Source organism: Methanogenium marinum (assembly GCF_028912405.1).
Taxonomy (GTDB): Archaea; Halobacteriota; Methanomicrobia; order Methanomicrobiales; family Methanomicrobiaceae; genus Methanogenium; species Methanogenium marinum.
The window spans coordinates 1,383,128-1,440,798 of record NZ_JAKELO010000002.1 but is presented as its reverse complement, the minus strand read 5'-3'; the positions used below and the strand labels follow the sequence as shown (position 1 = coordinate 1,440,798).

At 48.6% G+C, this 57,671-nt stretch carries 50 protein-coding genes (1 of these 50 cut by a window edge); 26 read left to right on the top strand and 24 right to left on the bottom strand.

Annotated features, from left to right (window positions below; genetic code table 11):
• Together L0665_RS07310 and L0665_RS07305 are read right to left on the bottom strand one after the other, a co-directional pair.
• Positions 1-361, bottom strand: partial view of a hypothetical protein gene (locus L0665_RS07310; RefSeq protein WP_274925040.1) — the 5' portion only. It extends 425 nt beyond the left edge of the window; 361 of the gene's 786 nt are visible here — the first part of the coding sequence; it begins with the start codon at positions 359-361; its stop codon lies off the left edge, out of view.
• A 291-nt stretch (positions 362-652) separates the two neighbouring features.
• On the bottom strand, positions 653-1,912 hold the full coding sequence (locus tag L0665_RS07305) for a hypothetical protein (RefSeq protein WP_274925039.1): 1,260 nt from the start codon (positions 1,910-1,912) through the stop codon (positions 653-655).
• 168 nt (positions 1,913-2,080) lie between these two features.
• On the opposite strand from L0665_RS07305, the gene L0665_RS07300 reads away from it, so the two are divergent.
• Together L0665_RS07300 and L0665_RS07295 are read left to right on the top strand one after the other, a co-directional pair.
• Positions 2,081-3,028: a tyrosine--tRNA ligase gene (locus L0665_RS07300; protein ID WP_274925038.1), complete on the top strand. Its 948-nt coding sequence runs from the start codon at positions 2,081-2,083 to the stop codon at positions 3,026-3,028.
• A gap of 38 nt (positions 3,029-3,066) precedes the next feature.
• Positions 3,067-3,849, top strand: coding sequence for a serine protein kinase RIO (locus tag L0665_RS07295; RefSeq protein WP_274925037.1), 783 nt, complete (start codon positions 3,067-3,069; stop codon positions 3,847-3,849).
• Between the two features lie 707 nt (positions 3,850-4,556).
• On the opposite strand, the gene L0665_RS07290 is transcribed toward L0665_RS07295, so the two are convergent.
• The 4 genes from L0665_RS07290 to L0665_RS07275 all read right to left on the bottom strand — a co-directional run bounded on the left by L0665_RS07290 (position 4,557) and on the right by L0665_RS07275 (position 8,653).
• Positions 4,557-5,378: a glycine betaine ABC transporter substrate-binding protein gene (locus tag L0665_RS07290; RefSeq protein ID WP_274925036.1), complete on the bottom strand. Its 822-nt coding sequence runs from the start codon at positions 5,376-5,378 to the stop codon at positions 4,557-4,559.
• A gap of 226 nt (positions 5,379-5,604) precedes the next feature.
• Entirely contained in the window at positions 5,605-6,453 is an 849-nt protein-coding gene (locus L0665_RS07285) for a glycine betaine ABC transporter substrate-binding protein (protein ID WP_274925035.1), read from the bottom strand.
• 134 nt (positions 6,454-6,587) lie between these two features.
• Positions 6,588-7,433 carry an ABC transporter permease gene (locus L0665_RS07280; protein ID WP_274925034.1) on the bottom strand — a complete coding sequence of 282 codons (846 nt, stop codon included), beginning with the start codon at positions 7,431-7,433 and terminating at the stop codon, positions 6,588-6,590.
• Positions 7,433-8,653: a quaternary amine ABC transporter ATP-binding protein gene (locus tag L0665_RS07275; RefSeq protein WP_274925033.1), complete on the bottom strand. Its 1,221-nt coding sequence runs from the start codon at positions 8,651-8,653 to the stop codon at positions 7,433-7,435. Before L0665_RS07275 ends, L0665_RS07280 begins: the two co-directional genes overlap by 1 nt.
• Before the next feature lie 266 nt (positions 8,654-8,919).
• Here L0665_RS07275 and L0665_RS07270 point away from each other — a divergent pair, with 266 nt between their 5' ends.
• The 9 genes from L0665_RS07270 to gpmA all read left to right on the top strand — a co-directional run bounded on the left by L0665_RS07270 (position 8,920) and on the right by gpmA (position 18,244).
• Positions 8,920-9,462: a KH domain-containing protein gene (locus L0665_RS07270; RefSeq protein WP_274925032.1), complete on the top strand. Its 543-nt coding sequence runs from the start codon at positions 8,920-8,922 to the stop codon at positions 9,460-9,462.
• Positions 9,463-9,637: 175 nt separating this feature from the next.
• Positions 9,638-11,917, top strand: a complete 2,280-nt coding sequence (locus tag L0665_RS07265; RefSeq protein WP_274925031.1) for an ATP-dependent DNA helicase — start codon at positions 9,638-9,640, stop codon at positions 11,915-11,917.
• The gene (cgi121, locus tag L0665_RS07260; protein ID WP_274925030.1) at positions 11,910-12,461 is read left to right on the top strand and encodes a KEOPS complex subunit Cgi121; all 552 of its coding nucleotides are present in this window, start codon (positions 11,910-11,912) and stop codon (positions 12,459-12,461) included. Before L0665_RS07265 ends, cgi121 begins: the two co-directional genes overlap by 8 nt.
• A 50-nt stretch (positions 12,462-12,511) precedes the next feature.
• Entirely contained in the window at positions 12,512-12,916 is a 405-nt protein-coding gene (locus L0665_RS07255; RefSeq protein WP_274925029.1) for a hypothetical protein, read from the top strand.
• 581 nt (positions 12,917-13,497) lie between these two features.
• Positions 13,498-14,376, top strand: a complete 879-nt coding sequence (locus tag L0665_RS07250; RefSeq protein WP_274925028.1) for a hypothetical protein — start codon at positions 13,498-13,500, stop codon at positions 14,374-14,376.
• A 570-nt stretch (positions 14,377-14,946) separates the two neighbouring features.
• Positions 14,947-15,240: a hypothetical protein gene (locus tag L0665_RS07245; protein ID WP_274925027.1), complete on the top strand. Its 294-nt coding sequence runs from the start codon at positions 14,947-14,949 to the stop codon at positions 15,238-15,240.
• A gap of 260 nt (positions 15,241-15,500) precedes the next feature.
• Positions 15,501-16,385 (top strand): hypothetical protein, encoded by an 885-nt coding sequence (locus tag L0665_RS07240; protein WP_274925026.1) that lies wholly within the window; start codon positions 15,501-15,503, stop codon positions 16,383-16,385.
• Positions 16,386-16,454: 69 nt separating this feature from the next.
• Positions 16,455-17,372, top strand: a complete 918-nt coding sequence (locus L0665_RS07235; protein ID WP_274925025.1) for an AEC family transporter — start codon at positions 16,455-16,457, stop codon at positions 17,370-17,372.
• A 122-nt stretch (positions 17,373-17,494) separates the two neighbouring features.
• Complete coding sequence (gene gpmA / locus L0665_RS07230; RefSeq protein ID WP_274925024.1) at positions 17,495-18,244, top strand: 2,3-diphosphoglycerate-dependent phosphoglycerate mutase; 750 nt, start codon at positions 17,495-17,497, stop codon at positions 18,242-18,244.
• A gap of 166 nt (positions 18,245-18,410) precedes the next feature.
• Here the strand turns inward: gpmA and L0665_RS07225 are convergent, their stop codons facing one another.
• From L0665_RS07225 to L0665_RS07215, 3 genes are all read right to left on the bottom strand, one after another.
• A complete protein-coding gene (locus L0665_RS07225; protein WP_274925023.1) occupies positions 18,411-18,644 on the bottom strand; it encodes a hypothetical protein in 234 nt (77 codons plus the stop codon).
• Between the two features lie 872 nt (positions 18,645-19,516).
• Positions 19,517-21,385, bottom strand: a complete 1,869-nt coding sequence (locus L0665_RS07220; protein ID WP_274925022.1) for a PKD domain-containing protein — start codon at positions 21,383-21,385, stop codon at positions 19,517-19,519.
• The gene (locus L0665_RS07215) at positions 21,385-23,187 is read right to left on the bottom strand and encodes a YIP1 family protein (RefSeq protein WP_274925021.1); all 1,803 of its coding nucleotides are present in this window, start codon (positions 23,185-23,187) and stop codon (positions 21,385-21,387) included. The genes L0665_RS07220 and L0665_RS07215 overlap by 1 nt, the downstream gene beginning before the upstream one ends.
• Before the next feature lie 168 nt (positions 23,188-23,355).
• Between L0665_RS07215 and L0665_RS07210 the strand changes: the two genes are divergently transcribed.
• The gene (locus L0665_RS07210; RefSeq protein WP_274925020.1) at positions 23,356-24,687 is read left to right on the top strand and encodes a PEGA domain-containing protein; all 1,332 of its coding nucleotides are present in this window, start codon (positions 23,356-23,358) and stop codon (positions 24,685-24,687) included.
• Positions 24,688-25,428: 741 nt separating this feature from the next.
• Here the strand turns inward: L0665_RS07210 and L0665_RS07205 are convergent.
• The gene (locus tag L0665_RS07205; RefSeq protein ID WP_274925019.1) at positions 25,429-25,875 is read right to left on the bottom strand and encodes a ribonuclease III domain-containing protein; all 447 of its coding nucleotides are present in this window, start codon (positions 25,873-25,875) and stop codon (positions 25,429-25,431) included.
• A 167-nt stretch (positions 25,876-26,042) separates the two neighbouring features.
• On the opposite strand from L0665_RS07205, the gene cbiM reads away from it, so the two are divergent.
• From cbiM to L0665_RS07175, 6 genes are all read left to right on the top strand, one after another.
• Entirely contained in the window at positions 26,043-26,687 is a 645-nt protein-coding gene (gene cbiM / locus L0665_RS07200; RefSeq protein WP_274925018.1) for a cobalt transporter CbiM, read from the top strand.
• Positions 26,684-27,025 (top strand): PDGLE domain-containing protein, encoded by a 342-nt coding sequence (locus L0665_RS07195; RefSeq protein WP_274925017.1) that lies wholly within the window; start codon positions 26,684-26,686, stop codon positions 27,023-27,025. The genes cbiM and L0665_RS07195 overlap by 4 nt, the downstream gene beginning before the upstream one ends.
• A 190-nt stretch (positions 27,026-27,215) precedes the next feature.
• On the top strand, positions 27,216-28,049 hold the full coding sequence (locus L0665_RS07190; RefSeq protein ID WP_274925735.1) for an ATP-binding cassette domain-containing protein: 834 nt from the start codon (positions 27,216-27,218) through the stop codon (positions 28,047-28,049).
• Positions 28,046-28,864 carry a cobalt ECF transporter T component CbiQ gene (gene cbiQ / locus L0665_RS07185; RefSeq protein WP_274925016.1) on the top strand — a complete coding sequence of 273 codons (819 nt, stop codon included), beginning with the start codon at positions 28,046-28,048 and terminating at the stop codon, positions 28,862-28,864. The genes L0665_RS07190 and cbiQ overlap by 4 nt, the downstream gene beginning before the upstream one ends.
• Positions 28,865-28,932: 68 nt before the next feature.
• Positions 28,933-29,733, top strand: coding sequence for a hypothetical protein (locus tag L0665_RS07180; protein ID WP_274925015.1), 801 nt, complete (start codon positions 28,933-28,935; stop codon positions 29,731-29,733).
• Positions 29,730-30,290 carry a hypothetical protein gene (locus L0665_RS07175; RefSeq protein ID WP_274925014.1) on the top strand — a complete coding sequence of 187 codons (561 nt, stop codon included), beginning with the start codon at positions 29,730-29,732 and terminating at the stop codon, positions 30,288-30,290. Before L0665_RS07180 ends, L0665_RS07175 begins: the two co-directional genes overlap by 4 nt.
• A gap of 11 nt (positions 30,291-30,301) precedes the next feature.
• Here the strand turns inward: L0665_RS07175 and L0665_RS07170 are convergent, their stop codons facing one another.
• Complete coding sequence (locus tag L0665_RS07170) at positions 30,302-30,781, bottom strand: peptidylprolyl isomerase (protein WP_274925013.1); 480 nt, start codon at positions 30,779-30,781, stop codon at positions 30,302-30,304.
• Between the two features lie 145 nt (positions 30,782-30,926).
• On the opposite strand from L0665_RS07170, the gene L0665_RS07165 reads away from it, so the two are divergent.
• Positions 30,927-31,334 carry a hypothetical protein gene (locus L0665_RS07165; protein ID WP_274925012.1) on the top strand — a complete coding sequence of 136 codons (408 nt, stop codon included), beginning with the start codon at positions 30,927-30,929 and terminating at the stop codon, positions 31,332-31,334.
• 98 nt (positions 31,335-31,432) lie between these two features.
• Here the strand turns inward: L0665_RS07165 and L0665_RS07160 are convergent, their stop codons facing one another.
• Positions 31,433-33,520, bottom strand: a complete 2,088-nt coding sequence (locus tag L0665_RS07160) for a PAS domain-containing protein (RefSeq protein ID WP_274925011.1) — start codon at positions 33,518-33,520, stop codon at positions 31,433-31,435.
• A 363-nt stretch (positions 33,521-33,883) separates the two neighbouring features.
• Between L0665_RS07160 and L0665_RS07155 the strand changes: the two genes are divergently transcribed.
• The 3 genes from L0665_RS07155 (at position 33,884) to L0665_RS07145 (ending at position 37,549) form a co-directional block, all read left to right on the top strand.
• A complete protein-coding gene (locus tag L0665_RS07155; RefSeq protein WP_274925010.1) occupies positions 33,884-34,798 on the top strand; it encodes a HisA/HisF-related TIM barrel protein in 915 nt (304 codons plus the stop codon).
• Positions 34,799-34,924: 126 nt separating this feature from the next.
• Complete coding sequence (locus tag L0665_RS07150; protein WP_274925009.1) at positions 34,925-36,853, top strand: sensor histidine kinase; 1,929 nt, start codon at positions 34,925-34,927, stop codon at positions 36,851-36,853.
• A gap of 45 nt (positions 36,854-36,898) precedes the next feature.
• Positions 36,899-37,549 carry a histidine kinase dimerization/phosphoacceptor domain -containing protein gene (locus L0665_RS07145; RefSeq protein WP_274925008.1) on the top strand — a complete coding sequence of 217 codons (651 nt, stop codon included), beginning with the start codon at positions 36,899-36,901 and terminating at the stop codon, positions 37,547-37,549.
• Between the two features lie 195 nt (positions 37,550-37,744).
• Here the strand turns inward: L0665_RS07145 and L0665_RS07140 are convergent, their stop codons facing one another.
• Entirely contained in the window at positions 37,745-40,399 is a 2,655-nt protein-coding gene (locus L0665_RS07140) for a hybrid sensor histidine kinase/response regulator (RefSeq protein WP_274925007.1), read from the bottom strand.
• A 244-nt stretch (positions 40,400-40,643) separates the two neighbouring features.
• Between L0665_RS07140 and L0665_RS07135 the strand changes: the two genes are divergently transcribed.
• On the top strand, positions 40,644-41,729 hold the full coding sequence (locus L0665_RS07135) for a DMT family transporter (protein WP_274925006.1): 1,086 nt from the start codon (positions 40,644-40,646) through the stop codon (positions 41,727-41,729).
• 277 nt (positions 41,730-42,006) lie between these two features.
• Here L0665_RS07135 and L0665_RS07130 read toward each other — a convergent pair whose 3' ends face one another.
• Both L0665_RS07130 and L0665_RS07125 read right to left on the bottom strand, forming a co-directional pair.
• Complete coding sequence (locus L0665_RS07130; RefSeq protein WP_274925005.1) at positions 42,007-42,390, bottom strand: response regulator; 384 nt, start codon at positions 42,388-42,390, stop codon at positions 42,007-42,009.
• A gap of 1 nt (position 42,391) precedes the next feature.
• Positions 42,392-43,621: a sensor histidine kinase gene (locus L0665_RS07125; RefSeq protein WP_274925004.1), complete on the bottom strand. Its 1,230-nt coding sequence runs from the start codon at positions 43,619-43,621 to the stop codon at positions 42,392-42,394.
• Between the two features lie 194 nt (positions 43,622-43,815).
• Between L0665_RS07125 and L0665_RS07120 the strand changes: the two genes are divergently transcribed.
• A complete protein-coding gene (locus L0665_RS07120) occupies positions 43,816-45,942 on the top strand; it encodes a sensor histidine kinase (protein WP_274925003.1) in 2,127 nt (708 codons plus the stop codon).
• A 65-nt stretch (positions 45,943-46,007) separates the two neighbouring features.
• Here L0665_RS07120 and pdxT read toward each other — a convergent pair whose 3' ends face one another.
• The 9 genes from pdxT to L0665_RS07075 all read right to left on the bottom strand — a co-directional run bounded on the left by pdxT (position 46,008) and on the right by L0665_RS07075 (position 53,570).
• Positions 46,008-46,601: a pyridoxal 5'-phosphate synthase glutaminase subunit PdxT gene (gene pdxT, locus L0665_RS07115; RefSeq protein ID WP_274925002.1), complete on the bottom strand. Its 594-nt coding sequence runs from the start codon at positions 46,599-46,601 to the stop codon at positions 46,008-46,010.
• On the bottom strand, positions 46,591-47,487 hold the full coding sequence (pdxS, locus tag L0665_RS07110) for a pyridoxal 5'-phosphate synthase lyase subunit PdxS (protein ID WP_274925734.1): 897 nt from the start codon (positions 47,485-47,487) through the stop codon (positions 46,591-46,593). Before pdxS ends, pdxT begins: the two co-directional genes overlap by 11 nt.
• A 75-nt stretch (positions 47,488-47,562) precedes the next feature.
• Positions 47,563-48,480: an adenosylcobinamide-phosphate synthase CbiB gene (gene cbiB / locus L0665_RS07105; RefSeq protein ID WP_274925001.1), complete on the bottom strand. Its 918-nt coding sequence runs from the start codon at positions 48,478-48,480 to the stop codon at positions 47,563-47,565.
• Complete coding sequence (locus L0665_RS07100) at positions 48,462-49,004, bottom strand: DUF7524 family protein (RefSeq protein ID WP_274925000.1); 543 nt, start codon at positions 49,002-49,004, stop codon at positions 48,462-48,464. Before L0665_RS07100 ends, cbiB begins: the two co-directional genes overlap by 19 nt.
• A gap of 28 nt (positions 49,005-49,032) precedes the next feature.
• Entirely contained in the window at positions 49,033-49,236 is a 204-nt protein-coding gene (locus L0665_RS07095; protein ID WP_274924999.1) for a methytransferase partner Trm112, read from the bottom strand.
• A gap of 7 nt (positions 49,237-49,243) precedes the next feature.
• A complete protein-coding gene (locus L0665_RS07090; protein ID WP_274924998.1) occupies positions 49,244-50,245 on the bottom strand; it encodes an adenylosuccinate synthetase in 1,002 nt (333 codons plus the stop codon).
• A 398-nt stretch (positions 50,246-50,643) separates the two neighbouring features.
• Positions 50,644-51,801, bottom strand: coding sequence for an aminotransferase class I/II-fold pyridoxal phosphate-dependent enzyme (locus L0665_RS07085; protein ID WP_274924997.1), 1,158 nt, complete (start codon positions 51,799-51,801; stop codon positions 50,644-50,646).
• 9 nt (positions 51,802-51,810) lie between these two features.
• The gene (locus L0665_RS07080) at positions 51,811-52,302 is read right to left on the bottom strand and encodes an Lrp/AsnC family transcriptional regulator (protein WP_274924996.1); all 492 of its coding nucleotides are present in this window, start codon (positions 52,300-52,302) and stop codon (positions 51,811-51,813) included.
• A gap of 8 nt (positions 52,303-52,310) precedes the next feature.
• Complete coding sequence (locus L0665_RS07075) at positions 52,311-53,570, bottom strand: ORC1-type DNA replication protein (RefSeq protein ID WP_274925733.1); 1,260 nt, start codon at positions 53,568-53,570, stop codon at positions 52,311-52,313.
• A gap of 2,539 nt (positions 53,571-56,109) precedes the next feature.
• Between L0665_RS07075 and L0665_RS07070 the strand changes: the two genes are divergently transcribed.
• Both L0665_RS07070 and L0665_RS10860 read left to right on the top strand, forming a co-directional pair.
• Positions 56,110-56,598 (top strand): MogA/MoaB family molybdenum cofactor biosynthesis protein, encoded by a 489-nt coding sequence (locus tag L0665_RS07070; RefSeq protein ID WP_274924995.1) that lies wholly within the window; start codon positions 56,110-56,112, stop codon positions 56,596-56,598.
• 344 nt (positions 56,599-56,942) lie between these two features.
• The gene (locus L0665_RS10860) at positions 56,943-57,644 is read left to right on the top strand and encodes a metal-dependent hydrolase (RefSeq protein WP_420847028.1); all 702 of its coding nucleotides are present in this window, start codon (positions 56,943-56,945) and stop codon (positions 57,642-57,644) included.
• The last annotated feature ends 27 nt before the right edge of the window (positions 57,645-57,671 follow it).

Genomic DNA, 57,671 nt, shown 5'->3' with positions numbered 1-57,671 from the left:
GCACCCTGCCATATACGGTCACATTAATTCCGCCTGAAAAATCGTCATCCACGGCAAACTCAATAATGTGGTCATTTAATGCCTCGTCCCCCCCGGGTACCGTAAAGCCGTCCAATTCCGGATTCCAGAGATTGGTGCCCGGTACGGGCATGAGATCCGTATTTAGTTCAATACTCCGTGCCTGCTTTGGGATGCCGCTCATAACTATTGTATATTGTATTAATTCCCCCTCATTCTGGGATTCCAAAAGATTTCCATCCGTCAATTCTGCAACAATGGCAGCAGACGGAACACAGATCACCAAAAATGAAATAATCAGTGCCAGTGATATGCATATCGATGCCCAATTCCTTACACCCATGTCGACAAAGTTTATTTCAAAACATTTAAATATATCCCCTGAGGGTTCCGGGAATTTGTGTTGCCTGCAAAGGGACTGTTCTTTTGTGCATCAAAGCGGGTAGTCGTGCGGTCAGCTCAATCTATTTTTCAGATGATTGGTGGTTTTCACGGTCTAATGTAGTGCAATTAATGTAGTGCAATTTTCATCATGGTTCATGAACCAGAGGACTCACACACACACACAGAGATCAGGCACCAGAAAGAAATGGTGATCTTAAGGAAACTCGGATGACACCGTCACAAATACAGTCTACTCTTTCGTATATGGTTCAAGCAGCGTCAGGGCATTTGTTCCCATAAGACAATACCCCCGCTCTTCGAGAGATTCACACGCCAATGTAAAGTCAATTGAGGCAAGAGAAGCGGTTTTGACAGCATCCCTGAATGGAATAGGATAATCTGCGCCATAGACGTCGTAGAGCCGATAATACAGCGTCCTTGCATCCCCTGTCAGGGTGAAGGCGTCCCGTACCTTCAGAGATGATGACTGAATCTTCTCTGTCTTATGCGACATGGACGACCACAAATCCATGACATATTTGATATCCTCTTTTCTAATGGCAGTATTGGACTGCAGCCGGGCATACGAGGACGCGAGTTTAGGAATGGCACCGGAGATATTCTGCCGGAAGGGCCGCTGTCCGGATGTCAGATACTCCTCACGCAGTTCATATACCGCCTCTGTCATCGCTTTTTCAATGGAATCGGTTGATTGTGGCGTAATAAAGAGGCCATCTAACAGTTGTCCGGTAATAATTCCCGACTCCTCTTTGAGAATTTCACGATATTCGGGTTGTATTTTTTTCCGGGATTCATTGTCTATTGCAACCGGAATATCAGCGACTAATTTCTGCGGCCGGAGAATTGCCTGATTAATCTCCCCAACTGATTTCCGGACACGAACGTCAGTATTCGAGAAATGATAGTAGTAATAAGAATTGACTTTTTTGAATTCCTTCGGGATGATATTAAACGGGCGTTTGAACAGATCCCATTGGTGTTTCTTTCCAAATACTGCTGAATGTATCCCGCCCGGCTCATCATGAACCGGAGGTGCGGAAAATGCAAATAATGCTGAACAACCGGCAATCTCTTCGATACTATCCGCCTCACCATCGTATGGAGATGTGAAATATTCAATTATTTCACGGACATCCATAATCTTACGCTGCCGTGCAAGAGAAGCGACATCGAACTCCTCCCACCCTCCGATATCACGAATTGTCAGCCACTCATTTCCTCTGTCATCCAGAGGATGTTTCCCTTCGTCAATAACCCTGACTTCAATAAACCGGTGTTCAGGCGGTGGCCCCCGGGAAACCACAGAAGGGTCAGCAACGTACAATATCGAGTGATCTGTCTTCAGAAACGGAGAAGGATGAAGATAGAAATAGCGGGGGTCATTCCGATAATATTCAACAAACCCAACGTATTCATATTTTTTATTGCAGGCAAGCTCCCTCTCAACACCTGATAATTCCGCACCTATCCAACGGTCATTGAGAGACATACTTCATCGTTATCTCATATTTCCTGATAAACATTCGGTATGGACATCTTTAGAGGTTCACCAAACCCTGTCCATCCCCTATGTATCACGGGAATAACACATCCCCCCTACTGATTCATACGTACCCCCGAAGCAACCATTAATGCGCTGCACACCACAGTACTGACAATGGACTCATACGCGCTTGCAACGCGAAATACTGTTGAAGTTGTCACAGATGAAGAACTCCGCTCTGTCCTTTCACAGGACAAAAAGCGGGTGTACGCCGGATATGAACCATCCGGTGAGATTCATCTCGGTCACCTCGTCACCATCAATAAACTCATAGACCTCCAGAATGCAGGGTTCGAGGTCGTTGTCCTCCTAGCAGACCTCCATGCATATCTGAACCGCAAGGGCACCATGGAAGAAGTCAGGGAACTGGCAGAATATAACCGCCGCTGTTTTGAGGCAGTCGGCCTCAAAGATGCCGAATTTGTCATGGGCAGTGACTTTCAGCTTTCCCCGGAATATCAGCTCGATGTCCTGATGCTCTCCCAGCGTATCACTCTCAACCGGGCCACCCGCTCCATGAACGAGGTCGGACGCCAGATGGAGAACCCAACCGTCTCCCAGATGGTATATCCTATCATGCAAATGGTCGACATCGCCCGCCTCAATGTGGACGCAGCAGTCGGTGGCATTGACCAGCGTAAGATTCACATGCTGGCACGTGAACATCTCCCGTCCATCGGGGTAAAAGCGCCGCTCTGCATCCACACCCCCATCTTAAATGGTCTTGATGGGAAGAAGATGGCCTCATCATCCGGGAACTATATCTCGGTTGCAGACTCAGAGGAGATTATCATAAAGAAGATGAAAAAGGCCTTCTGCCCACCAGAGATTGAGGAAAACCCGGTTCTTCAGACCCTGAAGTACCATATCTTCCCTCGCCTCGGGACGGTTACCATCCATCGGCCGGAGAAGTTCGGTGGCGATGCTGCCTACTCTTCCTATGAAGAGATGGAAGCCGCATATGGGGCAGGAAACATCCACCCGGCAGACCTGAAGGCCACTGTTTCCAATGGACTCATCGAAGTGCTGGCAGACGCCCGTGCATTCATGAACGACGAGTAAGCGAATTCATACTAAAAATATTGGAGAATACATACACCATGGGAAAGAGAGACGATCTCATCGAACGCTTTGACCGCGAAACCGAACGGATGGGAGTCCGAATACGGGATGCCGACCAGTTTAAGGTCTCCGAAAACGTCTTTGATGACATTACCCTCCTCTCCCTCTACCGCTTGGTGCACAAGAAGAAGATTAAGGAGATAGGGGGCTCCATCTCAACCGGAAAGGAGGCAAACGTCTTCTATGGCGAAGGTGAGGAGATGCCCATTGCCATCAAAATATATCGTATCCAGTCGGCCAATTTCCGGTCAATGAGCGAGTATATTATCGGTGACCCCCGCTTCTCCTCAGTGAAAAAGTCCAAAAAGGATCTGATCTTTGCGTGGACAAAGAAGGAGTACTCCAACCTGGCCCGTGCCCTCGATGCAGGTCTCCGGGTGCCCATCCCGATTCACTTTGACCGCAACATCCTCATTATGGAGTTCATGGGCGAAGATGAGATCGCCTATCCCCAGCTGCGGCTTGCCCGGCCGGACGACTATCAGGCTGTCTATGACGAGATCACTGCCGCAATGAAAACCCTCTTTAATGAGGCAGAACTCGTCCACGCCGACCTTTCAGAGTTCAATATTCTCTGGGATGGGGAGCACCCAATCATTATCGATATCGGGCAGGCAGTGACTCCCAACCACCCGAAGGCCATCAAATTCCTCGTACGGGATATCAAAAACATCAACCGCTACTTCGACAAACGGTGCACGATCAGGGATGAGGAAGAACTCTTCCGTGATATCGTTGGGGAACACCGGATGCAGATCTAAATATCCAATTCTCCGAATATTCTGTTTTTATCTCAGGGATGTGTCCACCCCCATTCGGGCACTGTTGCCAGTGCCGGTGATTTCCACTATTCCGGGCAATGGTATGACATCGGTAGCCCGATAATGTATAAATACCCCATCCTGCGGCCCTTTGTCCAGGAAAATAGAATTCACACAGCAGCCTGGAACAGGTAGATCTCAGTTAAAACAGCCCATACATCCTCTTAAAATATCCGTCACCGGCGACCCCTTAATAGTCCACAATTATCCCTCTTTTTGGCACATAACAGGCATTATGACTGCTTTTTTTCAGCAGAAACAAGGACCAGAAAATAAGACAATTTTATCCCTCAATCACCTAACGCCGGGAATAATATAGTGAGATCAGAAGAGAAAAACCGGAAAAAAACGCATCAACACAGCAGCCTGGAGTGGGCAGAACACAATTAAGACAGTCCATACATCCTCTCAAAATATCCATCAACGGCGACCCCTCAATAGTCCACGATCATCCGTTTATTAAGCAAATAACGATTATTACAGCCGTATTTTTCCATCAGCAAAAAATATCAGAAAATATGCCCATTTTATCCTCAGATTCCCCTAAAAATGAACTCAAAAAGGGTGGGTATACAGTTACAAAAAACAGGGAGGCAAGGCAGCAGCTCCTATGTCAAACACTACAAAAAAAGAAAAAACAGGGGAAATTAACCGTTGATCCAGTAATTAACGGTGTCCGGGTTCGCATCTATCCATGCCTGTGCGGCATCCTCTGCGGTTGCGCCATCCTCAACTGCAAATATTACAGATTCCATATCATCAATAGTCCAGTGGAAACGCTCAAGAATGGCATATGCCTCAGGATCTTCTTCCTTAAAGCCTGTGCGGGAAAGAGTTTCGAGATGCTCCTCAGCACCGTAGATACCCTTGGGGTCTTCAAGGTACTTCAGGTCAAAGCGGACAAACATCCAGTGGGGTGTCCAGCCGGTGATAACAATCCAGTCGCCATCTGCGTATTCACCGGTGAGCTGACCTGCCATGGCAGAGCACGATGATGTGAGAAGTGTGTAGTCGAGACCATACTCCTCAATTGCCTTCTCGGTCAGTCCCATGATGCCTGCACCCGGTTCGATGCCGGTGATCTTGCCATCAAACTTGTCTGCGACACTGTTCATCTCGTCTATTGAATCGATGGTTACATACGACGGGACCACAAGACCAATCTTTGCTCCCTCAAGGTTCGTACCTATCACATCAATTGAGTCACCGTAGGTATCCCAATAGGCTGCATGCGAGGTGGGCATCCATGACGAGACAGTCACATCAACCTTACCATCAGCGAGCCCCTGGTACAGAGGACCAACAGCAACGACCTTGAGCTCAACATCGTAACCTTCCTGTTCAAGCACTTTCTTTACTACATTGGCACTTGCAATCTCTGTATCCCAGAGCATATAGCCGATGGAGATCTCTTTTGTGGGTTCAGTTGTCGAAGAATCAGCTGCATCATTTGTACAACCAGCAACCAAAATTGCACTGAGTAAAACTAACAAAACAAGTAAAATTTCTTTTGATTTAAAATTTAGCAAATATACACATCCATTAAGTCAGAAAATCGTTGGATATAACAATTCAAAATTGACTTGTAAAAAAATATGACTGAAGTCCATATATGCATATAGTTCACTGCAATTTCAGATGGATATGGATAACGAGAGATGAATAAGCGATTAACAAAAAAAAAAGTTAGGGTAATTACCCGTTGATCCAAGACAGAACAGTGTCCTGGTTTGCATCTACCCATGCTTGTGCGGCATCCTCTGCGGTTGCGCCGCCTTCGACTACAAGCATGACAGATTCCATATCAGAGGCCTTCCATGAGAAGCGCTTAAGGATGGCATATGCATCGGGATTGTCTTCTTTAAAGCCCATACGGGCAAGACTTGCGATGTACTCCTCGCCGCCGTACACTCCCTGAGGGTCCTCGAGATACTTCAGGTCGAAGCGGACAAACATCCAGTGCGGAGTCCAGCCGGTGACGACAATCCAGTTACCATCTGCATATGCACCACTGAGCTCAGCGGCCATGGCAGCGCTCGATGACGCGAGAAGTGTGTAATCAAGACTGTAGTTCTCGATTACAGTTTCGGTCATTCCCATGATGCCTGCACCTGGCTCGATGCCAGTGATGGTTCCATCGAACTTATCTGCGACACTGTTCATCTCGTCTATCGAGTCGATGGTCACATATGTCGGAACAACAAGCCCGACCTTTGCTCCCTGGAGATTCTGACCCACCATGTCAATGGAGTCCCCATAGGTATCCCAGTAGTTTGCATGCGTAGCTGGCATCCATGAAGAGATGCTCATATCGACCTTACCATCGGCCAGTCCCTGATACAGGGGACCTGCGTCAACGGCCTTGAGCTCAACATCGTAGCCCGCCTGTTCATATACAGTCTTTAATACATTGGTACTTGCGATCTCTGAATCCCAGAGAACATAGCCGATGGAGACCTCTTTTGCGGCTTCGGCTCCGGGTTCGGTTGTTTGAGAACCGGCTTCATCCGTGCAGCCGGCAACAAAAATTACACTGAATAACACTAACAAAATAAGTAAAAGTCCTTTCAAATTCGAATTTACCAAATAAACACATCCATTATGTCAGAACAAAACCGTTGGGAACCGGTTAAGAACTGACTTACGATAAAACATGATCCATGACCATATAAATATGGTCATATTTCTTTTTGCTGACCTGAGCTGATCACATTCTGCGTGATCCGGTCGAGGATGATGGCAATGATAACGATACACAGGCCCGCTTCGAACCCGCCACCGATATCGACCCGCTGGATACCAATCAGGACATTGAGCCCGAGACCCGCGGCTCCGATCATTGCTGCAATGACAGTCATTGAAAGAGCAAGCATGATGCATTGGTTAACACCTGCCATAATCGTAGGCAATGCAACCGGAAGCTGGACTTTCATGAGTTTCTGCCACTCAGTTGCTCCAAACGCCTCACTCACCTCAATAAGCTCGACCGGAACCTGCCGAATACCAAGGTTGGTCAGACGAATGGCAGGCGGCATCGCAAAGATGATGGTTGCAATCATCCCCGGCACATTCCCAAGACCAAAGAAGATGACCGCAGGAATCAGGTATACAAATGATGGCATTGTCTGCATCAGATCGAGGGCGGGTCGAAGCGCCGCATTGACCAATGTATACCGTGAGGCAAGAATCCCCAGGGGGATGGCTATCGCAAGCGTCACAAATGTGGAGGTGAGAACAAGGGCAAGAGTCAGGACGGTCTCGGGCCAGAGGTCCAAAAGATAGATGAAAAGCAACCCAAAGAGGGTCAAAAGCGAAATTTTGAGATTCTTTCTGGTAAGCAAGTATGCAAGAACTGCAAATATTACGATGAGAAGCACGGGAGGTATGGCTGCCATGCCGTCCTGAAAACCACTGACCAGCATATCCATAACCATAGTTATCCAGTCCAGTAGCCACCCGAAGGTATCATTGATCCACGCGACGACTGCTTCAGCCACCTCGCCGACCGGTAGTATGTCAGACATCAGACCTCAATCTCCAGCCGGGCAAGGCCTGCAAGAAGGGATCCCCGTACTATGAGCCCCTTTATTCTTCCCACATCGTCAAGAACCGCCACCGGATAGGCAGTCTCCGCCATAATCGGCATCAGTTCCTGTGCCGGGGTGTCCAGCAGAACCGTGGGAGTGTCTGTAATCATCACATCCCGGAGAGGAATTTCACGTTTCTTGGCGTCAACAGCGCCGTCCACAGTCACAAGGCCACGGAATATCCGATCCTTTCCTGCAACGAATATGCTGGAGATACCGTACTCCTCCATCAGACGAAGCGCATTTCTCGGTCCGGAATCAGGAGGCAAAAGGGGTTCAGGGCGCTTCATCACATCCTTTGAGACAAGCACACGGGAGAGGTTGACGTCTTCAACAAACCGTTCCACATAATTACAGCGAGGGTTCTGGAGAAGATCCTCTGCAGTTCCGAGCTGGGCAATGATCCCGTCTTTCATAAGTGCGATACGGTCACCAAGCTTGAGTGCCTCATCCAGATCATGGCTGACAAAGATAATCGTCTTATTCAGCCGTGCCTGCAGTTCAATCAATTCATCCTGCATATCACGGCGGATCATTGGATCAAGTGCGCTGAACGCTTCATCCATCAAAAGGATGTCTGCATCACTTGCAAGAGCCCGGGCAAGCCCGACACGCTGCTGCATCCCACCGGAGAGGCCTGAGGGATAACTCTCCTCATACCCGGAAAGTCCGACAAGGTCAATTGCTTCCCGAGCCTTTTTTTCACGGTCTGAAAGTGACATATCCTGAATTTCAAGGCCAAAGCCCACATTATCAAGGATCGTCCGGTGAGGGAGGAGAGCAAAATTCTGAAAGATCATACCAATCTTCGTGCGCCGTACCTGCCTGAGCTCGTCCTCATCCATCTCAACGATATTCACTCCGTCTATCTCAACTGTTCCACTGGTTGGTTCGATAAGACGGTTGATGCACCGCAGAAGGGTTGACTTTCCACAACCGGAAAGCCCCATAAGAACGAACAGTTCACCCTCATATACATCAAAAGAAATGGATCGAAGCGCAACAGTCTGTTGTGTGTCTTCAAAAATTTCCTGCTTTTTCTTTCCCTTTTCAACAAGGCGAAGGGCTTCTTCAGGACGCTTACCAAAAATTTTGGTAAGGTTCCTTACACTGACTTTGATATTTTTATGTATTTCTTTTTCCTGGGTTTCTTCCATGAAATGGCAACTCCGGGAGATTCAGATGATCGAATGATCGCTTCCGAATACATAAACCTTTTTGTATCCAGCTTACATGAATGGTTGGGTTCCAGCCAGAGGGGCGCCCAATGTTCCGAATCAATATATGGATTGCGGTTGAAATATGGAATTACACAGGATTCATTCTCTTACCCCAGAACCCGGCGCGCAGAACCCCCCTTGCCGCTAACCATTATCCCCTTCCACACCCCATTATACTGTGCTACTCAGGGAGAATACCCACCATGACCACCACTGAGATAAAAATCACCGCCAACCGCATCCCGGTTCTCATCGGGAAAGGCGGAAAAACAAAATATGGTATTGAAAAAAAGACCGGCACCAAACTCACCATAGATTCAGAGGATGGACTTGTCGGAATTGAAGGAGAGGACGCAATAGCGGTTCTCCGAACGACAGAGATGGTGCGTGCCATCAACCGGGGATTTTCACCCGAACGGGCCGCCACCATCTTTGAGGATGAAGATATGATGCTTGACATCCTGGATCTCTCCAACGTCTGCAGCACACCAAAGCAGATGGAACGTCTCCGGGGCAGGATTATCGGCAAGGAAGGACGGGCACGCGAACAGATCGAAGATATGTCCGGTGCAATACTCTCGGTACAGGGCAAAACCGTTGCCATCATTGGCATGATTGATCAGGTGAAAAATGCCCGAACCGCAGTTGAGATGCTCGTTGAAGGTCTGCCACACGCAACGGTCTTCTCCTTTTTAGACCGCAAGAAAAAAGAAGCCAAGTACGATATGCTTGACTATTATTACTGACCCCTATCATCACAAATTTTTTTGAGGATGGCGCATCCCATAAAAGACACAAAATCCCTGAAATCTGAACAATACAGGATTAGATGGATGATTTCCACTGGAATGCATATACCCGTTTTCTGCCATATTAAGGTGAATAAACTAATTATATTAGGTTTACACAGGAAAAGAAGGGGTGCCTTTGAAACTTTTTGATTTATCCTTGCCTGATACTTTTATTCAGTATTACAAGGACAAAGGCATCGAATCTCTGTACCCACCTCAAAATGAGTGCATAGAAAAAGGCCTTCTCAAAGGAGCAGATCTGCTGGTCGCCATTCCTACTGCATCCGGCAAAACACTGATTGCTGAGATGGCAATGCATGCCGCTATCGCACGAGGCGGCAGGTCCCTTTATATCGTGCCTCTGAAGGCACTTGCAACCGAAAAAGCCCATGAATTTGCAGGGAAGGGAGCCACAATCGGTGTTGCCACCGGAGACTATGATCAGAAGGAAAAACGCCTCGGTGCAAATGATATCGTCATCGCCACCTCAGAGAAGGTAGACTCCCTTCTCAGAAATGGTGCCCCCTGGCTTTCCCAGGTAACCTGTCTTGTGGTCGATGAGGTGCATCTCATCGATGACGAAAACCGTGGCCCCACTCTTGAAATGGTGATCACCAAACTACGGCATGCCTCCCCCGACATGCAGGTAATTGGCCTCTCCGCCACCATCGGCAACCCGAAGGAACTCGCCGGGTGGCTGGGTGCTGAACTCATCACCTCAGACTGGCGTCCGGTGGACCTCAGGGAAGGCATCTGCTACCGCAATACCATCTACTTTGACGATGAGGACAAGGAAATTCCCGCTCCTGCAAAGACCGAAGATATCAATCTGCTCCTTGACTGCGTGGCAGAAGGGGGCCAGTGCCTCGTCTTTGTTTCATCCCGGCGTAATGCAGAAGGTTACGCAAAACGGGCGGCAGCGGCACTCAAATGTGACCATGCAGTACTGGACAGTATTGCTGAGAAACTGGAAGCAGCTGCTGAAACAGATATGGGCCGGGTGCTTGCCGCGTGTGTCAGAAACGGTGCTGCATTCCACCATGCGGGTATGAACCGGATGCAGCGGACACTCGTCGAAGAGGGATTCAGGACAGGGTTTATCAAATCCATCTCCTCGACTCCCACACTCGCAGCCGGTTTGAATCTTCCGGCCCGCCGGGTGATAATCCGCGACTACCTGCGCTACTCCGGTGGTGAAGGGATGCGGCCCATTCCGGTGCGGGAATATCGCCAGATGGCCGGGAGAGCAGGCCGGCCACACCTCGACCCCTATGGTGAAGCAATTCTGATCGCAAAGGCAGAATATGCAGTAAATGACCTCCACGAAGAGTATGTCGAGGCACCGGACGAAGATGTTACATCCCGCTGTGGGGAAAAAGGGGTTCTCACTGCACACATTCTCTCACTCATCGCAACCGGGTATGCCCATTCCCACGATGAACTGATGACATTTTTGGAGAAGACCCTCTATGCATACCAGCACACGGGAAAAAAAGCTCTCACCCGGACCTTGGACGATGCACTCGTGTTTCTCACCGAAGCTGAGATGATTACTGACCTCTCCGGCATGCTGGATGCAACTGAATATGGGGATCTGACAAGCAGACTCTATATCGACCCACATTCAGCCGAAATTATCACAACAGCCCTCCGGGAAGAAGGGGAGCTCACCGATCTTGCCCTCCTCCAGCTGCTCTGCATGACGCCTGACATGTTTACCCTCTATGTGAAGAAGAATGACCTCGGCACGCTTGAGAAGTTCTTCTATGAACATGAGGAGGAGTTCAGGACAGAATTTTCCTATGACGAAATGGAGGATTTCTTCCGCAGCCTCAAGACAGCGATGCTCCTCTCTGACTGGACAGATGAAATTGGTGACGAGACCATATGCACCCGGTTTGGAGTCGGGCCGGGGGATATCTTCAATGCAGTCCAGGGTATCGGCTGGCTGTTGCATGCCTCCGGGAGACTGGCACGGCTTGTGGGACCTGAACACCGCGATGCAATTGAGGAGACCACCCTCCGGGTACGCCACGGCATCCGGCGTGAGCTGATTCCTCTGGTGCGGGTCAAAGGCATCGGTCGGGTCAGAGCACGGCGACTCTTCACAAATGGCATCACCGGCCCCGAATTACTCGCAGCAGCAGACCCATCCGTGGTTGGCAAAATTGTGGGTGGCAGGACTGCAGAGAGTATCATCCGCGCAGCCAAAGCCGTGAGACGGGGAACCGGCCGCAGGGATATCGCATCCGAACGGATGACTGCACGGGCAGGTGGCAGTGACCACCCGGAAAACCAGATTAACGGAACCCCTGCAAAAAACAGCACAGAATATTCCGATGCAGAGAAAAAAAGAGATTCCGGAGCACAAAAGTCCATTTTCTCGTTCGGGGAGAAGACCGATGAATAACACAACCAGCCCACTCATGCCCACCTACGCTCTCCTTTACGCCGATGCAGAGATCATAGACATTCAGGATTTTCTTGTGGCCGTACGTGCCGCAGCCGACCGTCTCGACGCTCATATTATCTGTATGAATGCAGACAAAATCGCCGGCCGTCTGCACATAAAAACAGCACTTTCTCATGCCTGCCGGACCTGGTTTACAGATAAAAATCCCATTGCCCGCTCTTTTGAAATGGAGGTACTCCTCTGGGTGGCAGCAACCCGACAGACAAGTGTTGCCGCCAAATTTGGAGCACAGAAAGGGACCATGCCACTCTGGATTGTGGTAGTGCCTGCAAAGGAGAGCACCACAGATGAGATTGATTGCCTGCCAAGCCTCTCCCTGTATTCCACCCCTCCTGCAAGTACAGAGGATATAAATGCAGAAAAAAAGGGACGCCTGATGGAGGAATTCTCAATCGGTGAGGCAGAATTATCAACCGTCGGGTGCGAGCGGCTCCCCGAGCTTGTTGCCGAACGGGTCGCACTCTCTGCTATATACCGCTAAGTGCACGAACGGAATTTTATTTAACCCGGCACTCCATATCACCATTATTCATGGATCTCTCCCGTCTCTGCTCAGTGTCTGTGCGGGCCATCTCCATCAAAAACGTCTCGCTCGCATCCATCGGAGGGATAGTAACGGTCGCTGTCACATCCCGTGCACCAGCCCATCTGACCCTTTCGGAGGTCAGATTCGATGTAATCCCGGTTGAAGGGACGATTGAACGGTCTATCATCCATGGATGGGCAGAGAATGTCCGTCTGGGCGCATATACTACTACCGAAGTCCCGGTGCCGGTTTCGGTCACCTCAGCAGAGGCCGTCCGCTTCCTCACCAGCGCCCTGACACGGGACATGGACGCTCATGTCAGGGGTATGGCAAAAATAGATGCTTATCTCTCTGAAATCATCATTCCATTTGACGAAGTTGTCACCCTGCCTTCCCTCCTGATGAGGTAACAGTCTGTATTCCTGTCACACGTAGTATTATTGCTCCTGAGAAAAGATACCCGTCCTGTTTATGCAGAGGAATTCATCTTACGGACAGCAGTTGTTCTCCTGAAACCTGCGGCATTCTTCCGCCAAGCACATGAAGGCACCCTCATGGAGGCTGCCCCTCCGGTACCAAAAAAGGACGTAATCATCTGGAAAAATAGGCCGCAAAAGCCGGAAATAAGATGAAAAAGGTGATAAACGAGGCCGTTGAAGATGCACGAAAGATGCTGAAAAAGACAGAATAATTTTCATCATTTTTGCCGGTTCTGCTCACCCGTGGTTCACGGGAACATGATACGAGCGAGAGTCACCTGCATTCTTTTTTCCCCTGACCAGAAGAAATACCGACAATCACGGATACCAGTGCATTCCCGCAGAATTGTTTTCCTTTTGCCAGAGAACTATCTAAAACGGGTGGACCACAGAAACATCATATTGATTTCATTTTGTCCAAAAAATGCACCCAAAGTTATTATAGAGGCGGATTGTATTGAAACGCAACACAGGATTGCAGGATACATGCTGCCCTGTGGGGGTGTGTCATTTTGACAAGACAGTATATGATGAAAGTCCTGATCATCCTTCTTATTGCAATGTGTATTGTGATGCCCGCAGCGGCAGTTGAACTGGAAGAGATGTATCTCGGTACAGTAACAAAAGCAGATAATGCGTCAGGGGCACTTGACGTGAAAATATCTGCACAATGGAACGGAGAGCAGTTTGCACCAGTCACCCCGGTGACTATTATAGGTACATCGACACTAGACGTGCTCTTTGACAACATCAAAGTGGGGGATGAAGTTGTCGGCACGCTGATGGGCGGTGAAAAGTGGATAGCAGTCGGCCTCGTAGGGTCCAAACAGTCTACCCAGAAACAGTTACTCTGGATGGCCGGCGACCCGAACGCCATGGTGGCACCATTTGTCGGCAACTACAGAGTAACGTATATCGCAGACCCGAAGTGTGACTCCTGTGCAGGGTCGGTCTGCTACGCCAATTCAGTGGACGTGACCACGACGACCATCGGATATAACACAAGCGGCAAGGAGTATACACAATCAAACGTCGGAACAGAGACTCTGCGGCCATTAGAGACATGGGATGCACTGGAAACAGGAAACCAACAGTACCTGAATATCCGCTTCATCAAAGGTGAAGCATCCGCATCAGCCTGCCCGGAGAGTGGAATGATTATAGGTCCGCAACCGGTTTCAGAATTTTTCATCAGATCAATGAGTACCGCGTCTGCAGTACCGACCACAGAGGAGACGACCGCTGTACCGGCAACACTGCCGGAAACAGAGGCCACAACTCCTGTAGCCACTGCAACTACGGCAGCCCCGACCCCCACACCAACCCCGGGATTCGGTGTATTGGTAGCAGCTCTCGGGTGTATCGCAGCAATGGTAGTTATCCGCCGATAATCTCTTTCTCTCTTTTTTTGTCCCTGTTGTTTCCACAAAGCGTATTGTATCCGCTCGCCGATTGTACTGGACATATGTATCTCGCGGTGAGACCAGAGACCATCATCATCCTCTTTCTCTTAATGGGTGGCAGCTTTCTCTGCAGGCATACTGGTGTCATCGGCCCGGCTGACCCTCACACATAGGTCAGGTTTGATGTCATCCCGGTGGGTTGACGGGATGACGGAACGATATCATCATCCACGGCTGGTCTGAGAATGTCCGTCTGGGTGCCTATACCACAACCGAGGTGCCTGTGCCGGTGCTGCCTGTCTTCATCACTGCTACTCTCCTCACCGGAGTCTGCTCATTCGTTATTGCCTCCTTCTTCTTCGGTTATGATTACTCCCGGTTCTTCTCCCTGCCATACCTTTAACGGAGAAATACCCTCTTTTTGCAGCGAAGTCATAAACGGAGATTCTCTCATTCGTGACCCGCTACACTACCAGAACATCTCCGGGATGAAACCGGTCACATTGAAACGACACATGCCCTTATTAGGCACAAACGAGTATATCTCCCTGATATACAATGGCAGGAACACGAGGACATTTTGAGAAAGGAGTATGGGTGGAAGAACCAATACCCGGTGCAGAGGAAGAAAAGACCGAACCTGAGGTCGATATTGAAGAGATAATCAGTACAGCCCGAAAATCTGTCTCCAGTGCAGTGAACAATGTAACAAGCCTTGGAAAGACTCTTTTTGGCACCAAAAAAGGACGTGAACACGTCGAAAAAGAGGCAAAAAAGGCAGGAGAGAAAATGGAGAAGGCCATTAACGAAGCCCTCGATGACGCCCGGAAAAAAATGAAAAAAAATGAATAATTCTTTTTTTCTCCTGAATTCCTGACAGATACGCCACCAGAGGCATATCCATCAGAATGCCAAATATACACCATTGAAGGTGATTCATTCAGTCAACGAACCAGTCCCCCCAGACAAACCGGAATGTACCACCATATCCATTCAGGCCCAAATTAGTACCTAATGTTATTATAGAGAGAAGTAGTATCTGAAGAATAACACAGGGCCGGAGATAATGTCCAACCCGGTGGAGGTGTGTTATAGTGACAAGACAGCATATTATGAAATTTTTAATCATTCTTCTCATTGCAATGTGTATTGTGATGCCCGCAGCGGCAGTTGAACTGGAAGAGATTTATCTGGGAAAAGTAACAAAGGCGGATCAGGCGTCAGGCGCTCTTGATGTGAAGATATCTGCACAGTGGGACGGGAAGCAGTTTGCACCGGTCGACCCGGTGACAATCCTCGGGACCTCAACATTTGACGAGCTCTTTGAAAACATTAATCAGGGGGATGAAGTTGTTGGAACCCTGATGGGCGGTGAAACATGGATTGCAATCGGTCTTGTCGGATCAAAACAGTCCACCCAGAAACAGGTCAGCTGGATGGTCGGCGACCCGAACGCCATGGTGGCACCATTTGTCGGCAACTACAAGGTCACATATACCGCAGACCCAAAGTGTGATTCCTGTGTAGGGTCGGTCTGCTACGCTAATTCGGTGGACGTGACCACAAAAACCGTCGCGTATGACTCAAACAGCAAAGAATACACAGTATCAGACGTCGGAACAGAGACACTGCTTCCAGCAGAGACATGGGATGCAGCAGAGACAGGAAACCAGCAGTACCTGCAGATCCTCTTCATCAAAGGTGAGGCACCTGCATCATCCTGTCCGGATGCTGAAATGGTTATGGGTCCACAGCCTGTTTCTTCCTTTTTCATTAAATCCGTGAGTGTTGCATCCAGAGTGTCCACCACTCCTGAGTCAGCCATTGCCACAACACCGGTCATGGAAGAAACAACTGCTATGCCTGCAACAATGCCGGAAACAGAAACCATGGCTCCGGTAACCACAACCTCGCCGACTGCCACACCGGTTCCCGGATTCGGGATAATGATGGCAATTTTCGGATGTGCCGCAGCACTGGTGGTTATCCGCCGGTAATCTCTCTTTTTTTTGTCCCTGTCTTTTCCGTAAAGTGTATTGTATCCGGTCACAGATTGTACAGGACATATGAGCATCGCGGTAATTGCAGAGAGCATCATCATACTCTTTCTTTTGATGGGTGTTGGCTATCTCTGCAGGCGCACTGGCGTTATTGGCCCGGACGGAGCCCGTGGGCTCTCTTCGTTTGTCGTGAATGTGAGCCTGCCTGCTCTGATTCTGATGGCCATGCAGGTACCTCTCACCGCGGAACTGGTAGCCAACGCGGGTGGCATCCTGTTTGGTATCGCGGTTTTTTATGGTGTCTCCTTCGCAATTGCCTTCACCATCCCCCGGTTCATCGCAGAATCCGACCTGGAACAGGGCGTGATGCGGTTTATGCTTGTCTTCTCAAACCTCGGGTTCATGGGCATCCCGGTTGCAGGAGCGGTATTCGGGCCTGAAGCCATCTTCTATGTCTCCATATTCAATCTCACATTCAGCATCCTGCTCTTCTCAGTGGGCGTTCTGATGCTCAGACCCGACATGGGCCGGTATCTCGACCCGAAACTTTTCCTGAATACAGGGCTCATCGCATCTGTGGCAGGACTTGTTCTCTTCGCCCTTCAGGTCCATATCCCATCACCGTTCGCTGATGTCTTCACACTCCTTGGCACCACCACCACCCCGCTTGCGATGGTCGTTGTAGGAGCACTCCTCGCAACGATGCCTATTGAGGGAATTTTTACGGACAAAAAAATCTGGGTCATCACCATACTGCGTCTCTGTGTCATTCCCCTGGCAGTCTTTCTTATACTCCGGCCTTTTGTGGAAGGACCCTTCCTGTTAGGCATACCGGTACTTCTTGCGGCAATGCCGGTTGCAGCCAATGCAGTGATGCTTGCTGAAGAGTATCATGTAGATGCCACTATCGCGTCCAAAGGGGTATTTCTCACAACCATCCTGTCACTCATTACTCTCCCACTCATCACGCTTTTGATCACCTGAATGCCCTTGGGGGGGGTGCATTCCTCACGGACGGATGGGAAAAAGTGGCCCAAAAGTGAACGGGCAGGATGGCAAGGTATTTTTTTTGTCCCGGCAAGAGATATTCAGGAGAATTCTGATACATGTACAGACTGGTATTACTACGCCACGGGGAAAGTGAATGGAACCGGGAAAACCGGTTTACCGGGTGGACCGACGTTGACCTCTCTGAAAAAGGACTCAAAGAGGCCCACGCGGCAGGAGCACTGCTTTGCCGTGAGGGATTCACCTTCGATGTTGCCTACACCTCTGTTTTGAAACGGGCCATCCGGACCCTCTGGATCACCCTCGATGAACTGGACAGGATGTGGATTCCCGTGCACCGCTCCTGGCGCCTGAACGAACGTCACTACGGTGCCCTGCAGGGCTTAAACAAGGCAGAAACCGCAGCTGAATTCGGTGACGAACAGGTATTCATCTGGCGGAGAAGCTACACCATTCCACCCCTACCCCTTGCGGCGGATGACGAACGATCTCCGGTAAACGATCCCCGCTATGCCACTCTTTCACCAGATGAAATACCCCTCACCGAATGTCTGAAGGACACTGTCACCCGCTTCCTTCCGATCTGGAATGATGAGATTGCACCGGCTATAAAATCAGGGAAAAATGTCCTCATCGCTGCCCACGGCAACAGCCTGCGGGCGCTGGTAAAAAACCTTGAAGGCATCTCTGATGAGGACATTTCACAGCTCAATATCCCGACCGGCATGCCACTTGTGTATGAACTTAATGAAGATTTAACACCCATCCGGTCATACTATCTCGGCGACGAAGATGCAGTCAATGCAGCGATGCAGGCCGTCGCAAATCAGGGCAAAGCAAAGAAATAATTCCTTTTTTTGGCAGACATCTGGAGGGCATGCAGATTATTCTGTGCACGCCATCTGAAGACCTCTTTTGGACTTCACCTGAGAGAGACCGGACACCTACTTTTCAAAAGAGAAAAACAACCATAGATGGGAAATTTTTGGTTCCTGCCTCAGACAGGCAATCCGCTCATCCCTTGAGGGGGGCCGGTTCATCGAATCGGTAGTTCTCCTTTGGTATTGTAATTGCAAAGGCAACTCCTTCGGAGTAGACACCGGTCTCCTCGATGGTGAGCCGGGTAACAGCGAGGATGGACTGGATCACATAGAGGCCGAGACCGATATGTTCTCCATATCCTTCCACAAAGATGGAGGACTTCTTCTTGTCAGGAACACCATCGCCATTATCCCAAGTAGTGAACAACCCGGTATCCCCCTCCTCCGCAAAGGAGAGGGAGATCTCGGTGACAACAGCACCCCGGATGTGTCCATACAGTAGCCCAGAGAGGGCCGTTCTCAGTCAATACAGTCCACACATCCTCCAAAAATGTTCGCCAATAACGACCGCTCAATATCTTGGAATCAACCGTATTTTTAGCAAATAAAAGGCATTACGGCCGTATTTATCCAGCAGGAAAACAGAGCAGAAAATATGCCTGTTTCATCCCCCAATTCTTTAACGCAGGGTTCTAAAAAGGGTGGACGAAGGATTACAAAAACAAGGGAGAGACATTACTCCTGTTTCCGGAATTCAGGTGGTTGTTTTTCACTTTTACACACGTTTTATTGCTTAATTTCCGCAGGTAAATTGAAAATAATGCCTATTATAGCCTTGATTGGACAATCCTGGCGTGCATGTATGATTCATCTTTTCATTTGCACTCGCACCGGATTCACAGAGACACAGACCCGCATCACTGCAAAATAATCAGACATGCTGTATGTGTTCTCCCGGATGCATGTAAACGTCCCTTACTCCCTGTACACTTCTCTCTATACTATACGTATTTAGAAGAATACGCACCAATATGGGATTTATTTTGAGCCTCTTTGTTTACACTTTGCTGGTGCAAACCGGGTGTAAAGGGTGAAAACATCGGGACCGGAAAAATTGTGCAAAGACCCCTTCACCACGAGCACCCCGCCGGAACCAGGCAAACGGGATGCTGTATATTATGTGGAACCTGCCTGTGTTGCGAAAAGGACAGTCTGGTATTGATGGCCTCCCGCTCATTCTCTGTAGTTATTTTATTCCGGCATTACTTCCAGAGAGCCAAAAAAAAGAGAGAAATAAAATCAGCTCTGACTGTTGTCAACCGCAATGATGAGGAAATCAGGTTCATCGTCGACACCCAAAAATCCGAAGATAATTCTGATATATTCGTTATAGAGACCGGTCATCTGCCGGTATTCTCCGTCGATTAGCCCACTTTCCTCTGCAACAGGCACCGGGGTTGCTGTCGGTGCGGCAGTCTGTGCCACTGTTGCAACCGCTGGCGATTTGACAGTAATTGTTGTCGTGTACTCATCGGTGTCACCGTTCTCATCTGTGACTTCAAGGGATGCAGTGTAACTTCCGGAAGAAGAGTAGACAATATTGGATGGCGATTCCCCATCATAGGTCTGACCGTTGCCAAAGTCCCATTGCCAAGACTCAATTCCCACACCTGTGGAAGAGTCCACAAACCGCACCGTAAGCGGTGCGGTGCCACTTGACGGGCTGGCACTGAATTTGGCATTGAGCCGAACCGTTCCGACGGTGATCGTCTTTAAAATTATGTCACTCCCACCGCTATTTTTGACGAACAATGTCACATCGTAACTACCTGCATTCTGGTAGGTATGCTGAGGATTCCGAAGCGTGCTCTCACGGTTTCCGGTGAAGTCCATCGGGTCCTCAAATTCCCACTTCCACTCAGAAATACCATCACCTGTCGAGGTATCAGTGAAGGAGACGGGACTCCCCACAACCGGACTTGTGGGCGTCCAGGTGAAGGCAGCGTCCGGTTTTTCACCGGTTAAGGTTGTAGTGCCTTCCCCGACGGTAATTGTTATGGTGACATCATCGGAGTCTCCATCGTCATCTTCAATGGTAAGTGTCACATCATACTCACCATCTGAGCTATAGGAATGAGTGGGGGTCTGGGCGATTGAGGTAACACCATCGTCAAAGTCCCAGTCCCAACTGGTCGGCTCCCCATCTGATTCGTCAGTGAAGGTGATTGATTCACCTGCGTCAGGGCTTGACGGAGAATAATCGAAATCTGCATCCAGACTCTGATCGCTAACGGTAATTATCGACGTATAGGTATTCGATGTGCCCCCGACATTTGTAGCAGACAGGCTGACTGTATAGGTGCCCTCGCTAGTAAACGTATGGAGAGGATTCTGTTCAATGCTCGTCCCTCCGTCATCAAAATACCAGTTCCATAACGTCGGGCTGTTTGACGACTGATCCGTAAAAGTGACCTGTTCTCCAGGTGCGGGTGTTGTCGGACTATAATCGAACGAAGCGACCGGGACTGCCGCCGCTGCTGCAACAATGAACGACTGGGTAGCAGAGTTTGTCTGACTCTCACCATCTGAAACAGTCAGGGTGACAGTGTAGGATTGAGCAGTGGAGTACTGATGGGATGGACTCTGTTCATTACTCGTCGTATCATCCCCAAAGTCCCAGGTCCAATCGGCAACATCACCCGTCGACGTGTCAGTAAAGGTGACGGAATCCCCCACCTTCGGACTTGCCGGCAAAAAGGTGAATGAGGCTACCGGTGGGACGGTCACTTCTGCTACGGTAATTGATTCTGTGGTAGTACCGGTTGCACCCGCCGCATCGGATACTGTAAGCGTCACTGTGAACGACCCTTCATCCTCATAGGTGTGGGTTTGGCTTTGGCCAGTTTCCGAATTTCCGTCATCAAAATCCCATGCCCAACTGGTAATATTAGACGCAGTGGACGAACCGGAGAAGGTAACCTCATCACCCACCATCGGTGTGGTTGAAGAAACAGTAATAGTTGCCGACAGAGTTTCATCCGCACTCACCCCCGGGACAGCAAAGGCACAGATGAAGATTACAATCAGAAGCCCACCCAAAAGGCGTGACATCGTGCCATCCGTACATTTCGAATTCCTTTCCGGAAGGGGAATATTTGGTATTTTCATTACTGTGAACCTCCTGCTGAGAGGAAAATATAGAATATCGCGACAAAGAGAATAACCGGGACGGCAACTGCAAGCATCGCAAACCGGTTCTCCACGTCATCTGCTGCAACAAGCCCTTTGTACTGCAGGAAGAGCATCCAGAGAGCCGCGAGGGGCGGGCCGAAGAAGGGAATGAGTCCTACGGTGCCAAACGGCGTTGCTGCATAGGCACAGGTACGGAAAGTTTCTGTCACGTCATCACTCTGGCCAAGAATGCGCAGCAGAATGTGCATGACAACGGACCAGATGAGGATACCCACAATGCCGAGGATGACAAGTCTGGGGATAAGGAGAATCGCCCCAACGATATCAGCGCCCAGAGCCCCCATCTGTGGATACTCTGCGGCATCAAGGGAGCCTGCAAAGAGGTAAAGAATAATCGAGGTAACGGCTGCAAAGACGGCGAAGACAGCTGCAAGATAGATTATTGCCTGCCCGAAACTGTCGTTTTTGGTATACCGGAATGCGTCATCCGGTGCTGCATGAAACCCAATGAACTTCTCAATGAACGGGACTTCAGAGAGACCCGTTTCCTGACTGCGGAATCGAAATGATGCCTTCCGCTGTGAACGTGGCTTCCGGGGTGCCCGTTCCGGCTTTTCGCGTTTTTGCTTCGTTTTACGTTTTGTTGCCAAGCCCTCGTCTTCCACTGCAGTATCAAAAGGCAGATCACGGATGCCACCATGGCTCATTCCCAATTCTGTCCCACTTACGGATGGTGTTCCGCAGTTCGGACAGAAACGAGGGTTAGCTTTGAGCGGTGCACCGCATTCAGTACAGAATATAACCCCACCGGAAACCGGTTCACCAACAGGTGATCGGGACCGGGGCGGAGAGGAAGAAGCATCTCTTTTGCCATGATCATGTCGGGTCGGGCGGGTGGCATGCACCACCGGTCCAGCGGTGGCCGTTTCTGCCAGAGCCACAGCCCACTCGTCGCGTTCCGATGCCCGGCCCCCGGAGTACCACTCAGAAAAGACCAACACCATCGTCCGCTCACTGCCGGTTGCAGACCGCACACGGATATGTAAAGAGGGGTCGCCCCCCGCGGATTCTTTTTGAAAGACATCGGAAATATCTCTCCGTTTCACCGTGAGCGGAGAGGCCTCCGGATTCTCATGGCGGATGAGGGTAATTGTCTCCGGCGTCAGGGAGGCAGTGAACTCATGACCTTTCACAATGATATGGTCCGCTTTCAACCCGGATATTGGGGGAGATAAGGGCTTTGCAGGGGGGATTTCCGGTGCAGGCATATTCTTTTGGGCAGACTCCTGCGGAACAGAAACAGGAGGTGCCAAAGAAGATTCCTCACTTTCTGCCGGGTTTATCAGAGATGGGACTTCATTATCCACCAGATCCGGTGCGGATGGAACGTCGCCATCTGTCACTCCCGGTGGAGAAGGCCCACCATCTGCCATATCCGGTACAAACGGTGCAGGAACAGCGGGAGAAGGGGTAGCCATTTCTGCTACGAAACCACCTACCAGTTCTGCTACCCGGTCCCGTTCATCAACCGGTTTAAACCCACCACCTCCGTCAAACGCAAGAACCATCGTCCGTTCATTCCCACCTGCCGTGATGGTAAGAGATAGAGACGGGTCGCCCTCCCCTGTCTCACTGCGGGAAAATTTCAGCACCGTACTGAATACAATATCCACCTGTGGTGCATCCGGATAATCAGGCTGTGTCAGAATGATACGCTTTTGTGTAAGAAAAAGATCAAAAAAATGAGATTTGACCCTGACAGAAGGTGAGGTCGTCACCAGTTTTTCGTCATCGCCGAGGTCAGGATATATCGTATAATCACCTCAAGAATGTTTTTCCTGAGATTAAAATATAGTATCGCCCGTTCTCATGCCAAATGCCACATCCCGGGAGACTTTTAATCCATACCAGTCAGCTATATCACACCATCCACTGAATATTCAGATATGACAGGTCGTGCATACCGGCGTCTCTGCTGTATCGGCATTTTGATCCTCATCGCAGGTGCCCTCCTCCTCTGCCCCGCTGCAGCAGGACTGGCACAGTACCGCATCCATACCAACGTAGATTATGCAGAGGTGTATTTTGACAACGACTATCGTGGCCAGACATATGGAGGGGTTCTGACCGCAACTGTCTCCACCACAGGAACACAATACCAGACAGTTGAAATCCGAAAGGCAGGATATTATACCGTCTCACAGGATCTGCCGTATATCCCTGACGGGGCGTCCACTGACCTCTACTTTACCCTTGCAGCGGACAGCGGCACCACAACCGGTACGCTTGCAGTGCAGACCACTCCTTCAGGCGCCTCGGTATATATCAACGGCATCTATCAGGGAACCGCCCCCGTGACCGTCAATGGAATTCGCCCGGGCACATACACCGTCATCGCTGAGATGCCAGGTGCTGAAAGTGTAACAAAAACAGTAACCATCACTGGCAGTGAATACCGGACGGTCACCCTCAATCTGGCCGGCACCGGTGATATCTCTTTTACCTCGGAACCTTCCGGTGCATTTGTTGAACTCGACGGGACTATCATTGGCACAACACCCCATACGGCAACCGATATTGAACCCAGAGAACACCAGATAGCCATCACAAAAAACGGCTATTATAATTGGCGTGAAACAATTGACATGACCGGCGGTGGCGCCCGGTATGTCTATGCTGCCCTCCGCTCTGTTACTCCCGAAAATGAAATCAGCATCAGATCAATTCCTGCGGGCGCCACGATATACCTCAATAACATCTACCAGGGGGAGACGATGGAAAACGGATATTTCCCCATCACAGATCTTGCAACCGGGCAGCATACCATTCTTCTCCGACTCAGCGGATATGACAATTACGAAGAGACAGTATCACTCTCAGAAGGACAGACTGTGACCATCAATGCTGACATGGAGGAAGGTGCAGGCAGTACCACCTCCACCACTCCCACCATGTCCGGGGGAACCGGAAAACTTTCTGTGAGCACCAGCCCACCAGGTGCAGAGATATCCATTGATGGGAGTATCTCAGGCCGTATGACACCTGCCACTATCACAGGGATTCCCGCCGGTACACACGTCATCTACACCAGGCTTGCGGGATATACATCTGCTGAGGCAACAGTAACGGTCACTGCAGGCAAAACAGCTACACTCTCTCTGCCACTTGCCCCGAGCGGGGAGGCGACACCGGTGCCAACCGAAAGCCCGGCTCCTTTCTTCTTCCCAGCAGCAGGTCTTGCAGCCATTCTTCTCGTCCGGTGCCGAAACACCCGGTGAACAGAAGCGAGGAGTCATAAACCCACACTCCGTCTTTTTTTAGATCTCCCCTCCACCAGTGTTTTCCTGAAATTCGTTGGGATAAACCGGAAGTCAGGAGGGGTGACGATTATTCAGAACAGTCAATCCTGAAAGGAAAATGAAGAAAAAATGAAACAGGTGGCACCATCACGCCTGTGGTGGCATAATGCATCTCAAAAGGACGGAAGGGTCGGGGTAAACCCATCTTCTGATCCAGGCCGGGACAGAAAGGAGATGGAATTACTATATCGCCCGTGGATCATTCAGCGAAATACCATTGATGACAGGGGCATGTCTGATCCCATCTGCTCACGTCATCCGGACAGAGGGGCCGTGTGTGTCATCAGGAGGAGGGAAACGCCGGCATATGTGCAGCATATCTCTGCCCAATTTGCCAAACGGTTCTGCACATCACATTTTGCATTCAGAAACCAGCCTTTAACTAACCGGCTATACTTCATGCGGATGCCCTGGGGGGCTGACATGTGTGTTCTGAAATATTACCATCCAGCATTCAATTTTGGTTTGGGAAACAGGCTCCCTTCATTCATCCCCTTCCCAGTACAAAATGATCATATATCAGTATATAATACCTTAAACCTGAATCTTCTCAGGGCAAATCAAAACACCAAAATAAGTATTTAAAATTTAAGTATAAATTTACAAATTTTTAAATGAATTATATGAAAGCCACTACAAAAGAGGCATATACATATGCGCTTACAGGAAGAAGGCAAGATGTATGAGTATTTTGCGAACGGCCTCTGTTCCACCGTCAAGGTACGCAGCCCCACAGACCGCCTCCATACACTCTGCAAGCACCCGCCCGGACCGCCAGATCTCCTGTCCGGACTCACCTTTTCCCCACGTCACATACTGATCTAGACTAATGGATTCAGCCAAACGGCGGAGAACCGTCATGTTGACCATATTCATCTTGGTTAAAGAGAGCTCACCCTTGCTCTCCATCCCCCCCGCAATAAGATGTTCCAGCACCACTACGTCGATGACCGCGTCACCGAGGGTAGCGAGAGCGTCCATCGAATGGTCATCGCCCTGCCCTTCTTCTTTTGCAGCCGCAAACCGGGTCATGGCACGGCCAAGAAGGGCACGATCCCCGAATCTATATCCCAGGGAATCCTCCAGTTCATTGTATAGTGGGTTCATGAATCTTCTGGATAATCTATCTGGAGTAAATGAAAGATAACCCCTTCTTTTGCTCCTCATCCATCATGCAGAGAAAAATACCATTCTGAATATGTACTAAAAAAGGTGCATTCGAATGAATTAGTAATACTTATATGTAGAAACGTAATACTACTCATTAGATCACCATGCATATACCTGACGCATTTCTCCCACTCTGGCAAAGTGCCATCTATTGGATAGTGGCACTTGTCTTTATTGCTCTGGCACTGAAATGGGCAAAACATGAATTGTCTGAAGATAAAATCCCGCTCGTGGCGGTGCTCGCGGCAGGAATATTTGCCATTCAGGCATTTAACCTACCAGTTGCCATGGGGACGTCCGGCCATCTCGTCGGCGGTGCACTTGCAGCCATTGTGCTCGGATCACCATATGCGGCAGTCTTCATCCTGACACTGGTTCTCATCATCCAGGGCATCATCTTTGGAGACGGTGGCATTACCACCATGGGCGTCAATATACTCAATATGGGCGTTATCGGCGGATTTGTTGGTTTTTATGGATTTCAGACCCTAAAAAGAGTCGGGTTGAACCGTTATGCATCCGCAGGCGTTGCAGCATGGCTTGCCTGTTTTATTGCAGCTTTAGCCGCAGCTGTTGAAATGGCCATCGCAGGGACATTCCCGCTTGTACCGGGCCTTATTGCAATGGGTACCTATCATGCAGCAATCGGGATTATTGAAGGTATCATCACTGCGGCTGCAATCTACTTCATATCAACTGCACGGCCCGATATGATGGCAGAAAATGCCACCGTGGAGGCTACAACATGAATATCTCGAATACCCAGTTTCTCATCGGCGGCCTTGTGATTGCAATTATCATCGGTGGCATTGCAGTCTTTTTTGCATCCGGTGACCCGGACGGCCTGGAATCTACCGCACTCTATGTGCAGGGTGATAAGACCCTCACTGGCGATTCCCCCGAAGACGGCGACCCTGAAGCAGTCGGCGTAAGCGATGCTGTCGAATACGAGGCCCCCCTGCCTGACTACTCCATGGGTGAAGAAGGAGGAAAAGCGGGAGAGCTCTTCGCCATTTTTGCAGGCATCGTCATCATCTTCGGACTGGCATTTGGTGCCACCCGTATCATTGCTGCAAAAAAGAACTGAACAACCCCACACCAGACACACGTAACCAAAAATTACCCCCAAAATCCTCGCTATCCCATCCCCAGGGCGGGGAAATTATTCCCTCCCCCCGCCCCCGACATACCAGTGGGAACAGGATAACTATTTTTTCATACACAATATGAAAATTATATTACCCATCCCTGCAGAGACTTCTCTACGGTATTTATCCATGCACATCATTGAGACACGAGACCTCACCTACTCCTACCCAGGAGAGATCGATGCCCTGCGGTCGGTTAATATGCATATCCACCGGCATGCACGTATCGCCGTTCTCGGCTCAAACGGGGCAGGGAAAAGCACTCTTTTTAGTCATTTCTGTGGAATCCTTACACCCACCTCCGGACAGGTGCTCGTGCACGGAGAACCGGTGACTAAGAAAAATATCAGAGAGGTACGAAAGACCGTGGGTATGGTGTTCCAGAACCCCGATGACCAGATATTCTCTCCCACCGTGGAACAGGATGTGGCATTCGGCCCGGTAAACCTGGGCCTCGATGAGGAGACGGTAACACACCGCGTCGATGAAGCCCTTCGCCTGATGGATGCTGAACATCTGCGCAAACGCACCCCCCACAAACTCTCCGGGGGGGAGAAGAAACGGGTTGCTATAGCAGGCGTTCTTGCAATGGAGCCGCAGGTACTTGTGCTGGACGAGCCCTCTTCCGGTCTTGACCCCCAGGGTGTCCGGGAACTTACCGGGTTTCTCCGAACCCTCCCCGATACCTACGGGATGACAGTCATCTTCTCCACCCATCAGGTTGACCTGGTTCCCGAGATTGCGGACTACGTCTATGTGATGCAGGACGGCATGATCGCGGGAGAAGGAACACCGGATGAAATATTCCTGCGTGAGGACCTGCTTCGTGGGGCACGTCTGGACGTCCCCATCCTGGCCCGCCTCCTGCGCTCACTCAGAGAGAACGGTATCAGGATAGATGCAGGCTCCTCCTATCACGATGTGGAGGCGGAACTCCTCCGGATGCTGGCGGACCGGGCATGATTGAGCATCTCGCCACCATAGAACGTGACGCACAGGGCACAAGCCGTGTCCACTGCCTGGATGCACGGGTAAAAATAATCATCACATTTGCTGCTATTATCTCGATGGTGGCCATGCCCTACTCCACCGCAGTATATCCTCTCGCCCTCTGTTGGTTTGCCCTCTTTGTCGTCTGGTGGAGCCTCACCGACCTTTCACCACGGGTCTTTTTCTGGCGCTACCTGATGACCCTCCCGTTCGGACTGTTCATCATTATCTTCCAGATTTTCTTTGAAAATCCGTATTATGACGTATTCACACCAATAGTAACGTTCCCGTTCGGGATCTCTATTTACGCACAGTCTGTGGAATTTGCCTCCATTCTTGCCCTGAAATTCACAGCCTGTATCATCTGGGTGATTCTCTTGTCATCCACGACCCCCATGGAAGACCTGCTGCAGGGAGCACGACGCCTGGGATTTCCTTCAGTGATGGCCCTCTCTTTAGGGATGATGATCCGCTATCTCTTCGTCTTCGCAGAGATGTATGCAGACATCAACGATGCCCTTGCCGTCCGCCACTTCAGCGCCTTTTCGCGGGCCCTTCCTTACCGCTACCGGATAAAGATCCTCGCCTACACCATTGGAACGATGTTTCTGCGTAGTTATGAACAGGGTGAACGCACATACACCGCAATGCTCTGCCGGGGATATGGAAAAGATACCTATGAACACCTGGAAAAAAAGGCACTCACCGGGGGGGAATACATTCTTATCATATCGATGATCGTCCTTTTCTGTGCAACATTCACCGGTGTCGTCCTCTTTTGGGCATAACTAACCCCGGAAGAAAGGATTATCTCCCGGCATCCCCTTTCTCAGATATATGAGAACTGGTGACTGACATGAGAATTTCTGTATTTATTCTGGTCATCCTTGCAGCCTGTGCTCTCTCAGGGACGGCCTCAGGATACCTGATATCGTTTGAAGCGCCGTCCTGGGTGAGCGCCGGAGAACCCATCCCGGTGACAGGCACCAGCACATTTCCGCCAGGCGCACAGGGCTCCATCATAGCTTACCGGGCAATGCCGGGAAATTTGCCCGTATCTGTTGATTATCAGGTTTTTACCATTCAACCGGACGGTTCCTGGGAGGTCACCTTTAACACAGACACCTGGATGGCAACCTCCTACAAACTTGAAATGGGAAAAAACAGCAACTATCCTCTCGGGTCATCCTCTGTTACCTTCCGATATGTCGAGGTGATTGACCGCTCACCGGGTTGTGTGGTGACAACCCCTGCGACACAGTACTGGCAGGGGAACATGGCCATCTCAGGAGTCGCCCACTCACCCGAAGGAGGGAATATCTTGTTGGAAGTTTCTGACAATTCCGGCCGTGATATCTGTGGAACCATCACTGTCCCGGTAGCAGCAGATGGCTCCTTTGCCTTCAGTTGTTCAGTGCCCGGACCAGGCACCTACAACGTCCGGTATTCCGATGAGAAGGGACTTCTGACAACAGATGAGGTGACCGTCATCCCCGCCCCCGCCGGAATACCTGCACCAACGGTGACACCGGTACCTCCCGCGGGAGCAACTGAAACACCTGCACAATCAACCCCGGCACCTCTTGCAGCTCTCCCTGGAGCAGCACTCGGTGCAGTATACTTAAGCGCATGGAGAAGAAAGGGGGGTAAAACATGAAACTCCTCAAGATATACATCGTTGTTGCCTGCTGCGTCCTTCTCACAGGGACGGCCGCTGGTTATACCATAGCATTTACCGTGACTCCCCCGGAAACCATGCCGGGAGGGATGGTAACGATCACCGGCACAAGCAGTATTCCTGCCGGATACGCAGACGAAGCAGTGCTCTATCGCGAAGTGCCAAACTACCCCCCGAAAGATGCGGGCCGTTACCCGTTTACGATAACAGAGGGAGGTAATTGGGGATTTACTATTGACACCACCGGTTTTTTACCTTCAACGTATAAAATTCAGCTTTCAAAATCAGCGGATTACCCTTATGGCTCTTCTGCGGTGTTGATGCAGACCTTTGTCGTCACCGCTCCACCGGAAACACCACCGTCTGTTGCCACACCCGCACCCACCCCGATGGCAACCACTCCACCAGAGGAAATCCCAACACTCATTATTCCACCGGAGCCAACCACATCTCCTGTCAGCATGGCGACAGCACTCGCTGCAACAGGAATTTGTGCACTTGCTTTCGCATATGAATTCAGAAGAAGAGACGAATAAAAAAAAGATATTTAGAGAACTGTTGCCTTTGTGATGACAATTTTCTCTACCGGGCGGTCGTTCTTGTCGATGCGGGAGAATGCAATGGCATCAACAACGTCCAGGCCCTCCACCACTTCACCAAAGACTGGGTGTTTGGATGGGGTTGACCGGTCATCAAAGTCCAGGAATTTGTTGTTCACCAGATTTATGAAAAACTGTGAACCACCACTGTTCGGCTGACCAGTATTTGCCATCGAGATGGTGCCACGGGCATTGGAATGACCCTTGACGAACTCATCTTTGATGGTATAGCCGGGTCCACCTGTACCGGTGCCCTTCGGGCAACCACCCTGGATCATGAAATTGCGGATCACACGGTGGAAGATAATTCCGTCATAGAATTTGTCCTCTACGAGTTTTTTGAAGTTTCCTGCTGTGATTGGCATGTCATCATAGAGTTCGATGATAATGTCGCCCTTGGTAGTTTCTAATTTTACTTTGGTTGCCATAGGGAATTACTCCTTTATGATATGCAGGCACTAATTTGCACCTGTATTCTCAGTCTTTTTACACCCACGCAGATAAATAATCATAGGTTCCGGGTTGTCCTGTGCCACAACAGAGATATCCATCTGCCCCCTAACCTATCGCCAGATGAAATGGTACATCCCCCTCATCATCATCGGCAGTTTTCTGTTTCTGTTTGCAATATTTGGAGAACCCGGCTCTCCGGCCCTCAGCTACGGGACAGCAACCTCTGTTGTAGAAACTGATCCTGAGAACCTCACCGTCACCTACTCAGTCACCCTGACCGTGACCAACATCGGGACGGCCGCAAGCGACAATACGGTCATATCTGTCTACCTGAAGACACCGCCCGACGCGCCTGAGTGGCAACAGGCGGACCTCATCTTCCCGATCGGACGTCTTGCAAAGGGAGTTGAGACAACACGCACTGATACCACCACCCTCACCGTGGGGGAAGAGACGTATGCCCTTCTTGTGAACGGAACACTCCCGGAGACAACGGTTGTTGGTACTTATTCAGATGCATTCTTTTAAAATTAGAAATACACACGTTTTTTCACCATTCATCCCATTGTCTCCTAAACGCTTGTCTCTCAGAAAAATGGGACAAAATTGATCGAATGCCAAAAAAATCAGGACTTTTCATCGGTTTGTTCCGGGTCCCATTCATGATGTTTGCGCAGGAATTCGCGGACCTTCTCTGATTCCAGCCAACGTTGATCCAGCCGCCGGACTAGTTCATTGATTGTGCTAATCTGTTGATATATCTTATCAGCATAGACACCCTCGTCAAGTTCCGTATACCCGAGGATCACCATCAGGGGGTTTCTGATCTCATCATTGAGAATGGCGAGATGCTCCAGATTCTGCTCAATCTGTTCAAGTGTCTCACGCTGCTGTTGCCTGAGTTCAACCATGCTGGTTACATCCTCGAGGAGAACGCCTGCCTCATTCTCCTTTGCGGTGGAAAAAGCAATGATACGCAGGTCTTTATTCAATCTTTCTGAGTGGAACTCCATGGGTTCTTCAGAACGGTTCTCTCGGAGACGCTGGAGTATCTCCTGCCCCGTATCTCCTCTGCCGGGCAGAATCTCATCAATCACCCTATTATCAGCGTCCTCTGTTCGGATCTCTGTTATCCTTGCAAAAGCCGGGTTAACAGTGAGGAACCGGATTTCACCCTTATCATCCTCATGAATCAGGGCAAATCCGGTTTTCATGCCGTTGAAGAGATCCCTGTACTGCCCTTCACTCGTTCGAAGAGCTACTATTGCCGCTTCACGGTCACTCACATCAAGAGCTGTTACCACAATGCCGGTGCAAAAACCGCTTTCATCCAGTACCGGACTAGCGATAACCTCAGTGATTCGGCCATCCACTGTCTCGACTGTCCCCTGCACAGGATGATGGCGCTCCAGAGCATCTGGTATCGGACAATTATTACAAACAGACGGCTCGCCATGAACGACTGCGTAGCAGATACATCCCTCAGGATCTATGTCCCCTGCAGACATATTCCGCCTGCCTGCAGCATTCACCCAGATAATATGAAAGCTGGTATCAAGGAAGAATACCGATTCAGTGACCGCATTTAATATCAGGGTTTTTTCTCCCTCAGATATCACAAGCTCACGATTCTTCTGGTTAATTTGAACGATCTTTCCCTTCAGCTCTGTGACAAGAATCGTAGTGCTGTCGGCAATTCGCGAGAGTTCAGGAATTCGTGCGGGCCGTATCGTATGGTCAAGATCTCCGGAGGCAATGATATCGATGTCATCAACAATATCGGTAACCGGCCGGGCAATGCGACGGGAGATAACAATTCCTGAAATTGCGGCAATGCCAAGCCCAAGGAGCAGAATGATGCCGTATGTGACGAGCGCCTGAAAAGCAGCTGCATCACGTGCCTTTGTGGAGTAGGTCACCTCTGCATAAAAATCCAGGAGTGAACTGATGGGAGAGCTGTTATCAGCAATATCAACGACGAAGTAACGTGTTTCGCTCTGGTTTTCCGGGTCAGAAACAATCACCGGTTCACCCATCTCCCGCACCTGACGCAGGATGGTACTTTTTGCATCATCCGGATTGTTCTCCTCAACTTCGGTGTTCACATCAAAGGGCGTAAAAGATGACGTGTAAAAGCGAATACCAGTCACTACCGGATGGCTATCAGTGATAGCGGGAATGATCTCACCATAGGTGAAAAAACGCTGCTCATCTGGCAAATCCTCCATGTTCAGGCTCATCTCAAGGACATACTGGTGATCAGGAGTTGGCAGGTAGGCAAACTTCCGCATTACCTGGGCCTTGTCCACCCCATTGCCACTGCGATCCGGCACAAACACATCTCCCTGACGTATTTTAGTAAATTCTTCAAAAAATTTTGGATAGATGCTGAAATCAATCCCTATATCATCTTCATAGGTGGCATATTCAATAACGCCTTCCGCATTGATAATATAAAGATCCACTTCTGCTGCGGTATATTGCTCCATCTCCTCTTTCAGAACAAAGAGATCGATTGCAGACGGATCTCCCCCTGATGATATATATATAGTCTGAAACTCTGTAAGACCCTTTTCAAGCTGACTGTCGAAGGTCGCTCCATGTATACGGTTACACTGGTCAATCAGATTCGAAGAGCCTGCAATTTGTTTTTCTGCTGACTGCTGACTTTCATAAAACGTTTTTTCAATGTTCTCAATGGCAACGGTATACAAAAAGACACAAGATATAGTAATAGCAACAGCCAACGCTACGATAATGGTCAGTGAAACTATTTTGGATAATGTGTGCTGACTCTTCAGGCTGTCCCCCGCCCCTTATATCTTACTATTAAAAATGAGGAGATAACCTTTCTGATTTATCATTCCAATTTTAAATTCAAATAGATTTTTAATTTTTTTAAAATAAACCTCTTTTCATAATCGAGAGGATTTCTATAAACTCTCTTTTACCAGAACTATTTCGTGCACCTGAGCCAATCGCCAATTCATGAAAACTTTCACAATTAACAATTATATTTTAATACGAGCCTATTGTTGAATTTGGTGATAAATTGGGCGAATTCGGGAAACTGATTGATGGAAAAAATTTCGTCCCATTCCAATTCCCTCCGGGGTGTTGAGGCAAAGACAGGAAGAAGCAAAGAAGGCATCAAATTCATCGTCCCGATTGTATTCGCCGTGCTTCTGGCGCTCTGCATCGGATTTACCCTCGTTGTCATTGCAGGCAAAATGCAGTGGGACAGAAACTCCCTAATCCATCCGGAACAAGCACAGTTTTTTGCCCCATGGGCCCCTTTTTTTAACAGAATTTTTATGGACATTTTACTTGCAATCGATATCATGGGAGGATTTGTCGTCCAGGGACAATCCGGAAACCGGGAGAGCTACCGGCCCCTTGACTGGGGACTGGTCCCGGATGCCACGCCCGCTGCATATACCGCGGCGATGAAACCAGTCTATGGCTATGTGGCCGACCTTGACGGTGTTGAACAGACCGGCCACGACAATGAAGAAGGTGTCCGGGCCTGCTGCAACATCCTGAAGAAAAGCTATGTCAACCGCGGGCATCGTGCGTTTACGGTGAGTGAAGAAGACCGTCAGGCTGGTATCTTCCCGGTCATCTCCACAGAAACCGGCGGAAACAAACTCGGAGCATATCATGGGGGGGCCCTCACCGTTGACCTAAAGGCCGACCGTATCTACCCAACAGGCGAATCACCTGCAGCATTTTTGAGAAATGCAAATGCCTGGGACTATGATGTCTGTATTATTATTAACCTCGGCTCTGTAGGGACAGAACAGGGACTGCCACCCTACCTTGCGGAGATGCGCTCGGCGTACGAAGGCACCCTCTTTTACGGCGGAGGTCTTGCATCTGAAAAGGATTGTGTAACAGTCTCTGAAGAAGGGTATGACGGGGCACTGGTTGCAACTGCAGTTCACCGTGGTGCCATCCCATTGGATGCTGTACAGCGCGGATACATCCCATAAAATCCCAATTCATTATTTAAGCCACAATATACACATATATATACTATAATTGTGGAAACCCGATTCAATAAATTAATATTTTCGCACAAAGATAAACTTTTTAATAGTATATCAGATGAGGCACGAATGGAGAAAAAAACAGTCAAAAAAATGATTAACCTCTCCATCGGGACAAAGATCATGCTGATATTTTTCCTCATCTTTACACTTCTTATCTGCACATGCTCTTACTATGGATTTACCACTGAAAAAGAACGTCTCATCACGTCATATTCTGAAAATATTGAGCAGAGCGAGACAGCGATCATAACGGCAGTCACACTGGTTTCGCAAGGAACAATGGTCCTCAGTTCCATCTATGACCCATCGATGAACGAGGCTCTTAACCAAATGGAGGCAGCATATGCAGCAGCAGGCAGTGATCCGGCAAACATGGATCTGCCCCTTCTTGGTGCCACCATTCAGGAAAATTTTTCCAATGACGTACACCTCTACATCATTGATCAGGAGAATGTGATCATAGACACAACAGATGCAGGTCAGATGGGGGTGGAAATTTCATCATATCCCGCCTTTTCAGAACGCCTCACTACTATCCGAAAAGGAACCATGTATGTGGGTGATCCCTGGGAACGGAGTGTACTGGACCCGACCCTTATCCGCAAGTATGCATACATTCCGACATCAGATCACCACTATATCCTGGGAATCAGCCTCTTTAATGAACAATTAGCTGATCCAAGGGCTCTTTTTTTCTCGTTTGGTGATGTCACATACCAGCTTGAAGAAGCGGATAATGCAATTGCATCAGTCCTGGTGGTTGATGTAAATGGCGTATTTGTTGAAAAAAGCCCGAAAGAGATTGAAAACTGGTATGCCAGCCAGCCCTACCTCTCCCCGGATGAAATCACCACCACAACAGCACGGGTGCTCCGAACCGGGGAAGGTATCGAAAAGACCTTTCCGGATCAGGAACGACTGGTCCACATCTTCTTAATTGACCCAGACAATGGCACAATCGCTCCTTCAGAAACCCTCTATGCTGCAATAGTGATCTACTCCACAGAAGACCTCAGTGCCTCACTTGCAAAAAGCCTCTCCCAGTATATTCTTATCCTTATATGCGGGCTGATCTTTGCTGCAGGGGTTGCTTATATTGTCGCCTATACTCTGGGACGCCCGGTGGAGATGATTGCGGAAGATGTAGATGAGATTGCCCAGGGGAATCTTGCACATGAAATCCGCCGAACACACGGGTATGAACTTGGCCGACTTGAAGATTCAATTCGTATTCTCGTCAGACGATTGGGAGATGATCTGACAGAGATACAAACGCAGAAAATAGCCCTTGACACCGAACTTAAGGAAAAAACAGAAGTGGAAAAACGTCTCAGGGCTGCAAACCGAAAGCTCTCACTTCTGTCCACCATCACACGCCATGACGTTCTCAACCAGCTTGCAGTCCTTGGGATGTACTGTGACCTTCTGGAAGAACTCACCAAACAATGCCCTGAACTCTCTGACCATCTTACAAGGATGAATGAAACTCTCAAAAAAATTGAACGCCAGCTTACCTTTGCCCGCGACTGTGAGTCTATGGGTCTTGAAGACCCCCGGTTCCAACCCCTCTCGGATGTTGTCGACAACGCCCTTTCAGCAATACACGCTCCATATCTGCAATTTACCGTGCAGACAGGTGGTGCAGAGATATGCGCCGACCCGATGCTTGAAAAAGTATTTTACAATCTTTTTGAAAATGCAATCAGGCACGGGGGGGAACACCTATCAGCAATTGAAATCTCATTTAAAGGCATATCAGGAGAGAACGGGTATATTATTGTCACCGACAACGGGGACGGAGTTGCCACACAAAAAAAGGACAAAATATTCCAACAGGGATATGGGTCAAATACCGGATATGGACTATTTCTGGTGGCAGAGATCCTCGCCATCACAGGCATCACTATCCGTGAATGCGGGACAGAAAGGGAGGGGGCCTGTTTCGAGATGGAAGTGCCATCTACCGCATGGCGCCTGCACCCGGAAGATGAATGAAATGCCATACAAGCATATTATATCCTGAAATGAACATTTTCCCTTATGAACGGACACCGGGGGGCAACAGAAGGGGAACTGAACAAAAGTGAGTCACGTATGCACCGCGGGGTGGCAGATGACCTCCGGGTCATCGCTGGCCTTTTTGATATCCGAATGGCCCAGACAGCAGACGAAGATGCCCTTCACTTCATGCGTGAACTGCTGACACTCACAAAGGTAATGGCGATTGTCCATGGGATAATGTATATGTCAGGCACCCCTACCGGTGTAGATACTCAGCTCCTCTTTGATAAGATTGCCAAATCTGTCCGTCTAACCCACTGTACACAGACATGGGTTGTGTTTTCAGTAAAATGCGGTGAGACATTACTACCTGCCACCTGTGCAGTTCCCTGTGCCTTTGTTCTCGCAGAAATAATACGAAATTCCCTCCTTTACTCATTTGAAGGAGTTGAAGAGGGAAAATTGGAAATTTCATTCACAGGTCCCGATGCAGATGGCTGGTATACTCTTGTCGTTGCAGACGACGGGTTTCCCGAGTATGCCCACCCCAATGTTGAGCAAGAAGACGAGGCTATCAGCATGTCAGTTGCAGAGCACATTGTTCGCTACCGACTCAGGGGGACAACCGAACACCGGGATGATGAGGGGACAACGTGGAAAATACGATTCCCGGGAGAGGCAGGGAATTGATGAAAAAAGAGGGCAGAAAACTGCCGGGCTGGCATCTTCAGTCTGTTACGGTGTAAATACTATTTCAGGGTCATTTTTATCACAGATCTGTCCCGGTATGATCAGAGACCGGATTTCCGATGCTTTTCCGGAATCTCTTTTGGACCATAAGATAAGGAAAAATTCACTTCAAAATCGCATGATTGGACCAAATAGTTACCGTCTCCCGTCCATCCGCCATCCACCGGGAGGTACCACCAGTTCAAAACGGGCACCCCGACCTTCTGTTCCACACTCACATATCGTGATGCCGGTAATCGAAAGAATTTCCCGAACATAAAAAAGGCCCAGACCAGTATTGTTGCCGTATCCCCGATCAAAGATCCGTTTTTTCAGGGCATTCGGAACACCTATACCATTATCCTCCCATGCGATAGTGAACTTCCCTGATTCTGCGGGGGCGCAGGAAACCACGACATCAGTTGCCCCCCCACCATGACGGATGATATTATCTATCAAATTGGAGAAGACGGTAGTGATAAGAGGATCTGCAAACACCTCAACATCCTCACAGGAAATCATAACCCTCAGGTCAGCATTCATCGCAAGATCTTCAGCCACAGCCTGAAGAGAAATCCATTTCGGTTCATTCTGGCCAATCCGCTCATACTCACGGGTAAAGGCAATTGTCTGCTCGATCAGGAGTGCTGCCTGATGCATCTTCTGCAGATAATCCCCAAGTGCCGGGTCAGGGTTCATCTCCTCTAAGAGAGAAATATATCCGTTCAATGCCATCGCCTGGTTCAGAATGTCATGACGGGTGATTCCTGACAAGAGCTGCAACTTTCTGTTTGCCAGCCGCAGGGCCTCTTCCACCTGTTTTCGTTCGCTGATATCTGTATGGGTGCCCACCATCCGTAGCGGTCGCCCCTCGCTGTCTGTCTCCATTACCCGTCCACGGGCGAAAACCCAGAGATATGAACCGTCCTTCTTGAGCATCCGGAATTCTCCGACATAATCTTTTTGCACGGAAAGAGTCTCCTGAATGATGGATTCCAGAACAGGGCGATCGTCCGGATGTACATAATTCCACCAGGCATCGTAGGTTATTGCAAACTCATCTGGTTCATAGCCAAGCATTTTGAGGTAATGCGGGCTGAAATATGCCTTCTCTCTGGCGATATCCCAGTCCCATATACCTTCATTGGCAGCATCAAGGGCATATCCAAGCTGTATTCTGCTCTCCCGAAGAGCATTTACTATCTTCCTCGACTCAGTGGTGTCCTCTGCGATGCTCAGGACCACCGCCTTGTCTCCCCACCTTGCTTGTGAAAGATGCACAAAGACCGGGTAAATTGTCCCATCTTTGCGACGCCGCTCTCCCTCAAATGAGATCTCTCCCTTCTCTTTCACTTCCAGGAAATTGTCTTCAAACCATGTTGGAGAGGATGGTACAACGATGTCCTGCAGCCGGAGAGAAATAAATTCATCATGGGAGTTACCATGCATTTCGAGTGTGCTCCTGTTTGCATAAATAAACCGGCCGTCATAGTCATGTATGGTGATCGCAGATGGGGCACCATCTACCATGTGCCGGAGGATACGGGTCTCCTCCTCTAAATTCTGGCGACTGGTTATATCGATGATCATTGCAACAAAGACCGGAGGTGAAACCACATGGGAGAGATGAACATGCACCTCAACCGGATACTCTGTGCCGTCTTTACGGCGGTGTATTGTTGTGAAACTGACGATATCTTTCTCTCCAAGAAGAAGGGGCGCAATAACTTTCCGGAAAGATTCGTCAGTGCATTCCGGTTTCAGATCAACCGGGGTGAGGGCCATGAGTTCTTCTGTTGAATATCCAAGGTTCTCCCGGGCACCACGATTCGCCTGCGTAAATCTGAGAGTATTTGAATCAAAGAAATAAATCTCATTCAATGAATCATCCAGAATATTCCCAATGAGTGTCAGGCGATCCCGCATTTCTTTCAGTTCGGTGATGTCAATATGGGAGGCGACCGACCGACTGGTTCCGGGAATGAGGCCAATTGTCATATAAATTGTACGCACATTTCCCAAACAGTCAACAAACTTAAATTCATAGTTTTCCGGCGCACTCCCCGGGGAACATCTTCGTGACCGATGGTACTCCTGCAGACGGGAGAGGTCATCCGGGTGGACAAAGGAAGACCATTTCATACGGCCTTCAATCTCTTCTTGGGAATATCCGGAAATGTCTGCAAACGCAGGATTTGCAAGAGATATTGTCATATCTTCTTCCAGGATCGCCGTCGCAGAACCAGTGTATGCAAATATTCCTTCATACATCTGTTCAGACTCCCGGAGGGCCTCCTTCATCGCATATAGTTCTTCTTCGCGGATGTTCAGTTCCTCAGAATAGACCGCCAGTTGTTCAGAGGAGGACTGAAGTTTATTGTAGGTGCTGCGGAGAACCTGTTCTGTGCGACAGCGTGAGACGGCAAGGCGGATTTTGTGCACCAGATCGGCAAACTGGGGCTCTGGGACTCCGGCTTTCTCCACATAATAGTCGGCACCATTGTTGAGTGCCTCTATGACAATCTCCTCACGTCCCTTCCCGGTGAAGAGCAGGAAGGGCAGATCCCCATATGTTCTGCGGATGTACTTGAGAAATAAAATACCATCCATTCCCGGCATCTGATAATCAGAGACAATAGCATCAAACTCACCTCTCACAAGTAACCGAATAGCCTCTTCAGGCGTTTCCGTTGTTGTGACACGTATGCCTTCAGCTCGTTCCAGGTATATCTTCCCTATCTCCAACAGCGCCGGTTCATCATCTACATAAAGAACTGAGATTGGGTCATCTGAAACCTGGGACATTTCCATACAAGGGAATGTGTGCGGTGGAATTCATAAGTCTATCCATCAATGAACAAAAAATTGTATATAATATTTTTCAGGAGTCGGAATCAGGAATATATGTGAAAACAAAATTGTATTCAGGTAATGCCATGCATATACATGCGCGGATGAGGGGAGAATTCCCACACTATCTCTCTCATCACAACCTATGGCCGTTGTTTTTTTCACAATGATATTTTTCGTGCAAGAGACACAACCATTCCTTACAATGAAGGTGAGTGAAAGCACCCGCGGTGTGCTGTATATTCTTGCAGCCGCATTCTTCTTCGGATCCGCTGCACCCCTTGCCAAACTACTCCTGACAAATATCGCCCCGGTCACTCTTGCCTCACTGTTGTATATGGGAAGCGGCCTCTTCTTTGCTGGATACTGGCTTATGCGGCGCACATTTTTTCCCGCAAACCATGCCCGCGAGGCCCCGGTTGAACGGTGTGACCTGCCGTGGATGGCAGGATCTGCCCTCTTTGGTTCCATCCTTGCTACCATCACCCTGATGGTCTCTCTGCAGTATACCCCCGCCGCTACTGCAGCAGTCCTCCTGGGATTTGAGGCTGTTGCAACGACACTTGTAGCCACCCTCATCTTTCATGAACAGGTGGGCAACCGGATATGGCTGGCCCTCGCCTGTATCACCGCCTCCTGTGCGGTTCTTACATGGGATCCAACAAGCCCGTTCGGGTTTTCCCTTGGTGCACTTGGTATCATCCTCACCTGCTTTTTCTGGGGTGCTGACACCAACATCTCCCGCCATGTTTCAGGAAAAGACCCGATACAGCTGGTCTCTGTCAAGGGCATCTCCGGAGGAATTACCCTCACGGTTATTGCACTCATCCTCGGGCAACCTTATCCTGAACCGCCACTCATTCTCGCAGGGATGGTTGTAGGAATTCTCGGTTTCGGTGGGATTATGACGGTCTGTTTTCTCAAATCTCTCCGGGTTCTGGGGGCATCCCGGGCCGGTGCACTCTTCTCTACAAACCCGATATTCGGGGTCATTGTTTCCCTGCTAATATTCCGTGAACTCCCGGAACCAGGATTTATCATCGCATTCTTCTTTATGGGAGTGGGTACCTGGCTTCTGGTTTCTGAAAAACATTCACATCTTCATACCCATGAGCCACTGCGCCATTCCCACCGCCATACCCATGATGATCTCCACCATGATGATCACATACACGGCCCGGAGGCACCGCCAGTGGATAAAAACGGATTTCATTCCCACCCTCACTGGCATAAACAGGAGGAACATGAACACCCGCACCGGCCCGATCTGCATCATCGGCATAAACACTGATCACCCCTCGCAGGTACGAAACGGAACGGACACATACATGCACTGCGGCCCGGTAGAGAAAAACCAAAGCCTCGTGAAACTGGGGCAGAGACAGAAAAATCACGGCAGACCCAAGACGAGATGCTGACCCTTGAAAATTCCATACCACTATCAACACATGGGCAGACAGAAGACCGGGACTCAGCTAATAAACAATAAAAAAACAGGATATTCACACACAACTGCCAATGGATCCGGTCACCGTTCTTTTCAAAAAAAAGATATCACTCTGGTGAACCTATCCGGCACGAATCTTCTCTTCTGCCGCTTCCAGGGTATTTTTCAGTTCCACTTCACGAAGCGGTTTTACGATGTAGCCCAGTGGGTCCATATCAAGTGCCCGTGACCGCATCTTCATATCAGAGTAGGCAGTGATGAATATTACCGGCACCGCAAGAGTGTCCCTGAGCATTCGGGCAGCCTCAATCCCATCCACCTCTCCTCTCAGACGGATATCCATGAGTGCGACATCGGGATGCGTGCGGGAGGCAATGTCAAGTGCCTCTTCTGCGGTATCTGCAACGCCGCACACCTCATACCCGAGCTTCTTTACCCGGTGTTCAATATCCATCCCGATTATTGCATCATCTTCAACTACCAGTACCCGCAGGTTTTTTGCCATATCAATACTCCTTCTTCAATGAACCCGGCATATCGTCCTGCTCAATAAACTGTATCATAAAACTGGTGCCGTTCGTATTTGATATCTCCATCGTCCCATTCAGTTGGCGGTCAACAAGTGTAGAGACCAACATCAGGCCAATGGATCGCTCATCGCCTGAACGATATTTATCCCCGATGCCTACACCATTGTCCTTTACCGAAACGACAACACGATTCCCGTCATCTTTCACAATGGTGATGGCAATAAATCCCTCACGCCCATTCGGGAAAGCATGTTTTATCGCATTTGTGATCAGCTCTGAAACAATAAGCCCAAACGAAACCGCTGTATCAAGACCAATCAATACCCCTGGAGCATTTACAGAATAATGGATCTGTTCCTGCGGAACCCGGTAGGTGACAAACAATGAGTCCACCAGTTCCTTCACATAATCCTCTACCGCAATATGCATGTGGTCGGGGGAGTCATGGAGATTGTCGTGAACCAAGGCAAGGGCCTCGATTCTGCTCTGCGTCTGTTGTACAATTCGCTTTGCTTCCGGATCTTCCACCTCTGAGGTCTGGAGGTTGATAAGACTTGAGATCACCTGCAGGTTATTTCTGATACGCTGATGAATCTCAGTTAAAAGCTGCTCTTTCTCTGCAAGCGCGTATTTGAGATCCTGTTCTGTGCGTTTCAGATCGGTGATATTCTCGAGAATAACTGTGGCACCCGGCCGCCCGTCATCAAATACTGTGGGGATCATCTTGATTAAAAACGAGAAATCCTCACCATCTGCTTCCCACCATAGCTCGCGCGACAAATCCTGGCCACGGAGCACCTCCTCAAAGATATGAGGATCTATGGCATCTGTCAGCACAGGAAGTTCGCGGTCCAGAACCGAGGTGCCGAGAAGATCCTCCCGCGAAAAACCTGAAAAATCAACATAATTGTCATTGAGTTGCACAATCTTCAGATTTGCATCAAGGACGATGATGCAGTCAGAAGAGAAGTCAAGCATTGCAGAGATGGGCACCCGCTGGGAGAGGAAATAAACTTTCGCGACCCCCACCGATCGCATATCAACATGCCCGGAAACAAGAAGCATATTTAGATATTTTGAAACCGAATTTCGGTTCATATTGAGAATCCGGGAAATATCTGTTATGGAAAGCCCCCGTGGTTCATTCTTCAGAAGCTCTTTTACCCGTGAGAGCTCCCGTTTACTCTCATCAATTTCCAGTGCCACTCCTACCTCTCCGTACGGTTAGTATGTCTATTCCTGCTATATAATGGTGTTCTCTTTTGATATGCAATACTGAATATATATCTGATTTGTTTTCGGACGTAAAAAATAATCCAGAACATTCTCTCTATATCGGTATGTCACAGGTTTTCTTAAAATATCACGTGCATTTAATATGAGAAAAACAATGGATATATATGGAGGGTATACGGAGAACCGAAAGGTCCACCGAAACCAATAGCTACTGGCACCTGAATTTCTGGGTTGCAGTCATCCTCACATTCAGTATCATTTCAGTTGTCATCATTCTCTATGGCATATCTATAGGGATCACAAACCTGACGCCATATCTTTTTTTAATTCCCATAATCTTTGTCGCCTACCGCTTTCCTGAACGGGGCATCTCATTCTCACTCATCGTTGGGATCCTCAATATGCTCCTGCACTATCCGTTCATCGCAGTCCTTGCAGAACCCTATCTCATCTTTGTTAATTCCATTGTTCTCGTAGGAGCAGGTGTTGCAATATCACTTCTTTCAGGAGAGGTAAACAAGGAAAAAGAAAGCTATGAAGCGATTTTTACCACATCACAGGCAGGTATTCTCCTCATCGATTACCCTGGCCTCATTATCAGTGAGGTGAACGGCCGCCTTGAACGGATGCTCGCCTACCGCCCAGGTGAATTACGGGGAGCACATCTCTCCCGCATCTGGAAAGACACAAAAGAGATGGAGGCCTTTTTTTCTGCCATCGCAGATGTTCGTTCCGCAACAGATGTGGAGACACGATTCATCCGCAAAAACGGAGATGAGGTTATTATGCTACTCTCTGTCGGCAATGGGTATGGCAAATCAGTGGTGCTCACAGTGACCGATATCACTGCACGAAAAATCGCAGAGAAGGAACGTGAACAGGAACGTCTGCGTTCCCAGACCTATCTCAACACCGCAGGGGTGATGCTCTTTGTGATACAGGCAAATCACACCATCGCACTTGCAAACCGACGGACGGCTGAAGTGCTTGGGAAAGACGAATCTATGATCACCGGCAATGACTGGTTTTCCACCTTTCTCTCTGAAAATATTCGTGACGATGAAAGCCATCGATTCAACCTGATACTCTCAGGAAAAATGGAATTGAACAATTCTTTTGAATATCCTGTTCTGACGCAGAAAGGAGAACGAATTATTGCGGGCCATTTTACAGCCCTCCGGAACGACAACGGACTTGTTTCCGCTGTACTCTACTCTGCAGATGACGTCACCGAGGCACGGAGATTGCAGGAGGAGATGCGCCTCTCAGAAGCAAACTACCGGACCCTCTTTGAGGTGGGCGGTGCAGCTACTGCTATTCTGACCAGGGAAGGAAGGCTGACTCTCATCAATACCCGTTTCGAACGCCTCAGTGGCTATACCAAGGCAGAGGTGGAGGATAGGATGGAATGGCAGGATTTTATCCACGGTGGAACCCGGCGAGAGGGCGAAGAAACACCCGAGTCTTCTTACATACAATGGCCACCGGAGATCGATGCCGGCCGGATGCCCGCAATGCAGCCACGGGAATATGAAGTGCAATTTATGGTTCGTGACGGTACATACCGGAATGTTATCTGCTGGACGTCACCCATTCCCGGAACTGACCGATATCTCGCCTCTATTATGGACATCACTTCACGAAAGGAAGCCGAAGATGAACTACGGCGATCCCTGCAGGAAAAAGAGGTGCTCCTGAAGGAGGTGCACCACCGTGTCAAGAACAATATGCAGGTCATTTCATCACTCATATCCCTGCAATCGGACAAGATCACCGACCAGGAAAGCCTAGAACGCCTTCGCGAGAGCCAGAATCGTATCAAATCGATGGCACTCGTGCATGAATCCCTTTACCAGTCAGAAAACCTTGCATCCATAGATCCGTCGGGATACCTCAGGAACCTAACGTCAGAAGTGATTGCCTCATACTCTCTGGAGACTGCTATCACGGTGGACTTCTCCATCACTGTCCATGCAATGGATCTCGACACCGCCCTCCCCTGCGGCCTTATCGTAAACGAACTTGTATCAAATTCCCTGAAACACGGATTTAAAGGAAGAGCAAAAGGAACAATAACCATTGGACTGGACGAAACTGATGATGAGTACATTCTCTCAGCCCGTGATGACGGCTGCGGTCTGCCCGCCGATTTTGATGTAACAAGCCTCGACTCCCTTGGGATCAAACTCATAAACGTCCTTACCCGCCAGATGCGTGGAACAATAGAAATAGAAACCGGGGGCCCTGGGGGTTCATTTACCTTTCACATCCCCCGAAAGGCTAATAATTGACAGCCATACTATCAGCAATCCCGCATCATGTATCCAAAAAAAGGAAATAACCCCGCCGGACATGCCTATGGTGCAACTTTGTATGCACCGAGACGTTCCAGAAAGAGTAGATGAAGACGAAGATCTCCGCCCAGTTCGGGGTGAAAGGAGAGGGCCATATGCGGGCCCTGTACAGCGCCGACGATGTGGTCAGCGTAACAGAGCGGCTCCGCCTCCGGTCCGACTGAGATAATGACAGGTGCCCTGATGAAGTAGCCACAGAATGGCTTTTCATCACCAGTTATTGTAACCGCCATCTCGCAGGAATCACGTTGACGGCCAAATGCATTTCTCCCAACCGTGATATCCATGATACCAAGCGGTTCGATCCGTGGGTCATCAATTTCCCGACCAATAAGAACCATCCCTGCACAGGTCGCAAAGATTCCCCCTCTGAATGCACGGAGCGGGCCATACATATCGTTTTTGTGGAGCAGACGGGAGATGGTGGTAGACTCCCCGCCTGGAAGCACAATTGCATCACAACGGGAAATATCCTCTGCGCGGCGGAAAGAGAAAACTTCTCCTTCCTGCCCTGATGCAGAGAGGGCCGCTTCAAATGCTGTTATATGCTCGGAAACATCGCCCTGCAGGGCACAGACACCGATATTAATGCCCACGGTTCCGGTACACCTGATCTTCTGGTAGTGTGTCAATATCCAGGCCCGGCATCGCACCACCAAGGCCACGGGATACATCTGCAATGATTGAAGCATCATCATAGTGGTTTACTGCCTCAACGATGGCCAGTGCCATCTCTGCAGGTGTCTCGGACTTGAAAATACCAGATCCCACGAAGACACCGTCACAGCCAAGCTGCATCATCATCGCTGCATCACAGGGTGTTGCGATACCCCCCGCAGAGAAATTTACAACCGGCAGGCGGCCACGGACAGCACAATCCTTCATTATTTCAAAGGGCGCCTCGATGAATCGTGCCCGGGCGGCGATCTCAATATCGTTCATACCCTGCAGCTCGTGAATCTCTGAAGTGATGGCCCGCATATGCCGTACTGCCTCTACCACATTACCGGTACCGGCCTCTCCTTTCGTCCGGATCATCGCAGCACCCTCATTGATACGACGGCACGCCTCACCAAGATTGCGTGCACCACAGACGAAGGGTACTGTAAATGCGGTCTTCACAATATGATACGTCGGATCCGCCGGCGTTAACACCTCAGACTCGTCAATCATGTCGACACCCAGCGCCTCAAGCACCTGTGCCTCGACAAAATGACCAATACGCGCCTTCCCCATCACCGGGATGGAGACAGTCTCAATTATTTCTGCAATCTTTGCCGGATCTGCCATCCGTGCAACTCCGCCAGCCTTGCGGATATCAGCCGGGACACGCTCGAGTGCCATTACAGCAACAGCACCAGCCTCTTCTGCGATAGCTGCCTGTTCTGCATTCACAACATCCATGATGACGCCGCCTTTCTGCATTGCTGCAAAGCCGCGCTTCACGAGTTCAGTCCCAAACCTGAGCTCTTCAAGTTTCATTGTCTGTACGTCTTGTTGTGGAACGGCAATAAATAGATGGTCAGGGACACCCCGGAACGTCTGTGTCATGCCCCTTCAGGGGAGAAGAGGAAGATAAACACCCGCCATGAGGAGCGCTGCAGTGCAGATGATGGCACAGATAATGGTTGCCCCACGAACTGCAGATACGATGGCCGGCCCGCCTTCCCGGAGGCTCTGTTCACCATTCCCAATGGTATAAACACCTGTTTTTACAAAGGCAATCCCCGTTCCACCGGCAACAAGCGCCATCGTGATGCCACCGTTATACCCTGGTCGAAGATGGGCATCACGACGCATACACCGCCAGGCTGCACCGGCACGCCCAAAGGGAAGAAACCAAAGGATGAGACAGAGACCGGCGAACCGTGCAGGGAGGTAACAGAGCACGTCGTCCAGACGGGCCGGGAACCAGCCAATATACCGACGATGGTCACGATACCCAAGCATCGCGTCCATGGTATTTGCAGCACGGAAGGCAGCAGCCCCGGTGAGGCCGGTTAAGGTAAACCAGAATATAGGACCAATAATCGCATCCGTGAGATTCTCTGCCATCGACTCATAGGCAGCAGAAAGTACTTCTTCATCACTGAGGGCGCCCGTGCTGCGTGAAACAAGCATCTGCACCTCATCCCGGCCCCCACCGCAGGAAAGCCCACGTTCCACGGCTGTGACATGCTCCTCAAGGGAGCGCCACCCTACAGTCAGAGAGAGGAGGAACGCACCCGCAATAAGATAGAACAGTGGCGAAAAAAAATGAGACACCAGATAGAACGGCAGGGCAAAGATAAAAATCGTACACAGGCAACAGAGGGCACCATACAATCGGTCTCCTACAGGAGAGAAACGACCCGGTACTCCCCACCATTCAATAATCCGGCCCAGCCAGGCAGTCGGGTGCCACCGATTGGGCGGGTCACCTGCGGCACGATCGGCCACAAGAGCCGCCCAGAGTATTACCGATTCGAAAACCATGCAGCGATGACACCGAGGAAGAGAAGCACGAAGGCAATGTAATTATAGATAATTTTCCCTTCCATAAACCAGAGAATATAGAGAAGCAGGGAGAGCCCAATCGTAACGAATACCGGGATGATATTGCCAATTGAGAAGGAAGAATGACCACCCCTGCCATCATCCAGATCGGGAAGATCCGGACTATCGGTAAAGGTTTCATCCACATCCGGCCTCACCACTTCTATGAGCGTTTTTTCACTCTTTGTGCCATAGCCGACGATGACCTCCAAAGAAAATTCGCCGGAAGGCGCATATTCCTGAATGGGGATGGAAAAGTCCTCAGTATCCGGGACATAGATATTTGCATGAAAAAATTCAGTGAACGATGAGGCATTTATGGCCTTCAGTGTCAGGTGAATTGGTGAACCATGGTTAATAAACCGGACAATCAGGTTAGTCCCGGGCTCAACAATTGTCTTTTGCGGTGTGTCAACCGCGTTTATCTGCCGCCTGTTTAGATGTATTTCACAGATACCTGCCATAGAGTGCCACTCTCCCCCATTATGGATCTTATTGGTCCGTTTTCTTTTCTTGCGGAAGGAGATTTGGAATCCCCTCTGCAATTGGATAATTTATGCCACATGCATCACACCGGAGAACACCGGTGATGATATCAGTGGTACCCTCCTCCGTTTCCACCGCCTTAAACGAAGTCAGCACGAGATCTCCCCTGCATACCGGACAACAGAGGATCTCAATTGTTTCCATCTTCATTGATTTTTTACCTTATATCGATGATCTGCGTCATCTCCGGTCCTGTTGAGATGAGTTTGACGGGAACACCTATATCCTCTTCTGCCTGCCGGATGAAAGCGAGCGCCTTCTCGGTCAGCTGACTGTACTCGGTTGCACCATAGCATGCCTCATCAACATTGTCAATACCCGTGATAGCACCTATGGTGCATCCGTTGATCATCGCAGAGTAGCGCGCCATCTTCCCATCCCAGCAGCCGATACGGCGTTCGCGGTGAGTGACAGTACCAAACTCTTCGATACCAAGTTCATGCGACTCCTTTTTGGTCATCTCTGTCCCGAATGGTCCTTCGCCGACACGTGTCGGATATGCCTTAAAAACAACGATGACATCATCAATTCGAGTCGGCCCTACACCATTGTCAGCCGCAATCTGAGATGCTGAGGTGTCTTTTGAGGTAACAAAGGGATAGGTGCCGAAATAGAGAGAGATACCAAAGCCTTGTGTTCCTTCCAAAAGGACAGTTTCGCCACGATCCAAGGCATCGTTGACCTCCTGGGCAGCATCAATGATGTACGGTGCAAGTTCAGGCACATCCTTTGCCTGCGTTGCAACCCGCTGCACCCGGTCGACATTTGCAGGGCCGCATCCGGTTCCGGTGGAACCGATGGTCTTAGAGAGGTGTTCATCAGCACGGTCCAGCGCGATATGCTTCTCCTCAATTATTGTGCAACGCCCATCGATGAATATTCGCCCTTCAACCCCGACGTACTCTATTTCCTGTTTCAGAACTCTGGGATCAACCAGCACACCTGTGCCGATAAAAAGACGTGCATCCGGAAAGACAAAACCGGATGGAATCATCCGCACGCCATACTCTTTTTCTCCGACTTTCACTGTGTGGCCGGCATTCGGGCCGACTCCTCCTCGGGAGATGATGGACGGTTTGTCCTTATGGGCAACATGGGCAACGATTTTGCCCTTCCCTTCATCTCCAAAAAACCCACCGACGATGATTGTGCAGCTCATTATTCAATCAAATAACCATTGGAACACCGAGCACATAAACCTTACAATCGGGTCTGAAATAAATCGTGTTGAAATGAATACTGGATTTTTCCAGTGGAAATGCAGGGGTTTGAAACCGATCGAAATGCTTTATGTCTGACAACGAAAGAAGGCGAATATTTAGCCCCCGCATCCTGCTACCACACACTCGTATCACCCAGACACAGCCCACAGAAAAAATCTGATTTTTAGCGACGCAAAAGAGAAAAAGACTCAAATAATACATCTTTTACCATTGCACTGACCACCAGTTTTCCAGTGGAAACAAGGGGGTATACTCTATATGATATCTATGATTCCTATTCCCAACATGTGATGATTTCCTGTGGAAAAAAAAGGGTCTTGAGATAAATTATACATCACAATGAAGTCGTAAATGCCTCAATTCGCCTGACCGCCTCACGCAGATCTTCACGGGATATTGCATAAGAACAACGCAGGTGCCCTGCTCCGGACGGACCAAAGACACTGCCCGGCACCACTGCCACATGATGCTCAATTAAGAGTCTTTCAGCAAATTCAACGTCAGAAAGACCAAATTCCTTAATTGAGGGGAAGGCATAAAACGCCCCGCGGGGCAAATGGCAGGTGAGGCCGATGCGATTTAAACCCCGGACAAAGAGGTTGCGGCGCATCTGGTACTCAGTCACCATCTCTTCACGGTCGAGGTCAGCATTCTTCAGAGCACCTACTGCCGCGTACTGACTCATGGTCGGTGCCGAGAGCATCACGTACTGATGAATTTTGAGTGCCGCGTCACAGAGTTCTTTCGGAGCACACAAATAGGCAACACGCCATCCGGTCATCGCATATGCCTTAGAAAATCCATTAATAAGAATCGTGCGTTCCCGGAGACCCTCTGCCTGAACTGCGCTTGTCATCTCACCGTCGTAGGTCATCTCAGTGTAGATTTCATCCGATATTAAGAGCAAGTCATGGTCACAGATGATCTCTGCTATACCACGATAGTCCTCCCGTGACATCACTCCCCCGGTCGGATTATTTGGGAAATTGCAGATGACAGCCTTTGACTTCGGGGTAATTTTCTCCATCAGGGCGTCAGGAGTCAACCGGAATTCATCCTCCATCCGGCAGGGCACCCGCACCGGCACGCCATCTGAGAGCATGACACCTGGAGAGTATGAGACATAGGAAGGATCAGCGATGAGAATCTCATCACCCGGGTCAGTGACCGTCCGAATGGCAATGTCAAGTGCTTCGGATGCCCCGGTCGTAATAACCATCTCATCTTCCGGATGATACTGAATACCAAAACGCTTTCCAAGATAACGTGATACCTCAGTCCGCAGGGCGGGCAGGCCACGGTTTGAAGTGTAGGATGTTTGACCCTGTTCAACGGAGGCAATTCCTGCCTCACAGGCAACCCACGGTGTCGCATAGTCAGGTTCACCGACACCAAGTGAGATCACATCGTCCATCTCCTGCACAATATCAAAGAACCGACGGATACCGGATGGTGGAATATTGTGGGTTCGTGCTGAAATAAAATCTCTCATAATTACACCCTAAAATGAGAACAGGAGGCGTTCTCCCTCTTTTCTGTCATATAGTATTCTCCCATTCTCCTTGTAGCTCTTCATCACAAGAATAGTACCGGTTTCACGAATCTGCTCCATCGGTGCAATCTGTTCTGAGACAAACCGGGTTATATCCTGGATATTTCTGCCGGTCACACGAATTTCAAAATCGTATTCACCACTGATGAGGCGAAGAGAACTGACCTGAGGAAACCGGGCAATGCGCTCTGCAATACGATCGTACCCAAAATCACGTTCAGGTGTTACTTTCAGATTCACGGTCGCCGCAGCCACTCCTTCGCCTGCCTTCTCCCAGTCTATACTCGCGCAGTAGCCGCGAATGATCCTGTCATCCTCCATGGCACTGACACGGTCTTCAACCTCGGCTTCAGTCAGGTCAGTGAGGTCTGCCACCTCACTCAACTCCTGTGTGCTGTCCTCTTCGAGAATACGAAGGAGCAGCCAGTCTTTGGCGTCCATGTTTTTATTCACCGGAATAATGTTTTAAAGCGAGATATATCAATCTGATTCAGCCGTTCATCTGTAAAACGGTCTTCCTGCTGAAGTGTCTCAAGAATCTTCTTCGTTCTGGCACCAAACCACATCTCTTTCGTCCGCCCATAGCGCCCGCGCGAAACGAGGCGTGCCTTAATGACACCGAGCATATCAAGCTCTGAGATGAGATCAGTGATGCGCCGGTGGGTAAGAACATCAAGGTCAAGCGCCAGGGCAACATCGCGGTATACCTGAACCACTTCTCCGGAGGTGAATACCTGTTTGTCCATTTCGGGAAAAAGCAGCATTGCATAGAGCACCGCTTTTGACTGGGTGGGCAGTGTCTTAACACATTCAATGAGACTGTCGGCTTCAATTTTGTTACGGGCCTCACGAACATGTTTTTCTGTAACTATCTCTGCATTTTTGCGTTCCGTAAGTTCACCGGATACCCGCAGGAGGTCCAGCGCCCGACGGGCGTCCCCATGTTCCTGAGCCGCCAGTGCCGCACAGAGCGGGATGACATTCTCATCGAGAACACCTTCATTAAATGCATAATCAGCACGCTGCTGGAGAATATCTACTAGTTGTGGTGCATTATAGGGAGGGAAGACAATCTCCTCTTCAGAAAGGGACGAGAGCACACGGTGATCCAGATAGCTGGTGAAGAGAAGATCATTGGAGATGCCTACAATACAGACCTTCGCTTTTTTCAGTTCAGAATTGATACGCGAAAGGTTGTACAGCGTCTCATCTCCGGATTTTTTGACCAGTTTGTCAATCTCGTCAAGTACGACGATATGGACACCACCAATTGCCTCTATGAGATTTTTGAGTTCGGTATATACCTGATCCGTTGGCCAACCGGTCATTGGGATATTGGAACGGGGCCGATCAGATGATCGCCCTTCACCGTCTTCAAGGAGAGTCGCTATCTGTGCAAATACCCGATACTGAGTATCGATTATTTCGCAGTTGAGATGCACAACATTGCATTCCACACCAACTGAGCCACAGGCTTTCTCCAGTTCTGCGCCGACATAACGAACAGAAGCTGTCTTCCCGGTTCCGGTCTTTCCATAAATCAGAATATTTGACGGTGTTTCATTCCGAATGGATGGCGCAAGGATAGATGCAATCGTATCCATCTGCTCCTTCCGGTGTGGCAATATATGTGGACGGTATGAGTGCCTAAGCACTTCCCGGTTTTTAAAAATTGATCTATCTTTAAGATATTTCTGAAAAAGTCCTATTGAAGAATTCTCTCCCTCTTCGGGTGAATCCTCTGCATCTTCACGGTTTCCATATGTGTTATCTGATGTATCATGATCGTTCCCCATCTGAATTCGTCACCTCCCCATGCGGTATTTCCATTGGATATATGTATCTGGATGGGACCTATACTAAAGGTATCTTTCTGGGTTGGTTTTCTGAGGGGGAAAGCAGACTGAAGCACTGGGAAACAGAGTGAGATCCATATCAGGAGCGCTAAATGCTTTTGTGTTTTTTGTTTATTTTGAATATGTGTAGCATTTTCACTATTATATCAGATGAATAACACACAACAATTGTCGCATTAAATCCGGGAAGAATGATCAACCTATATCTAAGATAATTTATCTGAGACGATTTTCATCAATTATTAACCCTTTTTTTGGCATCTTGCAGCAAAAATTCACTTAGAATTCCATTTTTGTGCCAAAAAACAGTTATTTTAATTTTTTTTGGGGTTTCATTTTTCCCTTATTGGAAATTACAGACTTTGAGAAGGAAAGGGTGTGATGATGGAGATGGATTATGAAAGGATGGATTATGAAAGGATGAACTATGGAAGATGAAAACTGATTGGTCTGAGAGTAAAAGATGGGGGACAATCATGATACTGAAAGTTTTTGGGTGCTGAAAATATTTTGATGAAATCTGGAAAGTTGAGGAGAGGGGAGGGGAGGACAGAAGTACCAGACAAATGCTGAAAATATTTTGGTCAGTTACGTCAGGTAAAATATGTGATGAAAATATGGAATATATATTCTATGATTTCTTGTTGTCTGTTGAATGGCTATATACTGTTGAATAGCTATATGGCATAACAGGTGGGAAGGGTTTTGAGTTTTTTTGATGAGAGGGGAATTGTTGTCTGATCAAATGTCTGATCGAAAGATCAGGAGGAGGAAGGAATCCAATATGTCACAATTTAACATACCACATTTCTAGATGCCGCAATTTCTTCCAATCTCTTTCTGTATTTTTATAAAAAAAGTAAAAAAAATTTCCTTTTTTTTTAAACCAATAAATTCGTGTTAGATTTAAAAAAAAACGTTTTTAAAAGGATTCTATAATTTTTTAGCCTTTCTTTTCGGTCAAAAAATTTCTTTACACCCCTTTGTTTCCACTGGAACAATTAAAAAATGAGCATTTTTGTAAAAATAGCATAATGACTCTCTAAATTAATAATAAGCCGAAATAATTGAATAATTTTCAAAAATTTTTTACTTTTTTTCCTTCTTTTGGGTCCCACCCCTTAATTTCCATTGGAACTGAAAATTTTGTGTGGGAGAAAAGCAGACATGCTTTTAAAATTACAACAAGAAAAGCCATTTAATGATCTCTTTTTCATAATATATAAAGTACTTCAATAATGTACAACAATGTTTGGAAAGGGTGATTGAGCAACAAAGTTGATCATGAAAGTACAAATTTGATAAAACCGTTATTTTTGAAAAAAAATGCACATTTTTTTAATAATTTAACAGGAGTGTATGACACCAAAATTCTTTTCCAATGGAAATAAAGGGGTCTCTCCCATTTTTTGATCATATAAAAATGAATACGAAAAAAAATTCTAAAATTTTTAATAAAATTTCTTTTTTAGATCCAAATTTTAAAAAAATAGAAGATATATAATCATTTTTTAAATTTTTATCGTTCTAATAACGAGTAAATCAATTGAATAACCAATTCACATATTAGACTTCCATAGGAAACAAAGGTATCTCATAATTCTTCTCCATGAAAAAATAAATTGAATTCATAAATTCATCAGATTTCGATCTTTATTCCAATTTTTCCTTCCCTTCCCCTTCCTCTCAGCCCCTTCCTTTCTGTCGCAAAGAAAAGCTAAATTTTTTTTCGTACTTTTCCTTCCGCTCCTCTTTCTCTCAGTCCATTCCTTTCTGTCTCAAAAAAACGCTCAAAAAAAATTTTTCGTATTTTTCCTTCCGCTCCTCTTTCTCTCAGCCCATTCCTTTCAGTCTCAAAAAAACACTCAAAAAAATTTTCCGTATTTTTCCTTCCGCTCCTCTTTCTCTCAGCCCATTCCTTTCAGTCTCAAAAAAACACTCAAAAAAAATTTCGTACTTTTCCTCCCCCTCTTTCTCTCAGGCCGTTCCTTTCTGTCTCAAAAAAAGCTCAAAAAAAATTTTCGTACTTTTCCTTCCCCTCCCCTTTCTCTCAGCCCATTCCTTTCTGTCTCAAAAAAAGCTCAAAAAAAATTTTCGTACTTTTCCTTTCCCTCCCCTTTCTCTCAGCCCATTCCTTTCTGTCTCAAAAAAAGCTCAAAAAAAAATTTTCGTAATTTTCCTTCCCCTCCCCTTTCTCAAAAAAAGATTGAATAAATTTTCACACTATTTTTCTTTCAGTCCTAACATTTCCCTTCAATTCTTTGTCTCCAGATTATTCAGATGAATAACTGTGATTTTATTGTTGGTAGAAATTTTTTCATGGTTGCAGGGATGTGCAGTTGAAAAACTATAACCGATATTCTGAAAAGGTTACAATACAATCATCATTAGTATGGACCCAACCCATCTCAGTGACGTCACTCTTATGAGTGCAGTGATTACTGTTTCAACCTCTCGTTCAGAAGATGAGGATATATCCGGGGCTGTGATTAAAGAGCTCAGTGAAGCAGCAGATATTCCTGTCACCTTTTATCGGGTTGTACCGGATGAGATAGATGCCATTCGGATTGCACTTCAGGAGGCACTTTTGGAAGCACCCTGCGTCATTATTAATGGTGGTACAGGGATCACACATGATGACTGCACGATAGAGGCAGTAGCCCCACTCTTCGAAAAGACCCTGGATGGATTTGGTGAACTCTTCAGAATGTTCAGTTTAGAAGAAGTAGGAACCCGGGTTCTTCTATCCCGGGCATCAGCAGGCATCATTGACAGGCGCGCGGTCTTCTGTATTCCTGGTTCCACATCCGCTGTACGGCTTGCGATGCTGAAACTGATTCTCCCTGAGATGCGGCATATCGTCACACACGCGAATAAGTAACATAGATGGGTTACTTTCTTGTGGGCACCTACCTGAATTACATTATATATGTGTACGTCCGTACCATTTGCGATTAGCATTGACGGTGTCTGGTTTTTATGGTGAGGCCTCTTTTGGAGAAGAGGATAATGATAATTTTCCCTGAATTAACAGTGTTCTTTCATGTGAAACCCGCATGATGCATGTGGCCATCACACAAAAACCAATAAAAGTCAACTTGGTATTTTGACATTTATAGTAAACAAAAAAACTGACCAGCCACAAACAGAAATGAAAATGACTGGAAAAAGAATACCAGAAAGGAATCAGAAGAATATGACAAGAACATACGGGGGAAAGAATCCGTGCTTCCTGCAGTCCATCTTTTAATTGGGATTACGCTTGGAATTTTTCTTTTGTATCTTACAAAGGACTGCCGGGCCATTATCTATTGTGCCATAGGCAGTCTCCTCCCGGACATCATCGATAAACCACTTGGGCATATCTTTCTGCCAAGCATAGGATACGGCCGGATCTTCTTTCACAGTCTGACCGTCTGTGCCCTTGTTGCTCTTCTGGGGGTCATTATCCTGATAAAATGGCGGCATCCAGGCCTTCTCTTTGTTGCAGCAGGCATGCTCTCTCATCAACTTGCTGATGGAATGTGGGATGAACTGCAAGGCTGGTTCTGGCCCATTTTTGGTGGATTCCCACACAGATATATGCCGAATTATTTTGAAAATATGTTTTCCCTTGAGCTTTCTTCGCCTTCTGAAATGTTGTTGATGGCTCTTGCTGTTATTTTTTTCCTCTGCTTTGTTTATGCAAGGTGGACCGGGAAAAATCGTATCTTCCATTGGGCCTCAGTTTTAGTCGGATTTCTCCTTTTTATTGCTGGATCTTATATTTTATTCGGGCTTGTATCAGGTATCCTTCCCATATATTTGATATATTCCGGGTGTTCGAATACCCTGATCTGTGGCCTTTCCCTTATATTTGGGGGTGTTGCCATCCTCTGTGTCTCTTTTTTCCCTCCAGTCAGGTGCGAGATGAAAAAATTTCTGTAATCAGCAGTACATTTCATATGTACCCAT

Excerpts from the sequence above, each read along its gene's own strand:
- L0665_RS07305 (WP_274925039.1), bottom strand. The coding sequence starts at position 1,912 with ATGTCTCTCAATGACCGTTGGATAGGTGCGGAATTATCAGGTGTTGAG.
- L0665_RS07300 (WP_274925038.1), top strand. The coding sequence starts at position 2,081 with ATGGACTCATACGCGCTTGCAACGCGAAATACTGTTGAAGTTGTCACA.
- L0665_RS07295 (WP_274925037.1), top strand. The coding sequence starts at position 3,067 with ATGGGAAAGAGAGACGATCTCATCGAACGCTTTGACCGCGAAACCGAA.
- L0665_RS07280 (WP_274925034.1), bottom strand. The coding sequence starts at position 7,433 with ATGTCTGACATACTACCGGTCGGCGAGGTGGCTGAAGCAGTCGTCGCG.
- L0665_RS07275 (WP_274925033.1), bottom strand. The coding sequence starts at position 8,653 with ATGGAAGAAACCCAGGAAAAAGAAATACATAAAAATATCAAAGTCAGT.
- L0665_RS07270 (WP_274925032.1), top strand. The coding sequence starts at position 8,920 with ATGACCACCACTGAGATAAAAATCACCGCCAACCGCATCCCGGTTCTC.
- cgi121 (WP_274925030.1), top strand. The coding sequence starts at position 11,910 with ATGAATAACACAACCAGCCCACTCATGCCCACCTACGCTCTCCTTTAC.
- L0665_RS07255 (WP_274925029.1), top strand. The coding sequence starts at position 12,512 with ATGGATCTCTCCCGTCTCTGCTCAGTGTCTGTGCGGGCCATCTCCATC.
- L0665_RS07245 (WP_274925027.1), top strand. The coding sequence starts at position 14,947 with ATGGCAGGAACACGAGGACATTTTGAGAAAGGAGTATGGGTGGAAGAA.
- L0665_RS07240 (WP_274925026.1), top strand. The coding sequence starts at position 15,501 with ATGAAATTTTTAATCATTCTTCTCATTGCAATGTGTATTGTGATGCCC.
- L0665_RS07235 (WP_274925025.1), top strand. The coding sequence starts at position 16,455 with ATGAGCATCGCGGTAATTGCAGAGAGCATCATCATACTCTTTCTTTTG.
- gpmA (WP_274925024.1), top strand. The coding sequence starts at position 17,495 with ATGTACAGACTGGTATTACTACGCCACGGGGAAAGTGAATGGAACCGG.
- L0665_RS07220 (WP_274925022.1), bottom strand. The coding sequence starts at position 21,385 with ATGAAAATACCAAATATTCCCCTTCCGGAAAGGAATTCGAAATGTACG.
- L0665_RS07210 (WP_274925020.1), top strand. The coding sequence starts at position 23,356 with ATGACAGGTCGTGCATACCGGCGTCTCTGCTGTATCGGCATTTTGATC.
- L0665_RS07205 (WP_274925019.1), bottom strand. The coding sequence starts at position 25,875 with ATGAACCCACTATACAATGAACTGGAGGATTCCCTGGGATATAGATTC.
- cbiM (WP_274925018.1), top strand. The coding sequence starts at position 26,043 with ATGCATATACCTGACGCATTTCTCCCACTCTGGCAAAGTGCCATCTAT.
- L0665_RS07195 (WP_274925017.1), top strand. The coding sequence starts at position 26,684 with ATGAATATCTCGAATACCCAGTTTCTCATCGGCGGCCTTGTGATTGCA.
- L0665_RS07190 (WP_274925735.1), top strand. The coding sequence starts at position 27,216 with ATGCACATCATTGAGACACGAGACCTCACCTACTCCTACCCAGGAGAG.
- cbiQ (WP_274925016.1), top strand. The coding sequence starts at position 28,046 with ATGATTGAGCATCTCGCCACCATAGAACGTGACGCACAGGGCACAAGC.
- L0665_RS07180 (WP_274925015.1), top strand. The coding sequence starts at position 28,933 with ATGAGAATTTCTGTATTTATTCTGGTCATCCTTGCAGCCTGTGCTCTC.
- L0665_RS07175 (WP_274925014.1), top strand. The coding sequence starts at position 29,730 with ATGAAACTCCTCAAGATATACATCGTTGTTGCCTGCTGCGTCCTTCTC.
- L0665_RS07170 (WP_274925013.1), bottom strand. The coding sequence starts at position 30,781 with ATGGCAACCAAAGTAAAATTAGAAACTACCAAGGGCGACATTATCATC.
- L0665_RS07165 (WP_274925012.1), top strand. The coding sequence starts at position 30,927 with ATGAAATGGTACATCCCCCTCATCATCATCGGCAGTTTTCTGTTTCTG.
- L0665_RS07155 (WP_274925010.1), top strand. The coding sequence starts at position 33,884 with ATGGAAAAAATTTCGTCCCATTCCAATTCCCTCCGGGGTGTTGAGGCA.
- L0665_RS07150 (WP_274925009.1), top strand. The coding sequence starts at position 34,925 with ATGGAGAAAAAAACAGTCAAAAAAATGATTAACCTCTCCATCGGGACA.
- L0665_RS07145 (WP_274925008.1), top strand. The coding sequence starts at position 36,899 with ATGAACGGACACCGGGGGGCAACAGAAGGGGAACTGAACAAAAGTGAG.
- L0665_RS07140 (WP_274925007.1), bottom strand. The coding sequence starts at position 40,399 with ATGGAAATGTCCCAGGTTTCAGATGACCCAATCTCAGTTCTTTATGTA.
- L0665_RS07135 (WP_274925006.1), top strand. The coding sequence starts at position 40,644 with ATGAAGGTGAGTGAAAGCACCCGCGGTGTGCTGTATATTCTTGCAGCC.
- L0665_RS07130 (WP_274925005.1), bottom strand. The coding sequence starts at position 42,390 with ATGGCAAAAAACCTGCGGGTACTGGTAGTTGAAGATGATGCAATAATC.
- L0665_RS07120 (WP_274925003.1), top strand. The coding sequence starts at position 43,816 with ATGGAGGGTATACGGAGAACCGAAAGGTCCACCGAAACCAATAGCTAC.
- pdxS (WP_274925734.1), bottom strand. The coding sequence starts at position 47,487 with ATGAAACTTGAAGAGCTCAGGTTTGGGACTGAACTCGTGAAGCGCGGC.
- cbiB (WP_274925001.1), bottom strand. The coding sequence starts at position 48,480 with ATGGTTTTCGAATCGGTAATACTCTGGGCGGCTCTTGTGGCCGATCGT.
- L0665_RS07100 (WP_274925000.1), bottom strand. The coding sequence starts at position 49,004 with ATGGCAGGTATCTGTGAAATACATCTAAACAGGCGGCAGATAAACGCG.
- L0665_RS07095 (WP_274924999.1), bottom strand. The coding sequence starts at position 49,236 with ATGAAGATGGAAACAATTGAGATCCTCTGTTGTCCGGTATGCAGGGGA.
- L0665_RS07090 (WP_274924998.1), bottom strand. The coding sequence starts at position 50,245 with ATGAGCTGCACAATCATCGTCGGTGGGTTTTTTGGAGATGAAGGGAAG.
- L0665_RS07085 (WP_274924997.1), bottom strand. The coding sequence starts at position 51,801 with ATGAGAGATTTTATTTCAGCACGAACCCACAATATTCCACCATCCGGT.
- L0665_RS07080 (WP_274924996.1), bottom strand. The coding sequence starts at position 52,302 with ATGGACGCCAAAGACTGGCTGCTCCTTCGTATTCTCGAAGAGGACAGC.
- L0665_RS07070 (WP_274924995.1), top strand. The coding sequence starts at position 56,110 with ATGGACCCAACCCATCTCAGTGACGTCACTCTTATGAGTGCAGTGATT.